This window comes from Agrobacterium vaccinii (genome assembly GCF_021310995.1).
In the GTDB taxonomy this organism is placed as follows: Bacteria; Pseudomonadota; Alphaproteobacteria; order Rhizobiales; family Rhizobiaceae; genus Agrobacterium; species Agrobacterium vaccinii.
Map to the genome: position 1 here is coordinate 1,187,255 of NZ_CP054150.1, position 57,671 is coordinate 1,244,925.

53 protein-coding genes (2 of these 53 running past the window's edge) are annotated in these 57,671 nt (G+C 57.7%); 33 read left to right on the forward strand and 20 right to left on the reverse strand.

All coding sequences use genetic code 11. The annotated features are described in order from the left end of the window. From HRR99_RS06115 to dnaE, 20 genes are all read left to right on the forward strand, one after another. Positions 1–1,128, forward strand: the 3' portion of a protein-coding gene (locus HRR99_RS06115; RefSeq protein WP_045230691.1) for an NADH-quinone oxidoreductase subunit D. It extends 63 nt beyond the left edge of the window; the window shows 1,128 of its 1,191 coding nt (coding positions 64–1,191); its start codon lies off the left edge, out of view; it ends in the stop codon at positions 1,126–1,128. Beyond that, positions 1,128–1,382: a hypothetical protein gene (locus HRR99_RS06120; protein ID WP_111838990.1), complete on the forward strand. Its 255-nt coding sequence runs from the start codon at positions 1,128–1,130 to the stop codon at positions 1,380–1,382. Before HRR99_RS06115 ends, HRR99_RS06120 begins: the two co-directional genes overlap by 1 nt. A 16-nt stretch (positions 1,383–1,398) precedes the next feature. Further along, positions 1,399–2,511 carry an NADH-quinone oxidoreductase subunit E gene (locus tag HRR99_RS06125; RefSeq protein WP_233123135.1) on the forward strand — a complete coding sequence of 371 codons (1,113 nt, stop codon included), beginning with the start codon at positions 1,399–1,401 and terminating at the stop codon, positions 2,509–2,511. Between the two features lie 11 nt (positions 2,512–2,522). Continuing rightward, the gene (gene nuoF, locus HRR99_RS06130; protein WP_065701183.1) at positions 2,523–3,827 is read left to right on the forward strand and encodes an NADH-quinone oxidoreductase subunit NuoF; all 1,305 of its coding nucleotides are present in this window, start codon (positions 2,523–2,525) and stop codon (positions 3,825–3,827) included. A gap of 173 nt (positions 3,828–4,000) precedes the next feature. Beyond that, positions 4,001–6,082, forward strand: a complete 2,082-nt coding sequence (gene nuoG, locus HRR99_RS06135) for an NADH-quinone oxidoreductase subunit NuoG (RefSeq protein ID WP_233123136.1) — start codon at positions 4,001–4,003, stop codon at positions 6,080–6,082. Positions 6,083–6,094: 12 nt separating this feature from the next. Next, positions 6,095–7,138 (forward strand): NADH-quinone oxidoreductase subunit NuoH, encoded by a 1,044-nt coding sequence (gene nuoH, locus HRR99_RS06140; RefSeq protein WP_045230686.1) that lies wholly within the window; start codon positions 6,095–6,097, stop codon positions 7,136–7,138. 38 nt (positions 7,139–7,176) lie between these two features. Beyond that, a complete protein-coding gene (nuoI, locus tag HRR99_RS06145; protein ID WP_042619657.1) occupies positions 7,177–7,668 on the forward strand; it encodes an NADH-quinone oxidoreductase subunit NuoI in 492 nt (163 codons plus the stop codon). 134 nt (positions 7,669–7,802) lie between these two features. Continuing rightward, a complete protein-coding gene (locus HRR99_RS06150) occupies positions 7,803–8,417 on the forward strand; it encodes an NADH-quinone oxidoreductase subunit J (RefSeq protein ID WP_233123137.1) in 615 nt (204 codons plus the stop codon). 30 nt (positions 8,418–8,447) lie between these two features. Further along, the gene (gene nuoK / locus HRR99_RS06155; RefSeq protein ID WP_042619655.1) at positions 8,448–8,756 is read left to right on the forward strand and encodes an NADH-quinone oxidoreductase subunit NuoK; all 309 of its coding nucleotides are present in this window, start codon (positions 8,448–8,450) and stop codon (positions 8,754–8,756) included. 7 nt (positions 8,757–8,763) lie between these two features. Then, positions 8,764–10,761 (forward strand): NADH-quinone oxidoreductase subunit L, encoded by a 1,998-nt coding sequence (gene nuoL, locus HRR99_RS06160; RefSeq protein ID WP_233123138.1) that lies wholly within the window; start codon positions 8,764–8,766, stop codon positions 10,759–10,761. Beyond that, a complete protein-coding gene (locus HRR99_RS06165) occupies positions 10,761–12,272 on the forward strand; it encodes an NADH-quinone oxidoreductase subunit M (RefSeq protein ID WP_045230683.1) in 1,512 nt (503 codons plus the stop codon). The genes nuoL and HRR99_RS06165 overlap by 1 nt, the downstream gene beginning before the upstream one ends. 18 nt (positions 12,273–12,290) lie before the next feature. Then, entirely contained in the window at positions 12,291–13,733 is a 1,443-nt protein-coding gene (gene nuoN, locus HRR99_RS06170; RefSeq protein WP_045230682.1) for an NADH-quinone oxidoreductase subunit NuoN, read from the forward strand. An 11-nt stretch (positions 13,734–13,744) separates the two neighbouring features. Next, a complete protein-coding gene (locus HRR99_RS06175) occupies positions 13,745–14,500 on the forward strand; it encodes a biotin--[acetyl-CoA-carboxylase] ligase (RefSeq protein WP_233123139.1) in 756 nt (251 codons plus the stop codon). A gap of 189 nt (positions 14,501–14,689) precedes the next feature. Continuing rightward, on the forward strand, positions 14,690–16,357 hold the full coding sequence (locus tag HRR99_RS06180) for a ribonuclease J (protein ID WP_173996864.1): 1,668 nt from the start codon (positions 14,690–14,692) through the stop codon (positions 16,355–16,357). Positions 16,358–16,379: 22 nt separating this feature from the next. Beyond that, positions 16,380–16,784: a methylmalonyl-CoA epimerase gene (gene mce / locus HRR99_RS06185; RefSeq protein WP_233123140.1), complete on the forward strand. Its 405-nt coding sequence runs from the start codon at positions 16,380–16,382 to the stop codon at positions 16,782–16,784. Positions 16,785–16,875: 91 nt separating this feature from the next. Then, the gene (locus tag HRR99_RS06190; protein ID WP_233123141.1) at positions 16,876–17,145 is read left to right on the forward strand and encodes a DUF1467 family protein; all 270 of its coding nucleotides are present in this window, start codon (positions 16,876–16,878) and stop codon (positions 17,143–17,145) included. A gap of 649 nt (positions 17,146–17,794) precedes the next feature. After that, on the forward strand, positions 17,795–19,117 hold the full coding sequence (gene proS, locus HRR99_RS06195; RefSeq protein ID WP_233123430.1) for a proline--tRNA ligase: 1,323 nt from the start codon (positions 17,795–17,797) through the stop codon (positions 19,115–19,117). A gap of 20 nt (positions 19,118–19,137) precedes the next feature. After that, the gene (locus HRR99_RS06200; RefSeq protein ID WP_233123142.1) at positions 19,138–20,445 is read left to right on the forward strand and encodes a lipoprotein-releasing ABC transporter permease subunit; all 1,308 of its coding nucleotides are present in this window, start codon (positions 19,138–19,140) and stop codon (positions 20,443–20,445) included. A gap of 15 nt (positions 20,446–20,460) precedes the next feature. After that, a complete protein-coding gene (locus HRR99_RS06205; RefSeq protein ID WP_045230676.1) occupies positions 20,461–21,144 on the forward strand; it encodes an ABC transporter ATP-binding protein in 684 nt (227 codons plus the stop codon). 413 nt (positions 21,145–21,557) lie between these two features. Next, a complete protein-coding gene (gene dnaE / locus HRR99_RS06210) occupies positions 21,558–25,052 on the forward strand; it encodes a DNA polymerase III subunit alpha (protein ID WP_233123431.1) in 3,495 nt (1,164 codons plus the stop codon). A 39-nt stretch (positions 25,053–25,091) separates the two neighbouring features. Here the strand turns inward: dnaE and HRR99_RS06215 are convergent, their stop codons facing one another. From HRR99_RS06215 to HRR99_RS06230, 4 genes are all read right to left on the reverse strand, one after another. Next, complete coding sequence (locus tag HRR99_RS06215) at positions 25,092–25,382, reverse strand: hypothetical protein (RefSeq protein ID WP_233123143.1); 291 nt, start codon at positions 25,380–25,382, stop codon at positions 25,092–25,094. Positions 25,383–25,469: 87 nt separating this feature from the next. Beyond that, complete coding sequence (locus HRR99_RS06220; RefSeq protein ID WP_233123144.1) at positions 25,470–26,708, reverse strand: L,D-transpeptidase family protein; 1,239 nt, start codon at positions 26,706–26,708, stop codon at positions 25,470–25,472. A gap of 153 nt (positions 26,709–26,861) precedes the next feature. Next, positions 26,862–28,148, reverse strand: coding sequence for a DNA polymerase IV (locus HRR99_RS06225; protein ID WP_233123145.1), 1,287 nt, complete (start codon positions 28,146–28,148; stop codon positions 26,862–26,864). Between the two features lie 351 nt (positions 28,149–28,499). Then, a complete protein-coding gene (locus HRR99_RS06230; protein ID WP_233123146.1) occupies positions 28,500–28,808 on the reverse strand; it encodes a DUF3572 domain-containing protein in 309 nt (102 codons plus the stop codon). 128 nt (positions 28,809–28,936) lie between these two features. Here HRR99_RS06230 and HRR99_RS06235 point away from each other — a divergent pair, with 128 nt between their 5' ends. The 3 genes from HRR99_RS06235 (at position 28,937) to HRR99_RS06245 (ending at position 31,683) form a co-directional block, all read left to right on the forward strand. Then, entirely contained in the window at positions 28,937–29,308 is a 372-nt protein-coding gene (locus tag HRR99_RS06235; RefSeq protein WP_062451405.1) for a response regulator, read from the forward strand. A gap of 16 nt (positions 29,309–29,324) precedes the next feature. Continuing rightward, on the forward strand, positions 29,325–30,692 hold the full coding sequence (locus HRR99_RS06240; RefSeq protein ID WP_233123147.1) for a PleD family two-component system response regulator: 1,368 nt from the start codon (positions 29,325–29,327) through the stop codon (positions 30,690–30,692). 769 nt (positions 30,693–31,461) lie between these two features. Further along, the gene (locus HRR99_RS06245; protein WP_111839006.1) at positions 31,462–31,683 is read left to right on the forward strand and encodes a hypothetical protein; all 222 of its coding nucleotides are present in this window, start codon (positions 31,462–31,464) and stop codon (positions 31,681–31,683) included. Between the two features lie 111 nt (positions 31,684–31,794). Here the strand turns inward: HRR99_RS06245 and rpmG are convergent, their stop codons facing one another. The 6 genes from rpmG to topA form a co-directional block, all read right to left on the reverse strand. Continuing rightward, complete coding sequence (gene rpmG, locus HRR99_RS06250) at positions 31,795–31,962, reverse strand: 50S ribosomal protein L33 (protein WP_003496403.1); 168 nt, start codon at positions 31,960–31,962, stop codon at positions 31,795–31,797. An 88-nt stretch (positions 31,963–32,050) separates the two neighbouring features. Further along, the gene (locus HRR99_RS06255; protein WP_112499401.1) at positions 32,051–33,223 is read right to left on the reverse strand and encodes an MFS transporter; all 1,173 of its coding nucleotides are present in this window, start codon (positions 33,221–33,223) and stop codon (positions 32,051–32,053) included. An 8-nt stretch (positions 33,224–33,231) separates the two neighbouring features. Next, a complete protein-coding gene (locus tag HRR99_RS06260) occupies positions 33,232–33,867 on the reverse strand; it encodes an NUDIX hydrolase (protein WP_233123433.1) in 636 nt (211 codons plus the stop codon). 50 nt (positions 33,868–33,917) lie between these two features. Then, the gene (locus HRR99_RS06265) at positions 33,918–34,358 is read right to left on the reverse strand and encodes a DUF983 domain-containing protein (RefSeq protein ID WP_065701165.1); all 441 of its coding nucleotides are present in this window, start codon (positions 34,356–34,358) and stop codon (positions 33,918–33,920) included. A 20-nt stretch (positions 34,359–34,378) separates the two neighbouring features. Then, positions 34,379–36,730: a ribonuclease R gene (gene rnr, locus HRR99_RS06270; RefSeq protein ID WP_233123148.1), complete on the reverse strand. Its 2,352-nt coding sequence runs from the start codon at positions 36,728–36,730 to the stop codon at positions 34,379–34,381. Continuing rightward, positions 36,727–39,417 carry a type I DNA topoisomerase gene (gene topA / locus HRR99_RS06275; RefSeq protein WP_233123149.1) on the reverse strand — a complete coding sequence of 897 codons (2,691 nt, stop codon included), beginning with the start codon at positions 39,415–39,417 and terminating at the stop codon, positions 36,727–36,729. Before topA ends, rnr begins: the two co-directional genes overlap by 4 nt. Positions 39,418–39,674: 257 nt before the next feature. Here topA and HRR99_RS06280 point away from each other — a divergent pair, with 257 nt between their 5' ends. After that, entirely contained in the window at positions 39,675–39,911 is a 237-nt protein-coding gene (locus HRR99_RS06280) for a hypothetical protein (RefSeq protein WP_233123434.1), read from the forward strand. Here HRR99_RS06280 and dprA read toward each other — a convergent pair. The 4 genes from dprA to HRR99_RS06300 are packed head-to-tail and all read right to left on the reverse strand — an operon-like array spanning position 39,864 to position 43,918. Continuing rightward, complete coding sequence (dprA, locus tag HRR99_RS06285; RefSeq protein ID WP_233123150.1) at positions 39,864–41,006, reverse strand: DNA-processing protein DprA; 1,143 nt, start codon at positions 41,004–41,006, stop codon at positions 39,864–39,866. The two genes, HRR99_RS06280 and dprA, sit on opposite strands and share 48 nt — an antisense overlap. Positions 41,007–41,038: 32 nt before the next feature. After that, positions 41,039–41,656 (reverse strand): glycerol-3-phosphate 1-O-acyltransferase PlsY, encoded by a 618-nt coding sequence (gene plsY / locus HRR99_RS06290; protein WP_233123151.1) that lies wholly within the window; start codon positions 41,654–41,656, stop codon positions 41,039–41,041. Positions 41,657–41,690: 34 nt separating this feature from the next. Next, complete coding sequence (locus HRR99_RS06295; RefSeq protein ID WP_233123152.1) at positions 41,691–42,980, reverse strand: dihydroorotase; 1,290 nt, start codon at positions 42,978–42,980, stop codon at positions 41,691–41,693. Then, a complete protein-coding gene (locus HRR99_RS06300) occupies positions 42,977–43,918 on the reverse strand; it encodes an aspartate carbamoyltransferase catalytic subunit (protein ID WP_233123153.1) in 942 nt (313 codons plus the stop codon). Before HRR99_RS06300 ends, HRR99_RS06295 begins: the two co-directional genes overlap by 4 nt. 154 nt (positions 43,919–44,072) lie before the next feature. On the opposite strand from HRR99_RS06300, the gene HRR99_RS06305 reads away from it, so the two are divergent. After that, complete coding sequence (locus HRR99_RS06305) at positions 44,073–45,725, forward strand: acyl-CoA dehydrogenase family protein (RefSeq protein WP_233123154.1); 1,653 nt, start codon at positions 44,073–44,075, stop codon at positions 45,723–45,725. A 25-nt stretch (positions 45,726–45,750) separates the two neighbouring features. Here HRR99_RS06305 and HRR99_RS06310 read toward each other — a convergent pair whose 3' ends face one another. Then, the gene (locus tag HRR99_RS06310; protein ID WP_233123155.1) at positions 45,751–46,173 is read right to left on the reverse strand and encodes a hypothetical protein; all 423 of its coding nucleotides are present in this window, start codon (positions 46,171–46,173) and stop codon (positions 45,751–45,753) included. Next, entirely contained in the window at positions 46,166–46,432 is a 267-nt protein-coding gene (locus HRR99_RS06315) for a type II toxin-antitoxin system prevent-host-death family antitoxin (RefSeq protein ID WP_233123156.1), read from the reverse strand. The genes HRR99_RS06310 and HRR99_RS06315 overlap by 8 nt, the downstream gene beginning before the upstream one ends. Before the next feature lie 454 nt (positions 46,433–46,886). Between HRR99_RS06315 and HRR99_RS06320 the strand changes: the two genes are divergently transcribed. From HRR99_RS06320 to HRR99_RS06330, 3 genes are all read left to right on the forward strand, one after another. After that, positions 46,887–47,531 carry a TetR/AcrR family transcriptional regulator gene (locus HRR99_RS06320; protein WP_233123157.1) on the forward strand — a complete coding sequence of 215 codons (645 nt, stop codon included), beginning with the start codon at positions 46,887–46,889 and terminating at the stop codon, positions 47,529–47,531. 204 nt (positions 47,532–47,735) lie between these two features. Next, positions 47,736–47,897 (forward strand): hypothetical protein, encoded by a 162-nt coding sequence (locus HRR99_RS06325; protein ID WP_233123574.1) that lies wholly within the window; start codon positions 47,736–47,738, stop codon positions 47,895–47,897. Then, on the forward strand, positions 47,894–48,220 hold the full coding sequence (locus HRR99_RS06330) for a DUF6105 family protein (protein WP_233123158.1): 327 nt from the start codon (positions 47,894–47,896) through the stop codon (positions 48,218–48,220). The genes HRR99_RS06325 and HRR99_RS06330 overlap by 4 nt, the downstream gene beginning before the upstream one ends. On the opposite strand, the gene ruvX is transcribed toward HRR99_RS06330, so the two are convergent. Both ruvX and HRR99_RS06340 read right to left on the reverse strand, forming a co-directional pair. Beyond that, complete coding sequence (ruvX, locus tag HRR99_RS06335) at positions 48,163–48,651, reverse strand: Holliday junction resolvase RuvX (RefSeq protein ID WP_233123159.1); 489 nt, start codon at positions 48,649–48,651, stop codon at positions 48,163–48,165. The two genes, HRR99_RS06330 and ruvX, sit on opposite strands and share 58 nt — an antisense overlap. Positions 48,652–48,659: 8 nt before the next feature. Continuing rightward, the gene (locus HRR99_RS06340; RefSeq protein ID WP_233123160.1) at positions 48,660–48,962 is read right to left on the reverse strand and encodes an alkylphosphonate utilization protein; all 303 of its coding nucleotides are present in this window, start codon (positions 48,960–48,962) and stop codon (positions 48,660–48,662) included. An 83-nt stretch (positions 48,963–49,045) separates the two neighbouring features. On the opposite strand from HRR99_RS06340, the gene HRR99_RS06345 reads away from it, so the two are divergent. The 5 genes from HRR99_RS06345 (at position 49,046) to HRR99_RS06360 (ending at position 54,008) form a co-directional block, all read left to right on the forward strand. Then, on the forward strand, positions 49,046–49,750 hold the full coding sequence (locus HRR99_RS06345; RefSeq protein WP_233123161.1) for a metal-dependent hydrolase: 705 nt from the start codon (positions 49,046–49,048) through the stop codon (positions 49,748–49,750). A gap of 128 nt (positions 49,751–49,878) precedes the next feature. Beyond that, complete coding sequence (gene gatC / locus HRR99_RS06350; RefSeq protein WP_111839022.1) at positions 49,879–50,166, forward strand: Asp-tRNA(Asn)/Glu-tRNA(Gln) amidotransferase subunit GatC; 288 nt, start codon at positions 49,879–49,881, stop codon at positions 50,164–50,166. 57 nt (positions 50,167–50,223) lie between these two features. After that, entirely contained in the window at positions 50,224–51,705 is a 1,482-nt protein-coding gene (gene gatA / locus HRR99_RS06355) for an Asp-tRNA(Asn)/Glu-tRNA(Gln) amidotransferase subunit GatA (protein ID WP_233123162.1), read from the forward strand. 1,843 nt (positions 51,706–53,548) lie between these two features. Continuing rightward, positions 53,549–53,677: a hypothetical protein gene (locus HRR99_RS23180; RefSeq protein WP_277877902.1), complete on the forward strand. Its 129-nt coding sequence runs from the start codon at positions 53,549–53,551 to the stop codon at positions 53,675–53,677. Between the two features lie 130 nt (positions 53,678–53,807). Beyond that, a complete protein-coding gene (locus HRR99_RS06360) occupies positions 53,808–54,008 on the forward strand; it encodes a hypothetical protein (RefSeq protein ID WP_111839025.1) in 201 nt (66 codons plus the stop codon). A gap of 168 nt (positions 54,009–54,176) precedes the next feature. Here HRR99_RS06360 and HRR99_RS06365 read toward each other — a convergent pair whose 3' ends face one another. Continuing rightward, positions 54,177–54,848 carry a hypothetical protein gene (locus tag HRR99_RS06365; protein WP_233123163.1) on the reverse strand — a complete coding sequence of 224 codons (672 nt, stop codon included), beginning with the start codon at positions 54,846–54,848 and terminating at the stop codon, positions 54,177–54,179. A 735-nt stretch (positions 54,849–55,583) separates the two neighbouring features. After that, positions 55,584–57,671 carry the 3' portion of a vitamin B12-dependent ribonucleotide reductase gene (locus HRR99_RS06370; RefSeq protein ID WP_233123164.1) on the reverse strand. The gene runs 1,713 nt beyond the window's last position, so only the last 2,088 of its 3,801 coding nucleotides appear in the window; its start codon lies off the right edge, out of view; the stop codon is at positions 55,584–55,586.

Consider the following 57,671-nt stretch of genomic DNA (forward strand, 5'->3'; position numbering starts at 1 on the left):
GGCGTGTTGCGTCTCGTGCTCGAGCTCGACGGTGAAATCGTCGAGCGCGTCGATCCGCATATCGGCCTGTTGCACCGCGGCACGGAAAAGCTAATCGAGACCAAGACCTATCTTCAGGCGCTGCCGTATTTTGACCGCCTCGATTACGTTGCGCCGATGAACCAGGAGCATGCCTTCTCGCTGGCCGTTGAAAAGCTTCTCGGCCTCGAGATTCCGATGCGTGGTCAGTTGATCCGTGTTCTCTTCTCGGAAATCGGCCGCATTCTCTCGCACATCATGAACGTCACGACGCAGGCCATGGACGTGGGCGCAATGACGCCGCCGGTCTGGGGCTTCGAAGAGCGTGAAAAGCTCATGGTGTTCTACGAGCGCGCTTCGGGCGCCCGTCTGCACGCCGCCTATTTCCGCCCAGGTGGCGTCCATCAGGACCTACCGCCTGAGCTGGTTGATGATATCGGCAAGTGGTGCGATCCATTCATCACCTTCCTCGACAATGTCGAAGGTCTTTTGACCGACAACCGCATCTACAAGCAGCGTAACGTCGATATCGGCGTTGTCTCGCTCGAAGATGCGTTCGCATGGGGCTTTACCGGCGTCATGGTCCGCGGCTCGGGTGCTGCCTGGGATTTGCGTCGCGCGCAGCCTTACGAATGCTATTCCGATCTGGAATTCGACATTCCCGTCGGCAAGAACGGCGACTGCTATGACCGCTATCTCATCCGCATGCAGGAAATGCGCGAATCGATCAAGATCATGAAGCAGTGCGTTGAACTGTTGCAGGGCAAGCACCGCGTTGGTGCCGTGTCGTCGCTCGATGGCAAGGTCGTTCCGCCAAAGCGTGGCGAGATGAAGCGTTCGATGGAAGCGCTGATCCACCACTTCAAGCTCTACACCGAAGGTTATCACGTGCCGGCTGGCGAAGTGTACGCAGCCGTCGAAGCGCCGAAGGGCGAGTTCGGCGTCTATGTGGTCGCCGATGGTTCGAACAAGCCTTACCGCTGCAAGATCCGCGCGCCGGGTTACGCACATCTGCAAGCCATGGACTTCCTTTGCAAGGGACACCAGCTTGCCGACGTGACGGCTGTTCTCGGCTCTCTGGACATCGTGTTCGGGGAGGTCGACCGCTGATGCGTTTGCCGCTGGCCATATCGGCTCTTGTTGCCGCGACTGCACCCGTTTTCGCCCAGACGGCGGATAACGGCGTGTCTTCGCAGGCAGGCGGCGGTTCATCATCTGTCAAGCAACTTCTGTCACAGGGATACGAGATCAAGTCCTCGCTTCCCAACGGCGGAAAATTCATTGTGTTCATGCAAAAAGACAAAGCGGCCTATGCCTGCGAATTCGTCACGGTGACGAAATCGCGGTGCGAGTCGCTCAATTGATGAGGCGTGAGGAAGTATGTCCGTTCGTCGACTAGCCGAAGATCAGTTCCAGCCCACGGGTTTCGCGTTTAACGCGGACAACACCGCATGGGCGGAAAAAACGATCCAGAAGTATCCTGCAGGACGCCAGCAATCTGCGGTCATTCCGCTGTTGATGCGCGCCCAGGAGCAGGACGGCTGGGTCACCCGCGCCTGTATCGAAAAGATCGCCGACATGCTGGATATGGCCTATATCCGCGTGCTTGAAGTTGCGACGTTCTATACGCAGTTCCAGCTCAAGCCTGTCGGCACCAGAGCGCATATTCAGGTCTGCGGCACCACGCCCTGCATGTTGCGCGGTTCAGAAGCGCTGATGGACGTCTGCCGCCACAAGATCCATCATGACCCGCTGACCCCCAATGAGAGCGGTACGCTGTCGTGGGAAGAGGTGGAATGTCAGGGCGCCTGCGTCAACGCGCCGATGGTCATCATCTTCAAGGATGCCTATGAAGACCTGACGCCCGAGCGTCTGGAAGAGATCATCGACACGTTCGAAGCCGGCAAGGGCGACACCGTCAAGCCAGGCCCGCAGATCGACCGTCATTTGTCGGCTCCGATCGGTCCGCTGACGACGTTGACGGAAGAGACGAAGCCTGACCGTTCCAATCTCGACAAGCCAGCAGAGGCGCCCGCAGCGCCGGAAGCCGCGGCTGCACCGTCTGAAGCTGCAAAGCCGAAGACGACGGCAGCCGAGTCGGATGCGAAGTTGAAGACACCGGTCACCGATCCCAAGGCGTCCGAAAGCAACGCCAAGGACGCTGCCAAAGAAGGGTCGGGCGAGACGAAAACGTCTGCCAAACCATCGCTGGAAGACAAGAACCGTCCCGCCAAGATTGAACGGCCCGCAAAGGCCGATGATCTCAAGCTCATTTCCGGCGTTGGCCCGAAGAACGAAGCAACGCTCAACGAACTCGGCATCTTCACCTATATGCAGATTGCCGGTTGGTCCGCAGAAGAGCGTGAATGGGTTGATGGTTATCTGAATTTCAAGGGTCGTATCGATCGCGATGATTGGGTACGTCAGGCCGAGGCTCTCGCCAAGGGTGGCGAAGCCGAATACATCAAGGTCTTCGGCAAGAAGCCGCGGTAAAGAGGTCAAGCATGTTAAAAGATCAGGATCGCATCTTTACCAATCTCTACGGCCTCAAGGACACCTCGTTGAAGGGTGTGCTTGCGCGCGGTCATTGGGATGGCACGAAGCAGATCATCGAAAAGGGACGTGACTGGATCATCAACGAAATGAAGGCATCCGGCCTTCGTGGTCGTGGTGGTGCGGGCTTCCCGACAGGCCTCAAATGGTCCTTCATGCCGAAGGAAAGCGATGGCCGTCCGCATTATCTCGTCGTCAATGCCGACGAATCCGAACCCGGCACCTGCAAGGACCGCGAAATCCTGCGCCACGATCCGCACACGCTGATCGAAGGCTGCGTGATCGCCGGTTTCGCCATGAGCGCGCATACGGCCTACATCTACGTTCGCGGCGAATATATGCGCGAACGCGAAGCGCTTCAGGCCGCGATCGACGAATGCTATGACGCCGGTCTGTTGGGCAAGAACAACAAGAACGGCTGGGATTTCGACGTTTACGTTCACCACGGCGCAGGTGCATACATCTGCGGTGAGGAAACGGCGCTTCTCGAAAGCCTAGAAGGCAAGAAGGGCCAGCCGCGCCTCAAGCCTCCGTTCCCGGCCAATATGGGTCTCTACGGTTGCCCGACCACGGTCAACAACGTCGAGTCCATCGCCGTTGCGCCGACCATCCTGCGTCGTGGCGCGTCGTGGTTCTCCTCCATCGGTCGTCCGAACAATGTCGGCACCAAGCTGTTCATGGTCTCGGGCCATGTCGAGCGCCCGTGCACCTTCGAAGACGCGCTGGGTCTCTCCTTCAAGGAACTGATCGAGCGGCACTGCGGTGGCATTCGTGGCGGCTGGGACAATCTGCTCGGCGTCATTCCAGGCGGTGCATCCTGCCCCATCGTTCGCGGTGAGGACATGAAGGACGCCATCATGGATTTCGATGGCATGCGCGAAGTGAAGTCGTCCTTCGGCACCGGCGGCATGATCGTCATGGACAAGTCCACCGACGTGATCAAGGCCATCGCCCGCATCGCGGCCTTCTTCAAGCATGAGAGTTGCGGTCAGTGCACGCCATGCCGCGAAGGCACGGGCTGGATGTGGCGCGTGCTGGAACGCATGGTCAAGGGCAACGCGCAGAAGCGCGAAATCGATATGCTGTTCGAAGTGACGAAGCAGATCGAAGGCCACACCATCTGTGCGCTGGGTGATGCGGCTGCATGGCCGGTTCAGGCGCTCATCCGCAATTTCCGTCCGGAAATCGAAAAGCGGATCGATGAATATACCTACAGAGCCATGGATGATGGCGCTGTGCTTGAGGCTGCCGAGTAACACCGGCCAAAGTAACGCCCGAAGGGTGTTGCGAGGGGCGGGGATCGGGTGTACCGGTCCCTTACATCGTTAAAGCATTCGGCACTTTTTGAGTCTAAGCCGGATGCCATCAGGATTTGTCCTTGACCGCATGATCATGCGCGATGGACAGGCAACAGGACGTAAGTAGGACCATGACAAAGCTCAAGGTTGACGGTAAAGAGATCGAGGTTCCGGATCATTTCACGCTTTTGCAGGCGTGCGAGGAGGCTGGTGCCGAAGTTCCGCGCTTTTGTTTCCACGAGCGTTTGTCGGTTGCGGGTAACTGCCGCATGTGTCTCATCGAGGTGAAGGGCGGACCGCCTAAGCCTGCCGCATCCTGCGCCATGGGCGTTCGCGATATTCGTGGCGGCCCGAACGGCGAATTGCCGGAAGTTTTCACCAATACGCCGATGGTCAAGAAGGCCCGCGAAGGCGTGATGGAATTCCTGCTCATCAACCACCCGCTCGATTGTCCCATCTGTGACCAGGGTGGCGAATGCGACCTTCAGGACCAGGCGATGGCCTTCGGTATTCCGGGCTCGCGCTATTCTGAAAACAAGCGCGCCGTGGAAGACAAATACATCGGACCGCTCGTCAAGACGGTCATGAACCGCTGCATTCACTGCACGCGTTGCGTCCGCTTCACAACGGAAGTTGCAGGCATTTCCGAACTTGGCCTGATTGGTCGCGGCGAGGACGCCGAAATCACGACCTATCTCGAGCAGGCAATGACGTCTGAGCTTCAGGGCAACGTCGTTGATCTCTGCCCGGTCGGCGCGCTGACATCCAAGCCTTTCGCCTTCACGGCCCGTCCTTGGGAACTCGGCAAGACCGAAACCATCGACGTGATGGATGCGCTCGGCTCTGCCATCCGCGTCGATACCCGTGGCCGCGAAGTCATGCGCGTCATGCCGCGCGTCAACGAAGCGATCAATGAAGAGTGGATTTCCGACAAAAGCCGCTTCATCTGGGATGGTCTGAAGACTCAGCGTCTCGACAAGCCCTATGTCCGCAAGGATGGCCGCTTGCAGCCTGCCACATGGGGCGAAGCGTTCGGCGCCATCAAAGCAGCCGTTGCTTCCACATCCGGTGAAAAGATCGGCGCTATCGCTGGCGATCTGGCTTCCGTCGAAGAAATGTTCGCATTGAAGTCGCTGCTGGCGTCGCTTGGTTCCACCAATGTCGATTGCCGCCAGGATGGCACAGCGCTTGACCCATCGCTCGGTCGCGCAAGCTACCTGTTCAACGCCACCATCGAAGGCATAGAACATGCCGACGCTTTGCTGATCATCGGCTCCAACCCACGCTACGAAGCTTCCGTGCTCAACGCACGTATTCGCAAGCGCTGGCGCCGTGGCGGTTTCCCGATTGCTGTCATCGGTGAAGCAAGCGAGTTGCGTTATGAATACGAATATCTCGGCTCCGGCACGGACACGCTGTCCGATCTGGCGTCCGGTTCGCACAGCTTCATCGACAAACTGAAGGCTGCCAAGAACCCGATGATCATCGTCGGGCAGGGTGCTCTGTCGCGTGAAGATGGTGCTGCTGTGCTGGCTGCGGCTGCAAAGCTGGCCGTTTCCGTCGGCGTCGTTTCGGCTGAGTGGAACGGTTTCTCGGTTCTGCACACGGCGGCTGCCCGCGTCGGCGGTCTGGATATCGGCTTTGTCCCAGCGGACAAGTCGGCCAACGCTGCGTCTATCGCTGCATCGTCCGAGGTTCTCTTCCTGCTTGGTGCAGACGAGATTGATCTGTCGGCCAAGACAGCAAAGCTGACCGTCTATATCGGTTCGCATGGTGACGCTGGTGCAATGGCTGCCGATGTCATTCTGCCGGGCGCTGCCTATACCGAAAAGTCCGGTATCTGGGTCAACACCGAGGGCCGCGTCCAGATGGGCAACCGCGCCGGTTTCGCACCGGGTGAAGCCCGTGAAGACTGGGCAATCATGCGTGCGCTGTCTGATGTTCTTGGCCACAAACTGCCATTCGACTCGCTCGCTGCACTGCGTGCCCAGCTTTACATCGCGCATCCGCATTTTGCCGATGCTGACGAGATTGCCGTGGCCGACGTGGCAGGCATCGAAGCGCTGGCGACACAGGCTGGCACCCTCAACAAGGCAGGCTTTGCCTCGCCGGTTAAGGATTTTTATTTGACGAACCCGATTGCGAGAGCGTCCGCTGTCATGGCCGAATGTTCCGCATTGGCCCGCAACAACTTCAAGGCTGCGGCAGAGTAAGGGTAGGGGACTATGGAATCGTTTTTCTGGAGCTACGTCTGGCCAGCGCTGATTATTGTCGGCCAGTCCCTGCTTCTTCTCGTTTTGTTGCTGGTGTCGATCGCCTTCCTTCTGCTTGCCGACCGTAAGATCTGGGCAGCCGTTCAGCTGCGCCGTGGTCCCAACGTCGTTGGTCCTTTCGGTCTCTTCCAGTCGTTTGCCGACCTTTTGAAGTTCATTCTGAAAGAGCCTGTCATTCCGTCCGGTGCCAACAAGGCAGTCTTCCTCCTGGCTCCTCTGGTCGCCGTGACACTGGCTTTGGCCACCTACGCCGTGATCCCGTTCAATCAGGGCTGGGTCATCGCCAACATCAATGTCGGCATTCTCTACATTTTCGCGATTTCGTCGCTTGAAGTCTACGGCATCATCATGGGTGGCTGGGCTTCGAACTCGAAGTATCCATTCCTCGGCGCGCTTCGTTCTGCCGCCCAGATGGTGTCCTACGAAGTCTCCATCGGCCTCGTCATCGTCACCGTCCTGCTCTGCGTCGGTTCGCTGAACCTGACGGATATCGTCAACGCGCAGCATTCGGGCATCGGCACGTCGCTCGGCCTGCCAGCGTCGTTCCTGGACTGGCACTGGTTGCCGCTGTTCCCGATGTTCATCATCTTCTTCATTTCGGCGCTGGCAGAAACCAACCGTCCACCCTTCGATTTGCCGGAAGCGGAATCGGAACTTGTGGCCGGTCACATGGTGGAGTATGGCTCCACCCCGTACATGATGTTCATGTTGGGCGAATATGCTGCCATAGTTTTGATGTGCTGCCTGACGACCATCCTGTTCCTGGGCGGCTGGCTTCCCATCGTGGATGTCTGGTTCCTGAATTGGGTACCGGGTATCATCTGGTTCATCCTGAAGGGCGGCATGGTGTTCTTCATGTTCGGTCTGGTGAAGGCATTCGTTCCACGTTACCGCTATGACCAGTTGATGCGTCTCGGCTGGAAGGTCTTCCTTCCGCTCTCGCTCGCCATGGTCGTGATTGTTGCATTCGTACTCAAGCTGACGGCGGGGGCATAAGATGTTCGCAGTCCTCGCTTGCAGATTTGGAGGTTGAGATGGCCAGTCTTTCACAAGCCGTCAATTCACTGTTCCTCAAGGAATTTGTCGGTGCCTTCTTCCTGACGATGCGTCACTTCTTCAAACAGAAGGCGACAGTGAACTACCCTTTCGAAAAGGGTCCGGTCAGCCCGCGTTTTCGTGGTGAGCATGCGCTTCGTCGTTATCCCAACGGGGAAGAACGTTGCATCGCCTGCAAGCTGTGCGAAGCGATCTGTCCTGCCCAGGCCATTACCATCGAAGCTGGCCCGCGCCGCAACGATGGTACGCGCCGTACGGTTCGTTACGATATCGACATGGTAAAGTGCATCTATTGCGGCTTCTGCCAGGAAGCATGCCCTGTTGATGCCATCGTTGAGGGTCCGAACTTCGAATTCGCGACGGAAACCCGCGAAGAGCTGTATTTCGACAAGCAGCGTCTTCTCGATAATGGCGACCGCTGGGAACGTGAAATCGCTCGCAACCTTGCTCTGGATGCGCCTTACCGTTAAGGCAGCATGGTTTCTTCGGAGCGCTGCTTCGGAGAGGGTAAACAGTCAATGCCCGTCGGTTATCGCTGGCGGGAACGAAACGGGCATGCGGCTTCAGGGTCGCGTTTGTCCGGTGAGGACAAAAAGGCACCAACATGGGTCTGCACGCTGTATTCTTTTACATCTTCGCTTTCGTCGCCGTGGCGTCTGCGTTCATGGTCATCGCTTCGAAGAACCCCGTTCATTCGGTGTTGTTCCTCATCCTGACCTTTTTCAACGCAGCCGCTCTCTTCCTGCTGACGGGCGCTGAATTCCTCGCCATGATCCTGCTGGTGGTTTATGTCGGCGCTGTGGCGGTGCTGTTCCTCTTCGTCGTGATGATGCTGGATGTGGATTTTGCCGAGCTGCGCTCCGGCGTTCTGCAATATGCGCCTATCGGCGCGCTGATCGGCATCATTCTGGCGGCAGAACTGATCATCGTCGTGGGCGGCAGCGTGCTCAACCCGCAGGCAGCGAAGTCGATCACTATGCCGATCCCGAACCCGCTGGAGCGCGCCAATACGGCTGCACTCGGTGACGTGCTCTACACGAACTACGTCTACTTCTTCCAGCTTGCCGGTCTGGTTCTGCTGGTGGCCATGATCGGCGCGATCGTGCTGACGCTGCGTCACCGCACCGACATTAAGCGACAGGACATTGCAACGCAGGTTGGCCGCGACCCGAAGACTGCCGTCACGACGGTCAATGTCAAACCGGGTCAGGGCATCTAAGGCGCGAACGGATCCAAGGAAAATCATATTATGGAAATCGGTCTTTCCCATTACCTCACGGTCAGCGCGGTCCTCTTCACGATCGGCATCTTCGGTATCTTTCTCAACCGTAAGAACGTCATCGTCATCCTCATGTCGATCGAGCTCATCCTGCTTGCGGTCAACCTCAACATGGTGGCGTTCTCGTCGTTCCTCAACGATATCGTCGGCCAGGTCTTCGCTTTGTTCATTCTGACTGTCGCTGCTGCGGAAGCTGCCATCGGTCTTGCAATACTCGTTGTCTTCTATCGCAACCGCGGATCGATTGCCGTGGAAGACGTCAATATGATGAAGGGCTGATAAGGCTATGATCTACAAAGCTATCGTCTTTCTTCCGCTGATCGGCTTCCTGATCGCTGGCCTTTTCGGTCGCTCCATCGGTGCCAAAGCCTCGGAATATGTCACAACCGGCCTGATGATCATTGTCGCGATCCTGTCGTGGATCGTCTTCATCAACGTGGCGCTTCTCAGCCACGAGCCCGGCGAAGTCATTAAGGTGACCGTACTGCAGTGGATCCAGTCCGGCGGCATCGATGTCGAATGGGCCTTCCGGATCGATACGCTGACAGCCGTCATGTTCGTGGTCGTCAATACTGTGTCCACCCTGGTTCATCTGTACTCTATCGGGTACATGCACCACGATCCGCATCGTCCGCGCTTCTTCGCCTACCTGTCGCTCTTCACCTTCGCCATGCTCATGCTGGTCACATCCGACAACCTGTTGCAGATGTTCTTCGGCTGGGAAGGCGTGGGTCTGGCGTCCTATCTGCTGATCGGCTTCTGGTACAAGAAGCCATCGGCCTCTGCCGCCGCCATGAAGGCCTTCATCGTCAACCGCGTCGGTGACTTCGGCTTCATCCTCGGCATTTCCGGTCTGTTCGTGCTGTTCGGTTCGGTCAATTTCGAAACGATCTTCGCCGCCGCTGGCACCTATCTGCCTGCCGATGGCGCAGCATCCACCGATGTCGTCATCAACCTGTTCGGCATGCAGCTGGACAAGGCGCATGCGCTAACCGGCGTTTGCCTGCTCTTGTTCATGGGTTCCATGGGTAAGTCGGCGCAGTTCCTGCTGCACACATGGCTGCCGGACGCAATGGAAGGCCCGACACCTGTGTCGGCGCTCATTCACGCCGCGACCATGGTCACAGCTGGCGTGTTCCTCGTCGCCCGCATGTCTCCGATTTTCGAACTGTCGCCGGACGCCTTGACCTTCGTCACTCTCATTGGCGCAATCACAGCCTTCTTTGCCGCGACCGTTGGTCTGGTGCAAAACGATATCAAGCGCGTCATCGCTTACTCGACCTGTTCGCAGCTGGGCTATATGTTCGTTGCGCTCGGCGTCGGCGCGTATGGTGCCGCCGTGTTCCACCTGTTCACGCACGCTTTCTTCAAGGCACTGCTGTTCCTTTGCGCCGGTTCTGTCATTCACGCCGTGGATGGCGAGCAGGACATGCGACACATGGGCGGCCTGCGTAAGCACATCCCCATCACCTTCTGGACGATGACGGTTGGTACGCTGGCGCTGACAGGCGTTGGTATTCCCGGCACGATGTTCGGCTTTGCTGGCTTCTTCTCCAAGGACGTGATCATCGAATCCGCCTATGCGTCGCACAATGCAGTCGCCGGTTTCGCCTTTACGCTTCTGGTCATCGCGGCCCTGTTCACCAGCTTCTATTCCTGGCGTCTGGCGTTCCTGACCTTCTTCGGCAAGCCGCGCGCTTCCGCAGATGTCATGCACCACGTTCATGAATCGCCGATGGTCATGCTGATCCCGCTGTTTGTGCTCACCGTCGGTGCTGTGCTGGCTGGTGTCGTGTTCGAAGGCCATTTCTTCGGTGAAGAATATGCGGAATTCTGGAAGGGCGCTCTCTTTACGCTTCCATCCAACGAAATCCTCGAAGAGTTCCACCACGTTCCATTGTGGGTCAAGTGGAGCCCGTTCATTGCCATGGCTCTTGGTTTCGTGACCGCATGGTACTTCTACATCAAGTCGCCCGAGACGCCGAAGCGTTTGGCCGAGACCCATCGTGGCCTCTACCAGTTCCTGCTCAACAAATGGTACTTCGACGAACTCTACGACTTCCTGTTTGTTCGCTCCGCAAAGGCGCTTGGTCGCTTCCTGTGGAAAAAGGGCGACGTGGCGGTTATCGACCACTACGGACCCAACGGTATTGCCGCGCGCGTGGCTGATGTGACCAACCGCGTCGTTCGTCTGCAATCCGGTTACCTCTATCATTATGCCTTTGCGATGCTGATCGGTATTGCCGGGCTTGTCACCTGGATGATGCTCGGGAGTGCCCTGTAATGACCGATTGGCCTATTCTTTCAACGGTCACCTTCCTGCCGCTCGTCGGCGTGGTGCTCTTGCTTCTGACGAATGCGAATGGTCCGTTCGGTCGCCGCAACGTTCTCAACGTATCGCTGCTGACGACGGTCTTCACCTTCATCGTCTCGCTTTTTGTCTGGATCGGTTTCGACAATTCGAACCCCGGCTTCCAGATGGTCGAAAAACACGCCTGGTTCGGTGACATTGCCGCCTATCATCTCGGCGTTGACGGCATCTCCATGTTGTTTGTCATCCTGACAACGTTTCTGATGCCTTTCTGCGTTCTGGCCAGCTGGAACGCGATCGAAAAGCGCATCAAGGAATACATGATCGCCTTCCTGCTGCTGGAAGTCGTCATGGTCGGCGTGTTCGTCGCGCTTGATACGGTTCTCTTCTACGTCTTCTTCGAAGCAACGCTTATTCCGATGTTCATCATCATCGGTGTGTGGGGCGGTAAGGATCGCGTCTACGCGTCCTATAAGTTCTTCCTCTACACGCTGCTGGGTTCGGTTTTGACCATGCTCGCCATCATGGCGATGTACTGGCAGGCTGGCACGACGGATATGACCGAGCTTTTGAAGCACGGCTTTCCGGCTGGCATGCAGACATGGCTCTGGCTCGCCTGCTTTGCAGCCTTTGCAGTGAAGATGCCGATGTGGCCTGTTCACACCTGGCTTCCCGACGCCCACGTTCAGGCACCGACCGCCGGTTCGGTCATTCTGGCCGGTGTCATGCTGAAGCTCGGCGGCTACGGTTTCATCCGCTTCTCGCTGTCGATGTTCCCGATTGCTTCCGACTATTTCGCACCCTTCGTCTTCACGCTTTCCGTTATTGCCATCATCTACACCTCGCTGGTCGCGATGATGCAGGACGACATCAAGAAGCTGATCGCTTACTCGTCCGTCGCCCATATGGGGTACGTGACCATGGGCATCTTCGCCGCCAATGTTCAGGGCGTGCAGGGTGCCATCTTCCAGATGCTGTCGCACGGCATCGTCTCCGGCGCGCTCTTCCTTTGCGTCGGCGTCGTCTATGACCGTCTGCACACTCGCGAGATTTCCGCTTACGGTGGCCTCGTCAACAACATGCCGAAATATGCTGTGGCCTTCATGGTCTTCACCATGGCCAATGTCGGTCTGCCCGGTACCTCCGGCTTCGTCGGTGAATTCCTGACGATCATCGGCGTGTTCCGCGCCAACACCTGGGTTGCGCTGTTTGCGGCAACGGGGGTCATCCTTTCCGCCTCCTATGCGCTGTGGCTCTATCGCCGCGTCATTTTCGGCGCGCTGGAAAAGGAAAGCCTGAAGTCCATGCTCGACCTTTCGACGCGCGAAAAGGTCATTCTCTATCCGCTGGTAGCACTGACGATTTTCTTCGGCGTCTATCCGGCACCGGTTTTCGATGCTACGGCAGCGTCGGTGGACCTTTTGATTAATAATTATACGGCCGCATTGCAGGCAGCGCAGAATGTTGCGCTTTCTCTGAACTGACGACAGGACCCGTAGGACATGACCGCTGAAATTCTTTTTGCCAGTCTGCGCATCGCGACGCCCGAGCTGATCCTTGCGGTCGGCGCTCTGGTGCTGCTCATGATTGGGGTCTTCTCCGGGGACAAGTCGACCAATACGGTTACGGGTCTCGCCGTAGCGCTTTTGGTCGTCGTCGGTCTGTGGATCATCTTTGCACCGGCGACGGGCGTTGCCTTCGGTGGCGTTTACGTCGCCGACGCCTTCGGCAACTTCATGAAAGTGCTGGCGCTCATCGGTGCCATCGTCGCCATGATCATGTCGGTCGGCCACAGCCGTGTGGAGCCCATCGGTCGTTTCGAATTCCCGGTATTGCTGGTTCTGGCAACACTCGGCATTCTCCTGATGATCTCGGCCAACAACCTGATCTCGCTTTACATGGCGCTGGAACTCCAGTCGCTGGCACTCTACGTCATCTGCGCCATCAACCGCGAAAGCCTGCGCTCGACGGAAGCCGGTCTGAAATATTTCGTTCTCGGCGCTCTGTCGTCGGGCATGCTGCTCTACGGCATGTCGCTGGTTTATGGCTTCACCGGCAACACCGGCTTTACCGAAATTGCAGCCGTTCTTTCGTCTGAGACGCGTTCGCTGGGCCTCGTTTTCGGTCTGGTCTTCGTGCTCGCCGGTTTGGCCTTCAAAATTTCCGCCGTTCCGTTCCACATGTGGACGCCGGATGTTTACGAAGGTGCACCAACCACAGTTACGGCATTCCTGGCCGCAGCTCCGAAGGTCGGCGCCATGGCCATCTTCGTTCGTATCGTCGTCGATGCGTTCCAGCCGGTCTTTGCCGATTGGCAGCAGATCGTGGTCTTCATCTCGATTGCCTCCATGCTGCTCGGTGCCTTCGCGGCCATCGGTCAGCGCAACATCAAGCGTCTGATGGCCTATTCGTCCATCAGCCACATGGGCTATGCACTTGTCGGTCTTGCCGCAGGTAGCCAGTCCGGCGTTGCGGGCGTGCTGCTTTACATGGCCGTCTACATGGGCATGACACTTGGTACCTTCGCCTGCATTCTCGCCATGCGTCGCAAGGATGTCGGCAATGTCGAAGACGTGGATGATCTTGCCGGTCTGGCCTCCACCAATCCTTTCATGGCCATCGTCATGACGATCATGATGTTCTCGCTGGCAGGCATTCCGCCACTGGCTGGCTTCTTCGGCAAGTATTACGTCTTCCTGGCTGCCATCGAAGCACATCTCTACCCGCTCGCCGTCATCGGCGTGATCGCTTCTGTCGTCGGCGCCTACTACTACCTGCGCATCGTCAAGGTCATGTGGTTCGATGAAGCCAAGGGTGGCTTCGAAAAGGCCGCTGGTGAACTTCGCATCGTTTACGCGCTGTCCGGCCTCTTCGTTCTCGGCTTCATCCTCTTCGGCGGTGTGCTGGGTAATGCGGTCACCGTCGCAGCAAAGACGTTCTTTTGAGCGATACGCGCATGAAAACGGGCCGGGTGTCAGTGGATGACTTCCGGCACGAAGCCTTGGCCGAGACGACATCGACCAATGTGGAATGCTTCGCCCGCGCACGGGCAGGCGATGGCGGCAATCTCTGGGTGACAGCCAACAGGCAGAGCGGTGGCCGTGGCCGCCGCGGCAGGCCTTGGGTGTCTGAGCCCGGCAATCTCTATGCCTCTCTTCTTCTGATCGATCCCGCATCCATGGAGCATATCGGCTCCCTGCCGCTGGCCTTTGCGCTGGCGGTTTATCGCGCTGTGGGGGCTTTGCTACCCGCCGGTGGCGCGCCGCTCGAAATCAAATGGCCGAACGATATTCTCATTGGACGCAAGAAGACTTGCGGTATTCTGATGGAAGCCGAAACTTTGCCCGATGGGCGCGCCGCGCTCGTCATTGGCATCGGCATCAACATCGCCCATATGCCCGACAATCCGGCTTACCCGGTGACACGTCTTGGCGAACACGGCGCAGCCTGCGGCCCCTACGAGCTTTTCGCTCACCTGTTTCGCGAAGTAGCTCATATTCTTCAGATGTGGAATCGCGGGCAGGGTGTTGCCGACGTCATGCGGCTGTGGCGCGCGGCGGCCTGCGGCATTGGCGAGCCGATCACCGTCAATTTGCCGGATCGTTCTATCCATGGGCGTTTTGCCGGAATTGATGATAAGGGTTTCCTGTTGCTGGAAGAAGATGGTGGTCCCACCCGCGCCATTGCCGCTGGCGACGTATTTTTCGGTTGAACTGCACGGTGCGTCAGCGCCGAGGTTCGACATCGTGATCTGGAGCATTCCTGCTGCTCGGTAAATGCAGGACGCCCGCTCGGCCCCGCATCGGCCGTACCGCCGCGTTTGATGAAAACGATGCTTTTCGCCTCACTCGCATGCGTCGTTAGACGTGGCGGGGCGAGGCATGATTGGACAAAAACAGTAATGACAACAAAAGACGAATTCGTATTCCTGCCTCTCGGTGGCGTTGGTGAAATCGGCATGAACCTGGCGCTCTATGGCTACGGCCCGGCGACCAAGCGTCAGTGGATCATGGTCGATTGCGGCGTGACCTTCGCGGGCCTCGATCTGCCTGGTATCGATCTCGTACTGCCGGATATCAGCTTCATTGAAGCGCAGCGCGGAAATCTCAAAGCCATCATCATCACCCACGCGCATGAAGACCATTACGGCGCGCTGAACGATCTGTGGCCAAGCCTCAAGGTTCCGGTCTATGCGTCCGGCTTTACCGCCGGCATGCTGGAAGCCAAGCGCAATTACGAAGGCACCCGCGCCGAAATCCCGATCACGCCATTCAAGGCGGGTGACCGCATCAATGTCGGCCCGTTCGAGATAGAGGCGATCGGCGTCAACCACTCGATCCCTGAACCCATGTCGCTCGTCATCCGCACTCCGCTCGGCAATGCCGTGCATACGGGCGACTGGAAGATCGACCACGCGCCATCGCTCGGACCCTTCACCGATGAAGCACGCTTCCGCGCTGTCGGTGAAGAGGGCGTGCTGGCGATGATGTGCGATAGCACCAATGCGCTTCGCGACGGCGTTTCGCCATCCGAAGAACAGGTGTCGGAAGGTCTGCGTCAGATCATCGAAAATGCCGAGGGACGCGTGGCGATCACCACCTTCTCGTCCAATGTCGGGCGTATCAGGTCCATCGCCCAGGCAGCCGAACGTGCAGGCCGCGAAGTGCTGTTGCTCGGCTCCTCGCTCAAGCGCGTCGTCAATGTCTCCCAGGATCTCGGCATCATGGAAGGCATCAAGCCGTTTCTGGCCGAAGACGAATTCGGCTACATTCCCCGCAACAAGGTCGTCGTCATCCTCACCGGCTCGCAGGGCGAATCGCGCGCAGCACTTGCAAAGCTCTCGCGTGATGAGATGCGCAACGTGGCGCTGGCGTCCGGTGATACCGTCGTCTTCTCGTCGCGCGCTATTCCGGGCAATGAAAAGGCCATTCAGGATATCAAGAACGGCCTGATCGAGCAGGGCGTTCACATCGTCACGGATAATGAGGCGCTGGTTCACGTCTCCGGCCATCCACGCCGCAACGAACTTTTGCAGATGTATGAGTGGGTGAAGCCACAAATTCTGGTGCCCGTGCACGGCGAAGCCGCGCATCTGGTGGCGCAGAAGGAATTGGCCGAAGAGGCCGGCATCGGGCAGGTTCCCAAGGTTCGCAACGGCAATATTCTGCGCCTGGCGCCAGGGCCTGCCGAGGTGATCGATGACGCGCCGCATGGCCGTATCTTCAAGGATGGCCGTCTGCTGGGCGATTTCGAGGAAATGGGCATAGGCGACCGCCGCAAGCTGTCCTTTGCGGGTCATGTCTCGATCAATGTTCTGCTCGACAGCCGTTTCGATTTTCAGGGCGATCCTGACGTCGTTGCCTTCGGCCTGCCGGAGTTCGATGACGAAGGCGAGGCAATGGAAGACACGCTCTATGACGCCGTGCTGGGTGCCGTCGAAAGCATTCCGCGTGCGCGCCGCAAGGATTTGAACATCGTTCGGGAGTCCATCCGCCGCGCTGTGCGCGCCACGGCCAATCAGGTCTGGGGCAAGAAGCCGATCGTGACTGTCTTCGTCACCAAGGTGTAAGCTGTCTCGGGAGGAGGGCGTTATGCTGGGTCGTATCAACCATATCGCGATTGCCGTGCCGGATCTGGCCGCGGCAGTCGCCACATACCGCGATACGCTGGGTGCCGCTGTTTCCCAGCCTCAGGCTTTGCCGGAACACGGCGTGACTGTCGTTTTCGTGGAACTTCCGAATACCAAGGTGGAACTGCTGGCGCCGCTGGGCGAAAACTCTCCCATTGCGGCCTTCCTCGAAAAGAACCCGTCCGGCGGCATGCACCACATCTGTTATGAGGTCACTGACATCATCGCCGCGCGTGATCGCCTCAAGGCCGATGGCGCGCGCGTGCTGGGCGAGGGGAAACCGAAGATCGGTGCGCATGGCAAACCGGTTCTGTTTCTCCACCCAAAAGATTTCTGTGGGACTTTGATTGAGCTTGAACAGGCGTGATGTAACACGGGCTTGATAGGCTATTTGGTTTCCCTCATTCCTGTGACGAGCAAAGGTGTGAGGAAGAGGCGCTTAAACGGGAGATTAGTGCATGCAGTGGCTTTCGACATTCGCCGTTTTTTTCATCGTCTGGTGGACGGTCCTGTTCATCGTGTTGCCGATTGGTCTTCGCACGCAGTCAGAGGATGGCGATGTAGCACTCGGAACCGTGGCCAGCGCACCGACCCGTTTCAAAGGTGGTCAGATCGTGCTGATGACGACGGTCATTTCCCTTGCTATTTGCGGCCTCTGGTACGTTGGCACTTGGTATTTTGGCTTCAGCATGGACGACCTGCCACGCATTATCCCCGTTTACGACTGATTTCCGTCATCCGGCTGTCATGAAGAGGCGGCATACCAGCGGAACTGCCAATCGTTGCTTATTGACAGACGCAGTTTCGCCTTAATGTATTTCGATAATTTTAGTGTCATTCAAAAAAGCCAAAAAAAAACAAGGCTTTTCAGCCTTGTTTTTTAGTTTCGCGTGATCTGTAACCGTTGCCGGGGCAGCGAATGAACGCGCCTAAGATCTCATCCTCCCAAGACTGACCGCGAAATCGGCATGAATTTAAACTTCCTGCCTGTTTTGTGAGCTGAAACTAGCCCATTGGTTCAGCATTGTCATCAGATTTTTTGCATTTTTGTTACAGTCGGCAAAAAATTCCTCTTGATGCGATATGTCGCACTATGTGGGCAAAATTATTCCTCCTGTAACCGTTCAGGGGCGAATGTAGTCTCATAAAATTGTCGCAAAACAGCCATGAAGGTAAATGGTCCTACGAAGATTGAGGGGTAAAAGCGTATTTTAGCTACCGCGATTACGCGGTGAAATGGAATCGCTGGAATGGCGCGTTACGCACAGGGCAGCGGGTTTCCTTCTGTTGAGGAAACCGCTATGTACGGCGCAATTATCCCGTTATTCCGGCGATTCCCAGATCAATCATGGGCTTCGTCACAAGATGGAAATGACTATGCGCCTTAGCCGTTACTTTTTGCCCATCCTCAAGGAAAATCCCAAGGAAGCGGAAATCGTCTCGCACCGCCTTATGCTGCGTGCAGGCATGGTCCGTCAGCAGAGCCAAGGCATTTACTCCTGGCTGCCGCTGGGCAAGCGCGTCTTGGACAAGGTCAACAAGATCGTCCGCGAAGAGCAGGACCGTTCCGGTGCCATCGAGCTTCTGATGCCGACGCTCCAGAGCGCGGACCTGTGGCAGGAAAGCGGTCGCTACGAAGACTACGGCAAGGAAATGCTGCGCATCAAGGACCGTCAGGACCGTGCGATGCTCTATGGACCGACCAATGAAGAGATGATCACCGACATCTTCCGGTCCTATGTGAAGTCCTACAAGACCCTGCCGCTGAACCTTTACCACATTCAGCTCAAGTTCCGTGACGAGGTTCGCCCCCGTTTCGGCACCATGCGCTCGCGCGAATTCCTGATGAAGGATGCCTATTCCTTCGATCTGACCAAGGAAGACGCGATCCACTCCTATAACAAGATGTTCACTGCTTACCTGCGCACCTTCTCGCGCCTCGGTCTGCGTGCCATTCCCATGCGCGCCGATACCGGCCCAATCGGTGGCAACCACAGCCATGAATTCATCATTCTGGCCGACACCGGCGAATCCGAAGTGTTCTGCCACAAGAGCTTCCTCGATCGCGGCATTCCATCAGACGATACCAACTTCGATGACGTCGATGGTCTCCAGGGCATCTTCAATGAGTGGACGACAGATTACGCCGCCACCTCCGAAATGCATGACGAAGCCGCTTTCAATGCAATCCCCGAAGGCGAACGCCTTTCGGCCCGCGGTATCGAAGTCGGTCACATCTTCTATTTCGGCACGAAATATTCCGAGCCAATGGGCGCGAAAGTTCAGGGTCCCGATGGCAAAGAACACCTTGTCCACATGGGTTCCTATGGCATTGGCCCCACACGCCTTGTTCCCGCCATCATTGAAGCATCGCATGACGAGAACGGAATCATCTGGCCAGAATCGGTTGCTCCTTTCGATGTCGTCATTATCAACATGAAGGCTGGCGATGCTGCCTGTGATGCCGCTTGCGAAAAGCTGTATTACTCGCTGAGCAATGCGGGCAAGGATGTTCTCTACGACGACACGGACGACCGCGCAGGCCAGAAATTCGCGACGGCGGACCTTATCGGTGTGCCGATGCAGATCATCGTCGGCCCGCGTAGCGTTGCTGCCGGTGAGGTCGAGGTCAAGAATCGCAAGACAGGCGCACGCGAAACCGTGACCATCGAAGCGGCAATGAACAGAGTGCTTGGCTGAAGAGCCGATAGGGAGACGACATGGCAAAAGCCGAGGCTGATAACGGTGCAGGCCCCTCCGTAAAGGACAAAGCCGCCCGACCATTTTCGGCCTTCGAGCGCATGGTGGCGTGGCGCTACCTGCGCTCGCGCCGCAAGGAAGCGTTCATTTCCGTCATCGCGGGGTTTTCCTTCGTTGGCATCATGCTGGGCGTCGCGACGCTGATCATTGTTATGGCGGTCATGAACGGTTTCCGCACGGAGCTGATTTCCCGCATTCTCGGCATCAATGGCCATATGATCGTCCAGCCCATCGACTCGCCGTTGAAGGACTATGACGATCTCGCCAAGAAATTTGCCGCCGTTCCCGGCGTTACTATGGCGCTGCCGCTGGTCGAGGGGCAGACGCTGGCCTCTGGTCGCGGCGGTGCGGGCAGTGGTGCGCTTGTGCGCGGCGTGCGCTCCGAAGACATCGAAAAGATCAAGGAAGTCTCCGGCAATATCAAGGTTGGCGATCTCGTCGGCTATATGTCGGGGCAGGGCGTTCTCGTCGGTTCGCGCCTTGCGTCTCAGCTCGGTGTGACCGCTGGCGACCAGATTACGCTGATATCACCGGAAGGTGACGTGACGCCGATGGGCGTCAACCCGCGCGTCAAATCCTATACGATCTCGGGCGTCTTCGAGATCGGTATGTCGGAATATGACGCGTCGATGATCTATATGCCGCTGTCAGAAGCGCAGCTTTATTTCAATGCCGAAGGCATCGTTCAATCCATTGAGCTCTTCGTCACCCACCCTGACAATGTCGATGGCATCAGGCCGTTGGTCGAGACGGCAGCTGGGCGACAGATTTATATCACCGACTGGCGACAACGAAACCAGACCTTCTTCTCCGCCCTTCAGGTGGAGCGCAACGTCATGTTTATGATCCTGACGCTGATCGTGCTGGTAGCCGCGCTCAACATCATTTCCGGCCTCATCATGCTGGTGAAGGACAAGGGCAGCGATATCGCCATTCTGCGCACCATGGGCGCAAGCTCCGGCTCCATCATGCGCATCTTCTTCATGACGGGTGCCGCCATTGGTATCGTTGGCACATTTGCGGGCGTGGGCCTTGGCGTTCTCGTCTGTCTCAATGTGGAATCGATCCGCCAGTTCTTCTCCTGGATTTCAGGCACCGTGTTGTTTGATCCGCAGCTTTACTTCCTCAGCCAGCTTCCGGCGGAAATGCAGCTGAGCGAAACGATGACCGTCGTCATCATGGCGCTGGGCCTGTCTTTCCTGGCAACGATCTTTCCGGCTTGGCGGGCTTCCAAGCTCGATCCTGTCCAGGCCCTGCGTTACGAATAAGGACCGCATCACACCATGGCACAGAAAACAGCGTTGCGGCTTAAGGGCGTGGAACGGACGTACGGGCAGGGCGAGCACAGCCTGTCCATTTTGAAGAACGCCGATCTCGAGCTGAAAAGCGGCGAGATCGTTGCTCTCGTGGCACCGTCCGGCACCGGCAAATCCACGCTGCTGCATCTGGCGGGCTTGTTGGAACACCCGGATGCTGGCGAAGTCTTCGTCAACGGAAGATCTTGTGGTGATCTCACCGACGAACAGCGCACTTTGATCCGTCGCAGCGACATCGGCTTCGTCTACCAGTTCCACCATTTGCTGCCGGAATTCACAGCGCTCGAAAACATCATGATGCCGCAGCTCATTTCGGGGTTGCCGCATTCCGAAGCCAAGGAGCGTGCCAGCGCGCTTCTCGATTACATGCGCATCGGCCATCGTGGCGATCATCGCCCGTCGGAACTGTCCGGTGGTGAGCAACAGCGTGTGGCCATCGCCCGCGCCGTTGCCAATGCGCCGCTTCTGCTTTTGGCGGATGAGCCCACCGGCAACCTCGATCCAGAGACGGCATCCTATGTCTTCGGCGCGCTGGAGGCACTCGTTCGTCAATCCGGCCTCGCAGCTCTGATCGCGACCCACAACCACGAGCTCGCAGGCCGCATGGACCGCCGCGTGACGCTCAGCGAAGGCAAGATCGTAGAGTTCTAATTCGCCACCGCCTTTGGGCGAGAGACGTTTCATAAGACCCCGCGCAACACCTGTTGCGCGGGGTTTTTCGTTTTGGACTCAAGCGCTTGCCCCGAATCGAGGACGGAACCGCCACGACTCTGCCTGCGTTGACAAGCTGAGAGTGACAAAAAAGCCGTTGACAACGAAACGAAATGAGAACAAAGTTAGAACATAACAAGTATGGAGAGACAAATGACCGACATCATCCGTGACATCGCAGCCTTCGCTTCCATCGCACTCTTCGTCACCAGCTTCTCGGTAATCCTCACTTCCATGTGATGCCTCATCGTCGTTTCAACCGGAAATGACGTGTAAATCAAACCAAAGGCGGTAGACTCTGCCTTCGGAAAAGCCGAAAATCTCGATGACTCAGAATGACGGGATTTGACGATATGGGCGAGATTTCAGTGACCAGCGAAACGGCTGGTAGCGGTGCACAGACACCCGGCTTCGTCCATCTGCGGGTCCATTCCGCTTACTCCCTGCTTGAGGGCGCATTGCCCTTGAAGAAGATCATGGCAAAGGCCGTCTCGGACGGCCAGCCAGCCATCGCCATCACCGATACCAACAATCTGTTCGTCGCGCTCGAGTTCTCCGAAAAGGCTCGAGATGAGGGCTTGCAGCCCATCATTGGCTGCCAGATTTCCATCGATATGCAGGATGCAACCGATGACAAGCGCGGGCATAACAACCTCGCCAAACTTCCTGCCGTCGTTGTGCTCGCCTCCAATGCCGTTGGTTATGAGCGTCTGGTCGATCTGATCAGCCGCGCCTATCTGGACGGCGAAGGCACGGGCCACTCCGTCAACGTGCCCAAGTCATGGCTGGACGAGGGCGATAACTCCGGCCTCATCGTTCTGACCGGCGCATCCGGCGGCCCAGTGGACATGGCGTTGAAGGCTGGCCACGCCACGCAGGCAACCAGACGGCTTTTGGCGTTGAAGGACTTGTTCGGCGACCGCCTCTATATCGAATTGCAGCGACAGGGTCATTTCGACCGGGCGCATGAACGGCGTATGATCGCACTCGCCTATGAGCACGACATTCCGCTGGTCGCCACCAATGAGGCGTTTTTCCCGTCACGTGACGACTACGATGCGCACGACGCGCTGATGGCGGTTGCCCACAATGCCATCGTTTCGGATGACACCCGCTTTCGCCTGACCCCGGATCATTATCTCAAGAGCCGTCAGGAGATGATGGCGCTCTTTGCGGATATTCCAGAGGCGCTGGACAACACCATCGAAATTGCGCAGCGCTGTTCCTATGTGCTGAAAAAGCGCGGGCCGATTCTTCCCCGCTTTACCGGCGCTAGCGAAGACCCGGAGGAGGCGGACCGTGCGGAAGGTGCGGAACTGCGCCGTCAGGCCGTCGAAGGTCTGGAGCAACGCCTTTCCGCACTCGGCATGGCGCCGGGATATACCGAGCAAGAATATCGCGACCGGCTGGATTTCGAGCTTGGCGTTATCGAGCGCATGAAATTCCCGGGCTACTTCCTCATCGTTGCCGACTTCATCAAATGGGCGAAAAACCAGGATATTCCTGTTGGTCCCGGTCGTGGTTCGGGTGCAGGCTCGCTCGTCGCCTATGCGCTGACCATCACCGATGTCGATCCGCTGCGTTTCTCGCTGCTGTTCGAGCGCTTCCTCAATCCCGAACGCGTGTCGATGCCCGACTTCGATATCGACTTCTGCCAAGACAGGCGTGAAGAGGTCATTCGCTACGTTCAGCAGAAATATGGGCGCGAACAGGTGGCGCAGATCATCACCTTTGGTTCCTTGCAGGCGCGCGCCGCCTTGCGTGACGTTGGCCGTGTGCTGGAAATGCCCTACGGCCAGGTGGACCGTATCTGCAAGCTGGTGCCCAACAATCCCGCCAACCCGACGCCCTTGTCCAAGGCGATCGAGGAAGAGCCGCGTTTTCAGGAAGAGGCCGACAAGGAACCCGTCGTTGCCCGCCTGCTGGATATCGCCCAGAAGATCGAAGGCCTCTATCGCCACGCATCCACGCACGCCGCCGGTATCGTGATCGGTGACCGGCCTCTGTCCAAGCTCGTGCCGATGTATCGCGATCCACGTTCCGATATGCCGGTCACCCAGTTCAACATGAAATGGGTGGAAAGCGCCGGTCTCGTCAAATTCGACTTTTTGGGTCTGAAAACACTCACAGTCTTGAAGGTCGCGGTGGATTTCGTTGCCAAACGCGGCGTTACCGTCGATCTGGCGGCGATTCCGCTGGAAGACGAAAAGACTTACGAGATGCTGGCGCGCGGCGAGACAATCGGGGTGTTCCAGGTGGAAAGCGCGGGCATGCGCAAGGCGCTGATCGGCATGCGCCCCGACTGCATCGAGGATATCATCGCACTGGTCGCGCTCTATCGTCCTGGCCCGATGGAAAACATCCCTGTTTACAATGCCCGCAAGCATGGCGAGGAAGAGATCGAGTCGATCCACCCGACCATCGATTATCTTCTCAAGGAAACGCAGGGCGTTATCGTCTATCAGGAACAGGTAATGCAGATTGCCCAGGTTCTCTCGGGCTATTCGCTCGGTGAAGCCGATCTTCTGCGCCGCGCCATGGGTAAGAAGATCAAGGAGGAGATGGACCAGCAGCGTGAGCGTTTCGTTGAAGGCGCGATGCGCAACGACGTCTCGAAGGCGCAGTCCAACACCATCTTCGACCTGTTGGCCAAGTTCGCGAACTACGGCTTCAACAAATCCCACGCCGCTGCCTACGCCATAGTCTCTTATCAGACGGCCTACATGAAGGCCCATTTCCCGGTCGAGTTTCTCGCGGCCTCCATGACGCTGGATATGGCCAACACCGAAAAGGTCAACGATTTCAGACAGGACGCTGGTCGCCTCGGCATCGAGATCGTTGCGCCCTCGGTGCAGACATCGCACCGGCGTTTCGAGCCGGGCGAAAACCGCATTTATTACTCGCTGGCTGCGCTGAAAGGCGTGGGCGAGGGTGCGGTCGATCATATCGTGGACGTGCGCGGCGACACACCGTTTACCAGCCTCGAAGACTTCTGCCTGCGGATCGATCCCAAACAGATCAACCGCCGCGTTTTGGAAAGCCTCGTCAACGCGGGTGCCTTCGATTGCTTTGGCAAGGACCGCGCCGAACTGATCGGCGGGCTGGATCGCATAATCGGTTATGCCCAACTTGCGCAGGGCCGCCGTCTCAGCGGTCAGCACGATATGTTCGGCTCAGGCAGTGCGAGCGGACCGGAGAAGCTGGTGCTACCCGCTTACCAACCGTGGCTTGCGTCGGAAAAACTGCTGCGTGAATATCAGGTTCTCGGCTTTTACCTGACGGCGCATCCGCTCGATACTTACCGCGCCGTGCTGGATAAGCTGCGCGTTCAAAACATTGCCGATTTTACAGCCGCGGTAAAGCAGGGCGCCACCGCAGGTCGTCTGGCGGGTACTGTTACTGGAAAGCAGGAGCGTAAAACCCGAACCGGCAACAAGATGGGTATCGTGACTTTCTCCGATGCATCCGGGCAGTATGAGGCCGTTCTGTTTTCGGAAGGTCTCGGCCAGTACCGCGACCTGCTGGAAGTGGGCAAGTCACTCGTCATCACCGTGCAGGCGGAAGAGCGTCCCGAAGGCATCGGCCTGCGCATCCAGACGGCTGAATCGCTGGAGCAGCGCTCAGTGCAGATGCAGAAGGCGCTTCGTGTCTATCTGCGCGATTCCGGGCCGATGAAGTCGCTTGCTCATCACCTGAACAAGGGTGACGGTTCGGTCTATTTCGTGCTGATCAAAGACGATGGGCAGCGCGAGATCGAACTCGAACTGCCCGGTAAATATCGTATATCGCCGGAAATCGGCGCGGCCTTCCGGTCTGCTGCCGGTGTCATCGATGTCGAGCTAATCTGATTCGATAACAACCGCTTGTTGCAGAAACTTCATGTGGTTTCAGAACAGGCGGTTGGTCGGATAGGCGTAAGCGCCACGGTCGATGAAGCCTTGACGGGACAGGCACGCTCTCAGTGCAGCATTATAATAAAGCGATGTGGTGAACTCCGTGCCGCGTGTCGGCGTGCTGGCTTCATACGTACACTTCACCAGCGCCCGGTCATAGATGTCGAGGATGACGGGATCGCTCACCACCGTCGGGCCTGCGTAAATGCTGTAATTCTCTGGCGCTTCCGCCGCCGAGACACAGGCCAGTCCAAGGACGGCTGCCGCTACATATTTGAGGTTCATTGATGGCTCTCCAAGTTGTCTTGTCGAGCTATTTCAACGCCCATGCAGAAACTTCGTTCCCGCCTTGCGTGCAGCACCCGTCTTGCGTCAGATAGGACGGTCGCGGGTGATGGTGACGAAATCCGTCCCCTCTCCGGTCTCCAGCCCGTGGCTGAGGTCCGATACCGTAATCGAACTGCCGGTTGTCAGGTCTGCTTCGAGCTTTGCGCGAATATCCTTTGGGATATCCAGACGGTCGAGCACCGCGCTCAACGGATCGAGACGTCCCGGCACATCGGCCACGTCGATACCGAGACGTTTGCGCGCCGCGGCTGGCAGATAGTTCTCCAGCGTCAGACCGTTCCACTCCGCCTTGCCGCTATCGCGGTCCATATCGATGACCTCGAAGAAGTGCGTGCCAAGCGCCACATGCGGGTCCTTGATGTGAATGGGCGCTTCAAACAGCGGCTTGAAGTCCCGCCGCACCATCAACTGGCCATTGGGCGCAGCGTCCGCACCGGCTGATGCGTAGATCGCATCCACCACCTCATCCGTCAAAAGCGGACCTGATGTCTTCATCTGTTTCCAGCGCTTGAACCCGTTCACGGCGCTGATCGTCATTTGCCCGGCGTAACCGTCCGCCACACCGGCATCGAAGCCGATTTCTGTCAGCAGACGCTGTACGTCCATGATCTTTTCACGCTCGCCACGTCGGGTGATGAGAATGCGCAGCGGCGACAGGTTCCGCTCAACGGATGCCTTCGGCTTGACCGAACTCGTCGTCTGGTTGACGGCGACTTCCACCATCTTCAGCGATGCGTCGAAGCGTGCCGGGCGCAGCTCAACATCAGACAGCATCAGCTTTTCGTCAGGCTGGTCATGCGGCTGCAAGAGTGTTGGGTGGTCCACGCGCTGCGGCGCGACCGCCGCATCGGAAACGATGACGTGCACGCCGCGCGCCGTCATGCCGTAAAGACTTTTTGCGAACTTGGCGGGCAGGCGAATGCAGCCATGCGATGCCGGATAGTTGGGCACGCGCCCCTCATGCAGTGCAATGCCAGACCAGGTCAGCCGCTGCATGAAAGGCATCGGCGCTGCCGAATAGATGTTGGATTCGTGGTACTTCTTCTTGTCCAGGATAGAGAAGATGCCGCTTGGCGTGTCATGCCCCGGCTTGCCGGAAGACACCTTGGATGTGGCAACCAGTTCGCCGCCGTCATACAGCGACAGTGTCTGCTCGTTCTTGGAAACGATCACCTGAAGGCTGCGGACATCGCCGGCAAAGGCTGCCTGCACCAGAACGGAGGTGGACAGGAGACAGGCTCCAACAAAGGCACGCAACATCATGTTTCACTCCAACGCATTACAAAGACACGCCGCCACCGAGGAGGGCGTGGGAGCCGGAAAGCGCGCCAAATCCGGCGCAGCTTCTTTGCAGGGGAGAATATCAGTCGGGATTTAAGGAAGCTTTTAAATGCCGATCACGACTGCGTGTCGCGACTATTTTTTCGTGCCGAATGTATAGCCGGTTTCCACGGCTCCCTTGCCGAACTTATCGCGTAGCTTATCCATTGCGGCCTCTGCGGCGGCGCGCCGCCCGGCATGAGCATCGACCAGATCAGGCGGGTCGGCGAGCGCCGGATTGCACAGATCGGTCACGCCAATGCCGATCAACCGAAACTTGGTGCCATCCGTTTCCTTTTCGAGCATCGAAATGCCGGTGCGGAATATCCTGTCAGCCAGTTGCGTCGGGTCTTCCAGCCGCTTGTTGCGGGTACGGGATTTGAAGCAGGACGTCTTCATCTTCAAGACCACGGTGTGGCCCGCAACCTCGTTCTTCTTCAGCCGCCAGGCCACTTTTTCGGAGAGCGATCTCAGGATCGAAACCAGATCGTCATGGCGGGAGATATCGTTGAAAAATGTGGTCTCGGAAGACACGCTCTTCGCCGGGTCGTTTGTGTGAACATCGCGGTCATCGATGCCGCGCGAAAGTCGATAGAGCCGCTGACCCATGACGCCGTAGCGCCGCATCAGGTCGCCTTCCTCCATCTGCTGCAACTGCGCGATCATGCGGATGCCATCAGCCTCCAGTGTGGCGGCGAAGGCTTTGCCGACACCCCATATAGTCGTGACGGGGCGCGTCCCGAGAAACGCCGTCGCTTCCTTCTCGCCGATCACGGAGAAGCCGCGTGGCTTTTGCAGGTCGGACGCCACCTTGGCCAGAAATTTGCAGTAGGAAAGCCCGACGGAAACGGTAATGCCGATTTCCTTTTCCACCCGCCGGGCAAAGCTGGCCAGAACGCGGGCAGGCGGGTCATGATGCAGCCGCTCCGTGCCGGACAGATCAAGAAAAGCCTCATCGATGGAGATTGGCTGCACGAGCGGTGTCAAATCCTGCATCATGCCGCGGATCTGCCGTCCGACACGACTATACTTTTCCATATCCGGCTTCACGACGACCGCTTGCGGGCAGGCCTCCAGCGCCTTGAACATCGGCATGGCAGAGCGCACGCCGTGAATGCGCGCTATGTAGCACGCCGTCGAAACCACCCCGCGCTTGCCACCGCCGATGATGACGGGCTTGTCGGCCAGCTCAGGATTATCCCGTTTCTCCACCGACGCATAAAAGGCATCGCAATCGATATGTGCAATCGAGAGATCGTAAAGCTCGGAATGAAAGACCAGACGCGGACTGCCACACGCCCCACAACGCCGCACACCCGCCGGCTGGCCAGCCAGACAGTCACGGCAGAAACCGGGATCATAGGTCGAAATTGCTGATGCCATGGCTCGGAAACAAAAAGAGAACATTTCCCACCATAATCCTTTGCTTTCTTACGCTCAAGAGCGCATTCTTATGCCAGTGAGGGTCATACAGAGCAACAATAAGGGTACCGCATCAGGTCGAGGGGTGACGTCGTGTTGAAAAGGTACGAAAAAGAATTGACGCTTGAGCAACTCAGAGACTTGCCAGACATCGAGATCGATTGTGGTGACATTCCAGAGTTAGACGATGCCTTTTGGCAGAATGCTGTTCTTATAATGCCCGGACAATCACTGAGTACGTTACAAAAAAACAATCAGGCGTCAGACTAGCGCTATGCCAATCTGAGGGCCGACACACGAGTTAATGAGAGTTCAATACTGACCGGAGTCCAGTCCGGGGCCGGAATAGTGGTGCCATGCTGCCGTCACGTCTTCAGGGCTGGTGCCGGTTGCTTCACAGAAGGCCATGAGGTCGGGTTCGTGGCTCATGATGAAATCGGTAAGGCCCGCGAGGAAGCCGGGGTCGTTGACGGACTGGCGCAGCATGTTGGGTTGCAGACCGCTCAGCGCCAGAAAACGTGCAAGCATATCCGGCTCGCTGGCCAGCCAGCCAAGTATGGTGACCGCTGTTTCATGACTGTCTTTCGGGGCTCTTTTGCCGTTTTTTGTGTCGCGCAACATTTGTTTACTGAAGTTACCTATTTCTCAACCAAATCCCACTAGCGTGAACCACTGGGGGATAATGGAATCGCTTCTCAGACACTCTATATGTCCGTGAATGGGTTTCAAAGTGAAACGAGGACCGGTCCATGCCCAAACAAGTCATGATAGTTGAAGACAATGAGCTGAATATGAAGCTCTTTCGTGACCTGATCGAGGCGTCGGGTTACACGACGATTCAGACGCGTAACGGCATGGAAGCGTTGGATCTGGCGCGCAAGCACCGTCCCGATCTTATCCTCATGGATATTCAGTTGCCTGAAGTGTCCGGCCTTGAAGTCACGAAATGGCTGAAGGAAGACGACGAACTGCATGTCATCCCGGTTATTGCCGTCACGGCCTTCGCCATGAAGGGTGATGAGGAGCGCATTCGTCAGGGCGGCTGCGAGGCCTATGTCTCGAAGCCGATTTCAGTTCCTAAATTTATTGAGACCATCAAAACATATCTCGGCGACGTGTAAGGCGAGGGGCGGGCGCATGACTGCGAGAATTCTGGTTGTCGATGATATCCCGACAAATGTGAAGCTGCTTGAGGCACGCTTGTCGGCAGAATATTTCGACGTCCTGTGTGCAGATAACGGCGCCAGAGCCCTCGATATCTGCAACACGGAGCAGGTCGATATCATTCTTCTGGATATCATGATGCCAGACATGGATGGCTTCGAGGTGTGTGAACGCCTCAAGGCCAATCCCGCAACCGCTCATATTCCCGTCGTCATGGTCACGGCGCTGGATCAGCCTGCAGACCGCGTGCGCGGCCTCAAGGCCGGTGCCGACGATTTTCTGACCAAGCCAGTCAACGATCTTCAATTGATCTCGCGCGTAAAAAGCCTGGTGCGCCTCAAATCCATGAGCGACGAGCTTCGCGCCCGCGCTCACACCGCCCAGACGATCGGTATCGGCGATCCGATTTCCGAGAATGTGCATATTGAACAGCCGGGCCGCGTCCTGCTGATCGACGGTCGCGCCAGTTCGCAGGAGCGCATCATCAAGGCGCTGAAGCCAGTTGCCGAAGTCTTTGCCCTGACCGAACCGGCAACGGCTTTGTTCGAGGCGGCGGAAAATGATTATGAGATGGCCATCGTCAACTCCAATTTCGATAATTTCGATCCACTGCGGCTTTGCTCGCAGCTTCGCTCGCTCGAGCGCACCCGCTTTTTGCCGCTGCTGCTGATCACCGAACAGGGCGATGAGACGATGATCGTCCGTGCGCTGGAACTCGGCGTCAACGACTACATCGTGCGACCGCTTGATCCCAACGAACTCGTGGCGCGCACGCTGACGCAGATCAAGCGCAAGCGCTTCAACAACAGGCTGCGCGAGAACCTCGACCAGACCATAGAAATGGCCGTCATCGACGCGCTGACCGGCCTCAACAATCGTCGTTATCTCGATAACCACCTGAAAATTCTATTCAACCGGGCTGCTGCGCGCGAACGCCCGCTGTCGGTCTGCATCACCGATATCGACCGCTTCAAGCATGTGAACGACACCTACGGCCACGATGCGGGCGACGAGGTTCTGCGCGAGTTTGCCGCCAGGCTGCGCTCTACCGTGCGCGGCGCGGATCTGGCATGCCGCTACGGCGGCGAGGAATTCGTGGTCGTCATGCCGGATACGTCAGTGGACATGGCAGCCTCCGTCGCCGAGCGGCTGCGCTCGATCATCGAAGACACGCCATTCACGCTGCGCTCTGGCCGGGAACTGCATATCACCGCATCGCTGGGCATCGCCACCAACGCACTTTCGGTGGAAACCCCTGAGCAATTGATGCGACAGGCAGACCGGGCTTTGTATGAGGCCAAAAGCGCTGGCCGCAACCGCGTGGTCGCCGCTGCTGCCTGAATGCCATTTCACCATTCTTCGCTCTGCTGACTGTTATCCACAATAACAATGACGGCGCGTCACATCAGTGACGTCCCAGTGTTCGCGCCTGATCGCAAAGACCAAACGCCGTCTGTGCCATCCAGACTCGCAAAGCCTCTACGTTGTCTTCCAGATAAGAAATATGTTGCCGGATGTCGAACGGCAGTTTCATCTTGCACATTGTTGATGTTTTCGAGAGAACGACCAGCCCCGTTATTGAAGAGGGCGCACATATACCCATAATAACGATTGGGTTTATTATGTATCTATCCGGTCCGCGTCAGTAATTCCCCTGTATCATCGCGGGATATTTAACCATATCGATGGATGGAACGTCGTTTGGATTAATAATTTGTTGATATTCTTCAGGCGTTACGCGATACTTCATCAAGACGAAAATTTCCGCACTTGCAGCGTGCTCTCGCCGCTGTGATGAAGCAGAAAATATTGGTTCTGAATAGCTACTTTTCTTTGCGGGAAAGCAGGTATCTCTCAGATACCCCATGGTGCTCAGGTCCGCCGCATTCCTGGGTCTTGGGGCTGGTCGACCGGCGACGCTTTTGAACGGTTCCTCGTACTGTCTTTGCTGTCCCGGTCGACCCATTTTCCCTGTAAGCGGCTTTTCCTCACGCGGTTTTATTAGGTGCTAGTCTCCCTACGATTCGTAGTCGCATGCATATTTTTGCGCGTACAACGAAGAGGGTGTGTGTCTTAATGTTGGATCTCTCCGACGTGTCAGGAGGAACGAATGACAAAAGATGAAAGCGTAAATATTCTGAAATATCTGGCCGCAAAATACATTGATGATGGATCAGATGTCTTGTCACTTTACGGACGCATAGACGCGGCTGCGAAGAATGGAGGCAGTCCAGTCAAGGGTGTAATGTATGAGATACTGGAGAAGAAAAATAGAAAATTTTCTGAATTCGATGGAAACTTAGTATCTGACCTAGAATATTATTTTGGGTGAACAGATTAAGGTTGGCTGCGGCAATCGCGACTTCAGGCATTGAGCGTTGTTATCCGCAAAACAAAAAACGCGCCTCGAAGGGCGCGTTTTTGGCAGTGCATGCGAAGGAAATTACTTGATCTTCGTTTCCTTGAATTCAACGTGCTTGCGTACGACTGGGTCGTACTTCGTCTTTGTCATCTTGTCCGTGAAGGTACGGCTGTTCTTCGTCGTGACATAGAAAGTACCGGTGTCGGCTGTCGACAGCAGCTTGATCTTGATTGTTGTAGCTTTCGCCATGGTCGTCCTGCCTTTAACAATAGTGAGTCCGCGGACCTGTTGGACCCCGGCTAAATCTGGCGCGAAACTACGGATCGCGCCCGAAAAGTCAAGTCCGATTTGATCCGAAAACCGAACGGCCAATGGAAAGAACCACGTAGAGCCCGAAAAACATCGCCAGCGCCCAAGCAAAACCATCGGTTCCGGCCACATCCATGGAAATTCCCACGGTTTGCGGCCCGGCAATGGTGCCGATGGCGTAACAGAAGATGAAGGCGGCGTTGGCGGCCACCAGATCGGAGCCGGTGAGGCGGGACCCCAGATGGGTGAGGCCAACGGTATACATGCCGGAGACGCAGCCACCCCACAGCAACAGCAGCGATGACAGCAGCATCCAGTTGTCCACCAGCAACGGCAGCGCAAGCGTACCTATGACGCCCGTCAGCGCCATCAGGCCCAACAGAATGCGCCGATCCTTCATGCGGTCGGACAGCATGCCGATGGGAATTTGAAACGCCATGTTGCCGATGGCCATGACGGTCAGCAGCAACGCGGCCTGCGATTCGCTAAAACCTTCGCGAGTCGCGTAGACCGGGAAGAGCGATAGCCCGCCCGCCTGCACCGACCCATAGACGAAGGCCGCAGCAGAGGCCATCGGCACCAGCCAGATGTAGCGCACGAAGTGGTGGTTGGGCTTTTCATCCAGATCCGGGCTTTCGTGCCGCGCCAGGAAGATAGGGATCGCCGCCAGAAGGATAATAGCCGAGCCGAGCAAAAAGGGTGTGATTCCCTCGCTGCCGATGGCGGAAAACAGCAGCGGCCCCCCGGCAAAGCCCACGGCCATGCCGGTCGCATACATGCCCAGCACCATGCCGCGCCGTCTGGGCGGCGCTGCGGCGTTGATCCAGAACTCGGAGAGAATGAACAGCATGGTAGTGGCACCATGGAAAACAATTCGCAGCGGAAACCACATCCAGAAGGCATCGGCGAAATAAAAGCCAAGCGCGCTGATGGCCGAGACGACCACCGCCGTCATCATGGTGCGCGCCACACCGAACTCATGCGCCAGCCTGCTGGTCACCGGCGCTGCCATCATGGCGGCGACACCCGCCATGGCCGTGTTGAGGCCGATCATGCTGGAGGAGATACCGCGCTTTTCAAGAATGATGCTCAAAAGCGGCAAGCCGAGGCCGATGGCGATGCCAACGGCGCTGATGGCGGATATGGCGGCGATGAGCGAGGGCCAGTGAATATCGTCGGCGTCGCAAGTCGGATGGGACATGAGGACCTTTATAGAAAGCCACGAATGAAATTGCCGCGACGCTCGAAATATTGTCGCACCGGGCTTTCGAATTGTAACGAAGGATCACCTATCATGAACTTTGTGACATCTTCGAGAACCAACCGTGTAATGGGTGCCATGTTCACACCTGAATTGTCCTCGATGTCAAGCCATTCAAGGTTTTGCAGCTCGTCGGAATCCTGGATATCGTCAGGATTTATGCCTGCCTCATCGGTAAAACAGCAAAAGAACCGCGTATCGAAGCGCCTCACCCTGCCGGGCGGCGTGATGGCGCGGGCGACAAAACGCAGCGATGAGAGATCAGGTCGATCACGCCTTTCCGTCTCCATGTGAAAACGCAATCCCGTTTCCTCATGCAACTCGCGAAGGGCCGCAAGCGCCAGAGCGCGTGCGCCACCTTCCGTCATTGCCCGGGAAGTGGCACGCATCAGATTTTGCAAAACAACGGGATGCAGATCCGCGCCAAAGGGCAGGGCGCGGTCGGAGGGATCACGCCTGCCACCGGGAAACACATAGACGTCAGGCATGAACACATGGGCGCTGGAGCGTTTGCCCATCAACACACGGGGTCTGTCGCCGGACCGGTCCAGAAGAAGGATTGATGCGGCGTCTTTCGGGCGCAGGTACGGGGCTTTTTCAGCCGGAACAGCGGTGGCCAAGGTTCTGGGCTCCGTCAGTGCGACGAGCCGTCGATTTGTTCTTTTTCGGGCTCGTTGCTGAAGCCGTGCATCTTCAAGGCCCATTGCAGACCAATGACGCCACCCTTGATCGGCTGGATCGTCAGCAGCGCAACCAGAATGGTAATGGGCACCCAGATGGCGAAGTGAACCCACATCGGCACCAGAAACACTGTGTCCGTCATCATGAAGCCGCCGACGGCAACGTGGCCGAGAATCATGATCGAGATATAGGGCGGCAGGTCGTCGGAGCGCTGGTGGTGCATGTCTTCACCACAGGATGCGCATTCATCGACCGGCTTCAGCCAGGCGCGGAACAGGTGTCCATTGCCGCAGGCGGGACAGCGGCTCAGAATGCCGCGCATGATCGAGCGACCAAGCGGACGGTCTTCCGGTTTGCCACCATACTGCACTGTCTGCGTCTCGGTCGTCGTCATGCGCGTGTCCTCTAGACTTGTCATCTGCGTCTGCGTGGCGGTCTCGTGCCAGGTGTCGGGCCACTCGTGCGGCGCGTGGTCTTGTGGAAGGAGCGTGTCGCCGCAGGCATCTTCTTGCCTTCGTTCAACACCTCAAACCGCAAGGCACCCGCAAGCGGCACGGCCTCAGCCAGACGAACCTGAACAGCATCGCCCAGCTGATAGCCAAGTCCGGTCTTTTCACCTGTCAGAGCCTGATGCGCCTCGTCATAGATGTAATAGTCCGTACCCAGCGTAGATATAGGAACAAATCCGTCAGCGCCAAACTGCGGCAGCGCGACAAATAGTCCCGCCTTGGTGACACCGCCGACCCGGCCCTCGAATTCTTCGCCAACACGCTGCGACAGGTGATGCGCAATCAGCCGGTTGACCGTATCGCGTTCCGCAGCCATGGCGCGCCGCTCGAAGGTCGAGATTTCAGCCGCCACATCGGCCAGCGTCGCTTCTTCCTGCGGGGTGATGCCACCTTCGCCGAGGCCCAGCGAACCTACCAGTGCCCGATGCACGATAAGGTCGGCATAGCGACGAATCGGCGAGGTGAAATGCGCGTATTTCATCAGGTTCAGGCCGAAATGGCCGATATTGTCGGGGCTGTAGATCGCCTGGCTCTGCGAGCGCAATACCATCTCGTTGACGATGATCTGGTGCGGCGTATCCAGCGCGCGCGCCAGAATGCCGTTGAAGGAATTGGCGCGAACCTGCCCACCCTTGACCAGAGAATAGCCGATGGTGTTGAGGAACTCGCGCAGCACTTCCTGCTTGGCAATCGTCGGCGCATCGTGCACGCGGTAGACCAGACGCTGCTTTTTTACTTCCAGCGTTTCGGCGGCGCAGACATTGGCCTGGATCATCATCTCTTCGATCAGCTTGTGCGCGTCGAGACGCTCAGGAACATGCACCCGATCAACCGTGCCATCCGCTTTCAGAATGATCTTGCGCTCCGGCATGTCCAGCTCAAGCGGCTGGCGACGGTCGCGCCCGATCTTCATCACCTCATAGGCATGCCATAGGGGACGCAGGATCGGGTCCAGCATCGGGCCGGTCTTGTCATCAGGGTTGCCGTCGATGGCGGCCTGAGCCTGTTGATAGGAAAGCTTCGCCGCACTCTTCATCATGATGCGGTGGAAGGTGTGGCTGGCCTTGCGGCCTTCCTTGGAAAACACCATCCGCACGGCAAGCGCCGGACGATCCACGCCTTCCTTCAGCGAGCAGAGATCGTTCGAAATACGCTCCGGCAGCATAGGCACGACGCGGTCGGGGAAGTAGACCGAATTGCCGCGCTTCAACGCCTCCCGGTCCAGCGGTGAGCCGGAACGGATATAGTAAGACACGTCCGCAATCGCCACGGTGACGATCACGCCATCTGGGTTGTCGGGCGAGGGGTCCAACTCGGCATAAACGGCGTCGTCGTGGTCCTTGGCGTCCGCTGGGTCGATGGTGATGAGCGACAGTTTGCGCCAGTCTTCACGATGCGCCATCGTCGCGGGCTTGGCCGCATCCGCTGCCGCCAGCACGTCCGATGGGAAGATATGCGGAATGCCATGGGCATGAATAGCGATCATCGAGATCGCCTTTTCAGACGCGACAGAGCCGACGACGGAAAGAACCTTGGCACGCGGCAGGCCATAACGACCGCTGTTGCGCGAGGTTTCCACCTCCACCAGATCGCCGTCCTTGGCATCGCCGACGCCATCGGGATCGATGACCATTTCGTCGCCACGACGCTCGATCGGCATCAGACGACCGCCGCCACCCGGCGTTTCCTTGAATACGCCCAGCGATCCGCCCTGACGTCTGTCGATCAGCTTGATGATGCGCGCCGTATAGGCCGGGCCGCCAACTTCCTTGGATGGAAAAATCTTGGCCAGCACCCGGTCGCCAATGCCGCCAACAAGGGCTTTGCCCTTTTGCCGGTCGGCAGAGGATTGGCGGATGATAACGGCAGGGGCCGCCCCGTTCTCGTCCGGCCATTCGGCAGGACGACCGATCAGGCCGCCATCCTTGTCGCGGGTGGTGATGTCGAGAACGGTCACAGGCGGCAGACCGCCCGGGCGCATCAGCGACTTGCGGCTCTTGTGGACCATGCCATCGGTTTCAAGCTCTTTCAAAAGAGCTTTCAGCACGATGCGCGTTTCGCCTTTCAGCCCGAAGGCTTTGGCGATTTCACGCTTGGAGGCCTGGTCGGGATGCTCGGCAATGAATTTCAGCAGCACATCACGCGGCGGAACCTCGCCGTGGATGATACCGGCAGATTCGAGAACTTTTTTCCCGCGACCGGTGCGGCCGAAGCCATCGCCCGCCGAGCCGGATGTCTTACGCGGTGCTTTGCTCAAGATTCTGCCTTCTTCGCTTTGGGTGCTGCCTTTGGTTTGGCCGCCGCTTTTGGCTTTGCAGCCGTTTTACTTTTGGCCGCAGCCTTCGGCTTCGCCTTGGCTTTGGTCTCGCCATCGGCACTCGCAGCCTTGGTGGCCTTCACGGGCTTGCCGTTGCTGCCGGTGCCGGTCTTGGCAATGCGCTCGGCAATCAGCACCAGCGCCTCGTCCAGCGTCACCGTGTCAGGTGCCTGCGCCTTGGGAATGGTCGCGTTGACCTTACCCCAGTTGACGTAAGGCCCATACTTGCCATCACGAACGGTAATCGCGCCGCCATCGGGGTGGTCGCCCAGTTCCTTCAGCGCGGCAGGTGTGGCAGAACGTCCACGGCCTGGCGACGCCTTCTTCTCGGCAATCACGGTCACTGCGCGGTTCAGACCAATCGAGAACACATCCTCGATGCTTTCGAGATTGGCATAACCACCATCATGCAGCAGGAACGGTCCGTAGCGACCGAGACCCGCCGAAATCATCTTGCCTGATTCCGGGTGCTTGCCGATATCGCGTGGCAGATTGATAAGCGCCAGCGCCTTTTCGTGGTCGATATCCTCGGGCTTCCAGCCCTTAGGCAGCGAGGAACGCTTGGCTTCCTTGCCATCGCCACGCTGAATGTAAGGTCCGAAACGGCCCGACCGCAGCGTCAGCTCTTCGCCCGTATGCGGGTCCGCACCCAGCGCCTTTGGCTCGTTCAAGGCCGCAGCTTCTGCCTCGGCACCATCAGAGTTCAGCTGACGGGTGAAATTGCATTCCGGGTAGTTGGAGCAACCAACGAAAGCGCCGTATTTGCCAAGCTTGAGCGACAGGTTACCCGTGCCGCACACCTGGCAGATACGTGGGTCTGAGCCGTCTTCGCGGGTCGGGAACACCAGCGGCGCCAGAACCTCGTTCAACGCATCCAGAACGTTGGTAACGCGCAGTTCCTTGGTGTCTTCGATCTGTGCGAAGAAGTCCTTCCAGAAATCGCGAAGAACCTGCTTCCAGTCCAGTTCACCCGCAGAGATCCGGTCTAGCTTTTCTTCCAGATCGGCGGTGAAGTCGTATTCCACGTATTTCGTGAAAAAGCTTTCGAGGAAAGCCGTTACCAGCCGTCCACGCGAATGCGGCACCAGCTTGCGCTTGTCGACAATGATATACTCGCGGTCGCTTAGCGTCTTCAGCGTTGCCGCATAGGTGGACGGACGACCGATGCCGAGCTCTTCCATCTTCTTGATCAGCGAGGCTTCCGAATAACGCGGTGGCGGTTCGGTGAAGTGCTGGCTGGCGTTGATCTTCTGTTTGGCGAGGCTTTCGCGAGCATTGATCTGCGGCAGACGGCCATCTTCGTCACCGTCGTCGCTCTGCTCGCCATCTTCCTTCTGGTCGGTATAGGCGGCAATGAAGCCATCGAAGCGAATGACCGAACCGACAGCACGCAGGCCAGCCTTCTCGCCCTTGTTGTCAGCGAGAATCTCGACCGTCGTCCGCTCTATTTCAGCAGACGCCATCTGGCTGGCAATACCGCGCTTCCAGACCAGTTCGTAGAGACGCAACTGGTCAGCATCGAGGTATTTTTTGACCTGATCGGGCGTGCGGCTGAAATCCGTTGGGCGAATGGCTTCGTGCGCTTCCTGCGCGTTCTTGGCCTTGGTGGAATAGATGCGTGCCTTTTCCGGTACGTAGCGAGCGCCGAACTGTTCGCCGATTGCGCTGCGGGCAGCATCGATGGCCTCAGGCGCCATCTGCACACCGTCGGTACGCATATAGGTAATGAGACCGACGGTCTCGCCGCCGATGTCGATACCTTCATAAAGCCGCTGCGCGACCTGCATGGTGCGCGAGGCGGAAAAGCCCATGCGCGACGATGCGGCCTGCTGGAGCGTCGATGTGGTGAAAGGAGGGCCGGGATTGCGCTTGACAGGTTTGGCCTCAACCGTATCCACGGTATAGGTCGCACCCTCCAGCAATGCCTTCAAGCGGTTGGCATCATCGCCTGTCTTGACCGACCGACCCTGCAAACGCTTGCCATCGGCAGAGACCAGCTTGGCCTCGAAGTCATCGCCACGCGGTGTCTTCAACAGCGCCGAAATATTCCAGTATTCCTCAGAAACGAACCGCTCGATTTCCGATTCCCGGTCGCAGACCAGACGCAGCGACACGGACTGAACACGGCCAGCCGAACGCGCACCCGGCAGCTTGCGCCACAAAACGGGGGAGAGATTGAAGCCAACGAGATAGTCCAGCGCACGGCGGGCGAGATACGCATCCACCAGCGGGATATCGATATCGCGCGGATCGGCCATCGCGTCGAGCACGGCCTTCTTGGTGATAGCGTTGAACACAACGCGCTTCACCGGCTTGTCGCCGATCACCTTCTTCTTTCGCAGCAAATCGAGAACGTGCCAGGAAATGGCTTCACCTTCGCGATCCGGGTCGGTCGCGAGAAACAATCCGTCGGATGCCTTCACGGCATCGGCGATTTCCTTCATGCGCTTTTGCGAGGCCGGATCGACCTCCCACGTCATTTCGAAATCCTGATCGGGAAGCACGGAGCCATCTTTTGCGGGAAGATCCCGAACGTGACCGAACGATGCAAGCACCTTATAGCCGGGGCCAAGATACTTGTTGATCGTCTTGGCTTTTGCCGGTGATTCTACGACGACGACATTCATATTGTTTTCTCTCGGAACTTGCCCGTTAACATGCAGTGCCGCTTTTTACAGCCGCAACAACGCTACCTTTATTTCGACATGGACAGGTAATGCGCTTGGGTCAAGAGGCAAGGGCCGTTTTTCTGCCATTACACCAAGATGCAACCTTTTGGGGATTTATAATAAGTTTGCAATTATAGATAAACAAGTTATGGTTGCTCATGTCGGGTGGTGCTCTTTTTATGACGCTGCTCTGCAGGAGTTCAATTGAGGTAGACATGGTCGTGAGTGCACAGAATAGCAGCCAAAGCAGAGGCGAACAAACATCGGAAAATCTCGCCTATATCAGGCAAATGCTCGCTGAACTGCGCATCGTTGCAGAACGTGAGGGTGCAGACATGCTCTGCTACCTTATCGAGATGGCTTATATCGAAGCGGGAGACATTCAAAATGGTCGGCGCAAGCTCTCAGTCGGCCATAATCAACGAAACCCGTCCCGCGGCGTGCCGATTTAAGCGTCCGGCGATATCCAGTTCCAAGAGAACCAGATAGACGGTGGAAGCTGGCAGGCCCGTGTGGCGAATAATGTCGTCGGTTTCCACCGGTGATGGCCCCAGCGCAGACGCGATGATACTACGGTCATCGTCACCGGGCGGTGATATATCCATTTCCTCGGAGCTTTCGTTGGCCACGTGCTGAATCGGTAGCATCGGCTCCATCAACGGCTTTAGAGCATCCAGAATGTCGGCAGCCTCCGTCACCAGCATCGCTCCATCTTTGATCAGACGGTTGGTGCCATGGCAACGGGCATCCAGTGGTGAACCGGGCACGGCGAAGACCAGACGCCCGAATTCCCCCGCCAACCGTGCGGTGATCAGCGAGCCAGACCTGTCTGCCGCTTCCACGATCAGCACACCCATCGAAACCCCGGCGATCAGTCGGTTGCGGCGCGGGAAGTCCCGCGCGCGCGGCTCCCATCCAAACGGCATCTCGCTGATGCTGGCACCCTCATTGCCATAGATCTCGTCCAGAAGCCGCAGATTTTCGGGCGGGTAGGGCTTGTCCAGCCCACCCGCTAGCATGGCAACCGTTCCGGTGGAGAGGCTGGCCGCGTGAGCGGCGGCGTCGATGCCGCGGGCAAGACCGGATGCGATGGTATAACCGGCCTGTCCGCACTGCCGCGCCAGCATGGCCGCAAACTTCGAACCATTGATGGAGGAGTTTCGCGACCCGACAATACCGATGGATGGTCGAACAGCCGTGCGGCCCGATCCCTTCATGGAGATAATCGGCGGCGCACCGTCGATCTCGCGCAGTGCTGGCGGATAATCCGGCTCCCCTATGCCGACGAATCGAGCACCGAATTTTTCCGCCGCCTCGATTTCCCGTTCCACCTCGGCAACAGTCGCAATGCGCGGGCTGCGCGCCGACCCACCCCGGCGGGATAGGTCGGGCAGGGCGTCCAGTGCCTTTTCGGCACTGCCGAAGTGGTTGATGAGTTCGCGAAAGGTGACGGGACCAATATTATCGCTACGGATCAGCCGCAGCCACGCGACTCGTTGCCTGTCGGTCAGCGCAATGCCGCGCTTCGTTTCGCCATCATGCGGCATGTCTCGCCCCCGTCAGGGCAAGACGCGTCGCCTCAGCCCTTTTTACCGATCTTGCTTTCAGTCCCCGCCAGCAACCGCGTGATGTTTTCCCGGTGCATATACCAGGAGATAACGCTGAGCAGCGTCACCAGCAGAGCCGTCTTCTCAGGCCCTACTATCCACAATGCAACCGGAATGACAAGCATTGCAACCAGCGCGGAGAGAGAGGAATATTTGGTAAGGAACGCGGTCGCAATCCAGATCGCAGCAAACGCCAGCATCATCCACGGTGCCGCACCCAGTAGCACGCCGATATAAACTGCGACACCCTTGCCGCCCTTGAAGCCCAGCCACACCGGAAACAGGTGGCCGAGAAACGCAAAGAAGCCCGCCACCAGCGAGGCCTCATAACCCCACAACGCGTGGGCAATCCAAACCGCAGTCGTACCCTTTAGAGCATCCAGCAACAACGTCGCCGCCGCCAGCTTCTTGTTGCCGGTGCGCAAAACATTGGTCGCACCGATATTGCCGGACCCGATATTGCGGACATCCCCAAGACCAGCCGCCCGCGTCAGGATCAACCCGAACGGAATGGACCCCAGCAAATAGCCGATCAGGGCAGCGAGGGCGAGAAGCGCAGGCGCTGTCTGCCAGTCAGTCAATGCGGTCATTACTCGGTCCCCTCGGTCCTGTCGCGTCGTTCTCTTATACGGAATGCACCAGCTTGCCCGCAACATAGGTTGCGACGGCGCGGCCGGTAAAGCGGGCGTCTTCGAATGGCGTGTTCTTGGACCTCGATACCAGATTTTTCTCGGATACCAGCCACGGCTCGTCGAGATCGATCAGCGTGATATCGGCCTTAGCCCCCGGCTTCAGCGTTCCGGCATTCAGCCCGAAGATGTGGGCAGGGCGGGTTGAAAGCGCATCGATGAGGCGCATCAGTGGCACCTGGTCACTGTGATAGAGACGCAAAGCCGCCGCCAGTATGGTTTCAAGCCCGATGGCACCGCTTGCCGCATCCGAAAACGGTAGTCGCTTGGTGTCCACATCCTGCGGGTCATGCGAAGAGACGATGATATCGATCGTGCCGTCCTTCAGCGCATCCACCATGGCCATGCGGTCGTCTTCGGAGCGCAGCGGCGGGGAGAGCTTGAAGAAGGTGCGGTACTCGCCGATATCGTTTTCGTTCAGCGTCAGATGGTTGATGGAAATGCCGCAGGTGGCTTTGACGCCGCGTGCTTTCGCTTGGCTGATCGCCTCGGCGGATTCACGCACCGAAATCTTGGCGGCATGATAGTTGGCGCGGGTGAGTGCCGCGATGCGCAGATCCCGCTCCAGCGGAATGATTTCAGCTTCTTTCGGAATGCCCGATAGTCCAAGCCAGCTGGCAAACAGCCCCTCGTTCATATCCCCATGGCCGATATACTGGTCGCGTGTTTCGAGCGAAATGACCGCGCCCAGCTCACGTGCATAGGTCATGGCGCGTCGCAGCACCAGCGTATCGGACAGCGCCTTTCGGCCATTGGTGAAGGCAACGGCCCCGGCTTCCTTCAACATGCCGAATTCGGTCATTTCCTCGCCGCGCAGACCCTTGGTCAGCGCCGCTGCCGGATAGATATGAACCAACGCCTTGTCGCGTGCGGTCTTCTTCACGAATTCCACCAGCGCGATGTCGTCGATCACGGGGTCGGTATCCGGCATCACGATCATGCTGGTCACGCCACCGGCTGCGGCAGCGCGCGAGGCGGATTCGATTGTTTCACGGTGTTCGGCACCCGGTTCACCGACGAATACGCGCGCATCGACCAGACCCGGCGTGGCGACCAGCCCCTTGGCATCGCGCACTGTCGCACCCTCAGGCGCGCCCTGGTTCTGCGCATCCTTGCCAGCGGCGAGGATCGTGCCATCGGCACCGATGATGATCGTTCCGACCTCATCCAAACTGCGCGAAGGGTCAATAATACGAACATTCTTGAGAACGGTTGCAGTGCTCATACGCGCTCTCCCTGATTTTGCGAGATAAGAAGCGTTTCCATGACGGCCATGCGCACCGCCACCCCCATTTCCACCTGGCTCTCAATCACGCTCTGCGGACCATCCGCCACTTCGGATGAGATTTCCACGCCGCGGTTCATGGGGCCGGGATGCATGACAAGCGCATCTTCCTTGGCCGCCTTCAGCTTTTCGGCATCCAGCCCATAATAATGGAAGTATTCGCGCACCGAAGGCACGAAGGAACCGGACATGCGCTCGCGCTGCAAGCGCAGCATCATCACCACGTCGGCGCCTTTCAAGCCTTCTTTCATGTCGTGGTACACTTCCACGCTCATATCCGCGATGCCCGATGGCAGAAGCGTCGGTGGCGCGACAACGCGAACGCGCGCGCCCATCTGGTTCAAGAGAATAATGTTGGAACGCGCCACGCGCGAATGCAGCACGTCACCGCAGATCGCGACTGTCATGCCAGACAGTGTACCCTTGGCGCGGCGGATCGTCAGCGCATCCAAAAGCGCCTGTGTCGGGTGTTCGTGCTGACCATCTCCGGCATTCACCACCGAGCAGGCCACCTTTTGCGCCAGAAGCGCCGCAGCGCCAGCGGATGAATGGCGCACCACTAGCACGTCGGGGCGCATGGCGTTCAGCGTCATGGCGGTGTCGATCAGCGTCTCGCCTTTTTTGACCGATGAATTGCCCACAGACATGTTCATCACGTCGGCACCCAGCCGTTTTCCGGCCAGCTCGAAGGAGGCCTGCGTGCGGGTGGAGGCTTCGAAGAACAGGTTGATCTGGGTCAGCCCGCGCAGCGTCGATGTCTTCTTCTCACGTTGGCGGCTTATTTTCACCGCTTCGTCCGCCTTGTCGAGAAGAGTGGTGATATCCTGATGGGAAAGCCCCTTGATGCCAAGCAGGTGGCGGTGGGGATAATAGACCATGGAATATGTCCTCCGGGTCGCAATAGAGCATGGCGCGCTGCTCTGGCTTTGGTCACCGGGTCTATAAAGACAGGTGGCTTTGTCGGCAAGCATGCGATAAGCCGTGCCAGACCTAATACATGCAATAAAATGCGAATCCCGATATAGCCACGCGATGACGAATATGAACCGGACCGAAGAACAGCTTGCCGATTTGAACCAGCCTAACCTCTGGTCCGGCATCAATGCCTATCGCTCAGACCCGTTGATCGTGGATTTGACCTCCAGTCTTACGCGCCCCCTGCGCGATGAATTCGACCAGATCGGACGCTATGTCACCTCGGTCGAGGCGCAGGAACTGGCGCGCATGGCCAATGTCAGCACGCCGAAATTGCACACCCATGGGCCCCGTGGAGAGCGGCTGGATCAGGTGGAGTTTCACCCCGCCTGGCACGCGCTCATGCGCCGTTCCATGTCTTCGGGCCTGCACAGCAGCGCCTGGGAAAACACGCCTGAGACGCGTGGCAACGAGCACAAGGCCCGTGCCACAAAATTCTATCTCACGTCCCAGCTGGAAGCAGGGCATCTTTGCCCGCTCACCATGACGCACGCCTCCGTGGCCGCCATGATGACATCGCCGCGCGTGCAGCAGGAATGGGCACCGAAAATCCTGTCGCGCAAATATGATTCGTCGCAAAAGCCCGCCATGCAGAAGACCGCCGTTACCATCGGCATGGGCATGACGGAAAAGCAGGGCGGCACCGATGTGCGCGCCAACCGCACGACCGCTGAGCGGGTAGGCGAGGGCATCTATCGCCTTTCCGGCCACAAATGGTTTCTGTCCGCGCCGATGAGCGACGGTTTCGTCATGCTGGCCCAGATGGGCGATGGCATGGGCTGCTTCCTCGTGCCGCGTTTTCTGGAGGACGGCTCGGCCAACGGCCTGCATTTCCAGCGCCTGAAGGACAAGCTCGGCAACCGCTCTAATGCGTCAGCCGAAGTCGAATTCACCGATGCCTTCGGCTATCTGCTCGGCGAACCCGGTGCCGGTGTCCGCACCATTCTCGACATGGTGACACTGACGCGGCTGGATTGCGCGCTGGCCTCATCCGGCATGATGCGCGCCTCGTTAGCGGAAGCGGTCCATTTCGCCCGTGGCCGTAACGTCTTCGGCAAGCCGCTTGTCACCCAACCGATCATGACGCGCGTTCTGGCCGATATGGCGCTGGACGTCGCCGCCGCGACCGCGCTGTCCTTCCGCCTTGCCGCCGCCTTCGATAGCGCCCGCAACAATCCGGCGGAAGCGGCCTACGCCCGTGTCATGACGCCCATCGTCAAATACTGGTGCTGCAAGATCGCACCTGCCTTGATTTACGAAGCCATGGAAAGCCTTGGCGGTAGCGGCTACGTCGAAGACCGCCCCATCGCCCGCCATTATCGAGAAGCCCCGGTCAACGCCATCTGGGAAGGCTCCGGCAACGTCATGGCGCTGGATGTGCTGCGCGTTCTCCAGCGCGGCAAAGATCTGTTCGACCTCGTTTTCGAAACACTGGAACGCGACCTCGGCCCCTCCGGTAAGAAAACCACCGAAGTCCTGCGCGCGGCAATCGCGCTCTGCGAACGCGACGAAGGTGCCGCCCGCCTGCTGGTCGAACAATTCGCACTCGCCGCCGCCGCCGCCGAACTCTGCCGCATCGGCGCTGGCCGCATCGCCGACGCGTTTCTTGAGACACGTCTGGCGGGGGGCTGGCGCCACACCTATGGTATGCTCGACAGCCGGTTTGACCCGACCTATATTATCGATCTGCTGTATCCGCCTGCTGCGTAAAATCAGGATTTTTAATAAGCGCGGGTTATGTGCGGCTCACCTTCGCCGAACCAGCCGCTAAAAACGGTGCAAACGCCAATCTGATCTCTTCGAGAAACGCCTCGCTGAACCGCCCGATTGGCTCCCGCCGCGCGTCGAAATGGTAAGATCGTTCGATCACGTCGTAATTACACTCGCTCACGGTGATCCAGCCGCGCTTGTAGCGGCTGAGTTTCGCACGACGCAGTTCCAGTCCCGGTATTTCGATTGCTTTCTGGCCACCGTGCGGTGGCTTAGAAGATATGGGAAGCAACAGGATATGCGTAAGACCTTGCTTGTCTTTGATCGCCAGGATCATGCAGGCGGGGCGGTCTTTCTCGCTGTGATCACGCTGCGGATCGGCCTCGTTCTGCCATCGCCAAAGATAGGGATAAGCCACAATATCACCGCGCCTGAACTTTTCAGTCATCGCGCGATGCCTCATATTCCTTCGAATCGTCTTCGAGTTGCTCTCTGAAAAGCGAGGCAATATCGTCTGGCATCTCGCCTGAAGCATATGCCTGACGTACGTCGTGATTGCTGGCCAATTTCTCGAACAGTTCAACAGGCAGCACCACCACCGAAGGGCGCCCGTGCTTTGTCAAAGTGATTGGCTCTTTTTGCGCTTGATCATGATAACGCCCAAAATGACGCATGAACTCCGCAGTCGTAATAGATTTTTGAGACAAAGTCAGACTCCAGATTGGTTTTCTGAATAATACAGAAAACACATAAATCTGGCAAACGAGTTTGGCCTAAGCCTGATCTTTTAAAGTCTGGTCCTTATTCGCTAGGGTGAAGCTGCGTCTTTTTGTCATTCCATTCATTTAGGCGAACGGCGATCCAGCCAGCGGTTACGATACTTACTGGCAACGCAACGTAGAAGAAGATTTCCATTCCAGTCATCATCTCAGCCCTCCAAGGGTGCGTCTTGCCAATAAATATGAGGTAACTGGAGAGGAAAGCCAATCGTTCAATCAGGGGTGGTACAAACAAATGGCTTGCGATAACAAACACAAGTTTTAGGCGCAGACTTAGCTTCATCCACAACTACCTTCACCTCCCGACCCCCTCCTGCATTGCCGCCAAATTAACCCTTTGCTAACCCTGTGATCACGTCACCAAAAGGAGAATCGCAAGCTTATGCTGGCCATCGTCGACACTGCTGCTGAAGCTCCCCCTGAAAAGCGGATCAAGGATCGGGCCGCGACCGAGAAGGCAATTTTTGCGGCGGCAAAAAGTTTGCTGGCGGAAGAGGGGTTTCAGGGCTTCGGCATCAATGCCGTTGCACGCAGGGCAGGGTGTGACAAACAGCTGATCTATCGGTACTTCGGTGGGCTGGAAGGTCTGGTCGCTGCCATCGGCGAGGATCTGGGCTCGTGGGTCAAGGATCGCATTCCAGAAGATACCGGTGGCATGTTTTTGCTGACCTACGGCGATCTCATGGAGAAGCTTGCGCTCTATTACATCGAAGCGCTGCGTAGCGATCCGCTCGTGTGCAAGATCATCGCCTGGGAAGTGTCCGAGAATACGCTACAAGTGAAACAGCTAGCCGATGCCCGCGCGAAGGCGTTGGCCAAGTGGCTAGAGCGGATGCGCGGTTCGCTTGAAGCGCCGAAGGGAATCGATACCGCTGCCGTCAACGCCGTGATTTTCGCGGCCATCCAGCATCTCGTCATCTCATCGGTCATAAGCGGACAGTTTGCTGGCGTTGCACTGAAAAGCCCGAAGGATTGGGATAAAATCGGCACAGCCGTGAAGCGCATCGTGCGCGGCGTTTATAGCTGATTAGCTAGCGTTAGACTTTTCTAATAATATTTGGCGCTTTCACGGGGGCGCACGCGTTGTTGCCCTGGAGCCGCCGCCTTATCCACAGGCCCGTGGTCGCTGTTAACCATATCCATAAGTTTTATTTGCCCGTTCGGAGAAGCGGGATCATTGTATTAATAAATCATTAACCATGCGTCCGTGGACGTGTGAAAAGGAACCGCCGTGAACCGCTGGATATCCTTGATCGTCATGATGACGTTCTTTGCACTGCTGCCGTTGGACATCTACGTGCCCACGGTCAACCTGTGCCTCATGGCATGCCTGCGCTGGGCAGTCATCGCCGTCGCTCCCGACGCCGTCCCCATGCGGGGGCAGGTGGCATGAAGTGGCTTCTGATATTCTGGGCCGGGCCCATCATCCTTCTCGGAAGCTGGTACGGATTGTCCTATTACGACATGAGTTTCGGCATTTTCATGCTGACGCGGCAGGCGAACGAGCTTGTGTTTCAGGTCTATGGAAACATCCTGGGCATCGCCCCGGAAAGCATTCCGCCGCTGGTTGCGCGGGCCATCGTCGTCGACAGTTTCGTCCTGTTTGCCATCGTCGGCTTCCGCAAGCGCAAGGCCATTGCGGCGTGGTGGTGTATGCGTCAGTCCTCTAAGGCGGCGGCTCTTGCAAGGCCTGAAAGCCTGTCCAGCGCGCCCTGAAGAATGAAGCTCGCCGCTGCCGAATCGATACGTTCGGCGCGCTTGGCACGGGATACATCCATCTCCAGCAAAGCCCGTTCGGCGGCGACGGTGGAAAGTCGCTCATCCCAGAACACGAAGGGTATCTCGGTCTTCTCCCCCATGGCACGTACGAAGGCACGGGTTGCCTGAACGCGCGGCCCGGATGATCCGTCCATGTTGACAGGCAGGCCGATGATGAAGGCCGTGACCTTTTCCTTCTGCGCAAAATCCAGCAGCGTCTGGGCATCCGGTGTGAATTTCACCCGCTTGATGACCGGGCGAGGGGTCGCAAAACGCCGCGACAGATCGGACATGGCGAGGCCGATCGTCTTCGTGCCCAGGTCCAGCCCGGCAATGGCCTGACCCGTCTGCAGGAAGTCGGCCAGTTCCTCGATCGTCAACGTCGCCATGGCTCGTCTCAGCGTTTGCGTACGAATTCGGTGCGCAACACGAGACCCTTGATAGCATCGTGGCGGCAGTCGATTTCTTCGGGATTGTCCGTCAGGCGGATCGACTTTATCACGGTGCCCTGCTTCAACGTGGTTCCCGCACCCTTGACCTTCAAATCCTTGATCAAAGTCACAGAATCACCGTCGACCAGAAGCGTGCCGCTGGCATCGCGAACCTCGTTGGCCTTTGCCGCCAGGGCCACTATCTCTGAGGCCGGGCGCCATTCACCTGTCGCTTCGTCATACACATATTCGTCATCATCAGCGGCCATGTTCGCAATTCCAAATTCTGTCGAGGGCGGTTGTATGGCCCGTCCTATGTCATAATATATCGGTAATACAAAGGAGAACTTCCATGAAACTAACCTGGCTCGGCCATTCCGCATTTTGCATCGAAACCGGCAAAGCGAAGATATTGATCGATCCGTTTTTTACCGGAAACCCGGGCTTTGCGGGCCAGGACGCCAAGGACGCTGCTGATGGTATCACCCACATTCTGCTGACCCACGGTCATGGTGACCATGTCGGTGATACGATCCAGCTCGCCAAGGACACCGGCGCGACCGTGCTTGCCAATGCCGATCTTGCTGCATGGCTGGGCTCGAAGGGCGTGTCGAAGCTGGAAATGGGCAACACCGGCGGCACCGTGGGTTTTGATGGCTTCTCCGCCACCTTCACCAACGCGCTGCATTCGTCCGCCCAGATCACCGAGGATGGCGTCAGCCACGCACTTGGCAATGCCAATGGCCTGATGCTGCATTTCGAAGACGGCCCCACCGTCTACCACATGGGCGACACGGACATCTTCTCCGACATGGCGCTGATCAACGAGTTGCACGAGCCCGACATCGGCCTTGTCCCCATCGGCGACCGTTTTACCATGGGCGGCGCGGTTGCGGCTCTGGCCTGCCAACGCTTCTTCAAGTTCCGCAACGTCGTTCCCTGCCATTACGGCTCGTTTGGGATTATCGATCAGACGCCGGAAAAATTCGTCACCGGCATGGAAGGCTCGCAAGCCATCGTCGATACGCCAAGCGCGGGTCAGACGCTGACGTTCTGACATTTCCGCACAACGCGTTGAAGTCGGCGCAAATCCGCGCTCACTTCAACGCGAGATACTTTCTACCGTTGCGAAGAGCGGACATGGTCATTATAGCGGGTAGGAAAATTCTTGACCGGAGTAGAACCATGTCCGTCGATCTTGCCACCGTGAAGCGCGTTGCGCGCCTTGCCCGTATTGCCGTTGACGAAGAAGAGGCCAACATCATGCTTGGCCAGTTGAATGGCATTCTCGGTTTCGTGGAGCAACTTTCGGAGGTGAATGTCGATGGCGTCGAGCCGATGACGTCGGTGACGCCGTTTGCCATGAAGAAGCGCGTGGATGCGGTTACCGATGGTGACAAAGCGGATGACATCGTTGCCAATGCACCTGCCACGGACCGCAATTTCTTTATGGTGCCGAAGGTGGTCGAATAGGCCTTTCAGGCTTGTTTCCACCCGCCCGATCCAAAGTTTTCGAAAGCCATTGCCGATATGACCGATCTGACCAGCCTGACCATTGCCGAAGCCCGCGACAAGCTGAAGGCCAAGGACTTCACCGCCGTTGAGTTGACCGACGCCTATCTGAGCGCAGTCGATGCCGCCAATTCCGCGCTGAATGTCTATGTCGCCGTGACGCCGGAAAAGGCCCGCGAGATGGCCAAGGCCTCCGACGACAAGCTTGCGGCTGGCAAGGCCGGTGCGCTTGAGGGCATTCCGCTTGGCGTGAAGGATCTCTTTGCCGTTCGCGACGTCCACACGCAGGCCTGCTCTCACGTGCTGGATGGCTTCAAGCCGAAATACGAATCGACCGTCACCCAGAACCTGTGGGACCAGGGCGCCGTGATGTTGGGCAAGCTGAACATGGACGAATTCGCCATGGGCTCGTCCAATGAAAGCTCCTATTACGGCCCGGCGGTCAACCCGTGGCGCGAGAACGGTTCCGACAGGAAGCTCGTGCCCGGCGGCTCGTCCGGCGGTTCTGCTGCAGCCGTTGCTGCGCATCTGTGCGCCGGTGCCACTGCGACAGATACGGGCGGCTCCATCCGCCAGCCTGCGGCGTTTACCGGCACCGTCGGCATCAAGCCGACCTATGGCCGCGTCTCGCGCTGGGGCATTGCTGCCTATGCCTCGTCGCTGGATCAGGCTGGCCCTATCGCCCGCGACGTGCGCGACGCCGCGATCCTGCTGAAATCCATGGCCAGCGTCGATGCGAAGGATACGACCTCCATCGATCTGCCGGTGCCGGATTACGAAAAGGCCATCGGCCAGTCGCTCAAGGGCCTCAAGATCGGTATTCCCAAGGAATACCGCGTCGATGGCATGCCGGAAGAGATCGAAAAGCTCTGGGCGCAGGGCGTTGCATGGCTGAAGGATGCCGGTGCCGAGATCGTCGATATCTCGCTGCCGCACACCAAATACGCGCTGCCGGCCTATTACATCGTGGCACCCGCTGAGGCGTCGTCCAACCTTGCCCGTTATGACGGCGTCCGCTATGGCCTGCGCGTCGATGGCAAGGACATTGCCGACATGTACGAGAAGAGCCGCGCCGCTGGCTTCGGCTCCGAAGTCAAGCGCCGCATCATGGTCGGCACCTACGTGCTTTCGGCTGGTTACTATGATGCCTATTACCTGAAGGCGCAGAAGGTCCGCACGCTGATCAAGCGCGACTTCGAAACCGTCTTCCACGAGGGCGTCGATGCCGTGCTCGCCCCCATCACCCCATCGTCGGCCTTCGAAATCGGCGACAAGGAACTGGCCGCCGATCCGGTCAAGATGTACCTCCAGGACGTGTTCACCATCACCGTCAACATGGCCGGTCTGCCGGGCCTCTCGGTCCCCGCCGGTCTCGACGGCAAAGGCCTCCCGCTCGGCCTCCAGCTCCTCGGCAAGCCCTTCGATGAGGAAACGCTGTTTAAGACGGCCTATGCCATCGAGCAGGCGGCGGGTAAGTTCACACCCGCCAAGTGGTGGTAGGCCGGGTCCTTGGTCGTAGGCTCATCGGTTGTGGCTTATCCCCCTCTCAATAAGGTAGGGCTGCCACACCCACCGCCCTCATGCTGAGGTGCTTTGGCCGAAGGACAAAGCCTCGAAGCATCCGCCGAGTACTCCTGCTTTGAGCCCGCAACCCCCGTCCTTCGAGGCCCCTGCGGGGCACCTTAGGATGAGGGTTGCTGCGTAGCGCCCTTTGCGTGGCACCTCCTTCGGCAAATCTCATGATGGTGAGGGTTGCTCTGTTGCAGCCTGCATCATCGCCCAAAGCATTCCTCATAGCTGCTAGCATTCCGCGTTGGTCCGGTATTGGAGAGGGCAACCTCACCCGCCGCCCTCATGCTGAGGTGGGAGCGAAGCGACCCTCGAAGCATCCGCCGCGCACTCTGCCTCAAGCCCGCAACCCTCGTCCTTCGAGGCCCCTGCGGGGCACCTCAGGATGAGGGTTGCTCCTCACCAATCCCATCGCTATCAAAAACCCCGGCCACCTCTCAAACAAGCTTCGCCGTTCACGCGGCAGCACCTGCCCGTGGCTTGACCTTCAATCAGTGTCCACAACCATTCGCGGCCATGGGTATTCGGACGGGGCGCTGTAAGTTGCCTCGTTGGGTAGTCTAAGAATGGCACCTCGCAGCGCCCCGTTCAGCTCTTTTGGCCGAACAGCGATCCTCTTGCCACGGCTGGCATATCCCGGAGGGCAAGGGGGCCTTGCCGTTGGAACGGTCGGACAAATCAAGGTCCGGCCTTACCCACCCGGGTGACGGCGGCTTCGTTGCCGAAGCCATCGCCTGCCAGTTCGGCGACATCTGCCTTCGAGGATGAGAGCGTTCATTCTGACGAAGCGCCCACAGCCATCGATCCGTTCTCCGCAAGAGCCACACCCGCCATCCATGGCTTGTGCGTCCCTCGCGATCCGTCCGCGCTGTCATCGACAGTGCGGGGCAGATGCAGCGTGTTCCTGTGTACCGCCTGACTTTCGCTTCAAGCCCCTGTGGTCGCGTTCGACCCGGTGCCGATGAGCTGTCGGTACACCCGGTGGCTGGCGAACCGGACCGCCATGACCCACCCGCAAAACCCGAAACGGTGTTTTGCGACTAAGACCATGCCGGGCCGGTCCGGACATTGGAAAGGCTGCGACAGCCGGTCCGAAACCGCCGCCACCTTTCTCCCGTCCCACCGGGGAGATCGCTGCTCGACCCCGAGGTTGAAAGGTTTGCGTCACCCTCCCAACCCCAGCGCCGGTCCCGCCTCGCCGCAACGCCTTGCGGTGTATCCGAGGGCGGAACGGGGCAATTGTGCGGGTGATTCGTGCGTCATTGAGAAAGTTGCGGGGGGATTTTTGGTGTTTTTTGTGGGATTTGTTTTAAGCTGTTGATTTAGATTGGAAGTATTTTTGGTTGAGGTGTTTTGGGGAGTGTATCGTGAGGTCGGAGGGTGCCGCTTACCCCCCTCTGCCCTGCCGGGCATCTCCCCCTCAGGTGGGGAGATCGACTCGTGGATGGCAATCGACCATCTCTGCTGCTGCGGATAGAGTGGGGAGCATGCGGCTTGCCAATCTCCCCCCTTGAGGGGGAGATGTCCGGCAGGACAGAGGGGGGTGAGCGGCTGGCTCTGTTCATCATGGCAGGCGGGTTACGCCTCCCGATCATCCCGGGTCTACCGAAACGGTCAAAAAATCATGATGAGCGATGCCAATTCATAGGATTTCCAGGTGAAGGGTGGCCACCTGCGCCCACGAAAGCATCTCACATGGTGGGTGCAATCAGAAATCTCTTGCGTTTGGCCACCATATGGCGGCTAAGTTACGGGACCAAAACGGGAGAATCCAATGGCCAAGGGTCAAGTTCGCAGCAACAAAGAAGTCAGAAAACCGAAGAAGGACAAGGCCGCACCCGTTGCCGCTCCGACACTCGGTTCGCAGGTCAAAGCCAGCGAAAGCACCACCAAGAAGAAATAAGTCCAGGCCGCATCACCACCGTCCGGCACCCGCTCTTCGGATGCCGGAGCGGGCGGTTGGCAGATGACGACGTTTCGCGACGCAACACGGCTGGCCGTACCAGCCATGGAGACCTCCCATTATCAAGATCATGGTATTGCTTCACGCCGCCGTCGGCACCGACTGGCAGACCCCACCGAAAGGCACGGGGCTAAAGACGCTATTCGAAGCCGAAGAGCAGGGCTTCATCCAGATTCGCGGCGAATTTCAGAAACGACAGTTCCGGTTGACGAGCATGGGCTTTGAATATGTCGAGCGGGATAAAAGGCGGCTGGAAGCGCGGCGGATGTAGGCCTGAGTTATGCTTCGGTCTTTCGGTCTCTTAAGGTCAATTTTCTATTTCTGGATGGTGCGGGACCCTCATATGCAATTTCTAGCATTTTAAGCTAAGCTTAAGACGTGGAAATTGCTTTCTCTCCCGCTGTGGAGCCATAGTTGTTGGATAACTGTCATGCGCAACTTAAAGATATGGGCGCGTGTCGTCGTAGGGTTGATCGCCTCTTGGTGGAATTCCCAACTCCGACTGAGTGATAGTAAATAATCGATCTAGATGTATCATTAAGTCTAAGGCTAATTTTCTATGCTCTTTATTGGCATCAGACCATTTATAAATATCACCACTTTGAAGAGATAAAACAGCAAAGTCGTCAGGTCGATCAAACGTTAGAGGAAACTTTGCAGCTACCAAGGACAATGCAGCAAGAGCTTGATCATTATTTATTTTTTCTTTGCTATTCCAAAGATGAACTGCAGTGCGGCGACCATCTAAATTAACTATGCAATCTGGATCAAATTTAACCCGAAAGAAGCCTTGTGGACTCGCCAACGTAGTAGCTGGATAAGCTGCTCCTTTAGCACCCATCGAGATATACCATCTGAGAAATCGAACAATACCAACTTTAGCGTAGCGCCTCTCAGCAGGCTTCTTAATGTTTCGGGCGGCTTTGATTACTTCTTTGAAGCTGGCTTTACCGGTCAGCATTCTGGCAATGCTCAAGTGAAGACTTCTATGAAAGTTGCGACCACCTTTTGAAGTTATATGACGCCTTTTTACCGCGCTTCGTTGAGGTTTCTCATTTTGAGCAAGCAGGCGTAAAAAAGCAGAAAATCCGAAAGTTGTTACTCGCGCCAAGTTGGCCTCCTTACAAACATAAAAAGGGGCCGATCTATCAACCGGCCCCGATATGATTAGGCGAGTTGTACAAGCTGCCAAGTCACCGCATTTCCACCGTAAGGTGGCATGCGGTTGCCTTTAGCAATTGGCGCGGTTGTCGTAGGTGTACCTACGACTTTCCAAACACCACTTTCGGGGCAAGTCTCGCCAGTGCGAGAGGTACGTCCTATCGGCATTTGTGTTCTCCTTTCTCCTGCATCACTGCTGTCTGTGTGCATTGCACACTTGACATCTGTTGATCGGAGGAACAGCATAGCCATGCTTTAAGAAGCACATGGACACGCGGGCGGCAGGACCTCCCGGGCTGTTCCGAAGGCAGTGTGATTGCAGTCACACTGCCTTTTTTTATGCTTGTATGTTCTTGCCTTTTTGTCCAGCTACTAAGTTTTCCACAGCATCAAATAATGTGTTGACCGAAGCGCCGAATCGAGGCATTCATCTATACAAGCCTCTATATCTAGAAATTGATATTAGCCTCCACACTATATATTGTGGAAAAGTTTGTGCAATATCAAAAATCGTTTTTTTGTGGAATATTTGGTTTTCCACAGCTTATTTACAGGCTATCCCGTTCTCCGGACATTGTAATTTTTGCTGCGTACTGGCGGTTGAAGTACTTCACGGTTTGCCAAGTAGCTTGAATCATAAAGCCCGGAGTGTTTCCGGGCTTTATGCTTTATTTATTATTTCAAATCAGCTGCAACCGCTCGTCGCACCACACGTATCGCACTTCTCGCAAGTCCCATTCCGGACCATCGTGAAGTTCTGGCACTCGGAGCACATGTTGCCCGTATACCCCTGGGCAATAGAGCGGATGCGGCGTTCGGCTTCCTTCTTTTTGGCTTCCGTCTTGGCAGATGCGGCGTCGGCGGCTGCCTTGTCGGAGAAGAGGGCGGTTGCGGCCTGTTCGGATTCGGTGGCGAGGCCTTCTTCGATCTCTACCGATTCCTTGGCGCGTTCTTCGTAGTCACGTTTGAAGGCGACGACTTCGGAGGTGGAGATGGCGACGGTAGGTTCGAGTTTACGGACCGTGTTGCCGGAGATCTGAGTGACTGTGCCTGACGCACGCGCTGGGGCTGCCGTGGCCGAACCCTTGGGCTCGGAGGAGGCGCGCTCGGGGGTGTTGGAGACGAGCGTTGGCTTGTAACCGCGGGTCCAGCCGGTGGAGACGAGGTTGGTCTTGCCTTCTTCGATGCCCTTGCCGAGTGCCGTCTGCGAGAAGTCGGACGTATCCACATGGGCCAGATCGTGACGGCCGAGGTAGGAGACGGCGAGTTCGCGGAAGACGTAGTCGAGGATCGAGGTTGCGTTCTTGATCGCATCGTTGCCGATGACCATGCCGGCTGGCTCGAACTTGGTGAAGGTGAAGGCCTCCACATATTCTTCCAGGGGCACGCCATATTGCAGGCCGAGCGAGATGGCGATGGCGAAGTTGTTCATCATCGCACGGAAAGCGGCGCCTTCCTTGTGCATGTCAATGAAGATTTCGCCGATGCGACCGTCACCGAATTCGCCGGTGCGCAGATAGACCTTGTGTCCACCCACGGCTGCCTTCTGGGTGTAACCCTGACGGCGGTTCGGCAGTTTTTCGCGCTCGCGGCTGACACGTTCGACAACACGCTCGATGATCTTTTCGGTGATGGTGACGGCCTGGGCTGCCTGTGGCTGGGCGATCAGATCTTCCAGCGCGTCCTCATCATTGTCGTCTTCGACCAGTGAGGCGTTGAGCGGCTGGGACAGCTTGGAGCCATCGCGGTAGAGAGCGTTGGCCTTCAGCGCCAGCTTCCAGGACAGCATGTAGGCTGCGCCGCAATCTTCAACCGTTGCATCGTTGGGCATGTTGATGGTCTTGGAAATCGCACCCGAGATGAAGGGCTGCGCTGCCGCCATCATGCGGATGTGGGATTCGACCGAGAGGTAACGCTTGCCGATCTTGCCGCAAGGGTTGGCGCAATCGAAGACGGGCAGATGCTCGTCCTTCAGGAACGGTGCGCCTTCCAGCGTCATCGCGCCGCAAACATGCACGTTGGCCGCTTCGATGTCCTTCTTGGCAAAGCCGAGATGTTCGAGCAGGTTGAAGCTCATGTCGGCGAGCTGCTCATCGGAAACCTTCAGGGTTTCCTTGAGGAAGTCGGCGCCTAAAGTCCACTGGTTGAAGACGAACTTGATGTCGAAGGCGGCTTTCAGCGCACCGTTGACGGCTTCGATCTTCTCATCGGTAAAGCCCTTGGCGCGCAGCGTCGATGGGTTGATGGCAGGCGCCTGGTTGAGATTGCTGTGGCCGATGGCGTAGGCTTCGATTTCGGCGAGCTGGCTTTCCGAATAACCGAGCGAACGCAGGGATTCCGGAACTGCGCGGTTGATGATCTTGAAGTAACCGCCACCGGCGAGCTTTTTGAACTTCACCAGAGCAAAGTCAGGCTCGATACCCGTCGTGTCGCAATCCATGACGAGACCGATCGTGCCTGTTGGCGCAATAACGGTGGTCTGGGCGTTGCGGTAGCCGTTGATTTCGCCAAGCTCCAGAGCCTTGTCCCATGCGGCAACGGCGTGGGTGATGAGGTCGGGGTCTGTGCAATCGGTGTGGATGAGCGGCACAGGATTGACCGACAGGCCTTCATAGCCATAGGCCAACCCTTGAGCGGCGCGGCGGTGATTGCGGATGACGCGCAGCATGTTGTCGCGGTTGGGCGCAAAGCCCGGGAAGGGGCCGAGTTCACCAGCCATTTCAGCCGATGTTGCGTAGGAAACGCCGGTCATGATGGCGGTCAAGGCACCGGC

Excerpts from the sequence above, each read along its gene's own strand:
- HRR99_RS06120 (WP_111838990.1), top strand. The coding sequence starts at position 1,128 with ATGCGTTTGCCGCTGGCCATATCGGCTCTTGTTGCCGCGACTGCACCC.
- HRR99_RS06125 (WP_233123135.1), top strand. The coding sequence starts at position 1,399 with ATGTCCGTTCGTCGACTAGCCGAAGATCAGTTCCAGCCCACGGGTTTC.
- nuoF (WP_065701183.1), top strand. The coding sequence starts at position 2,523 with ATGTTAAAAGATCAGGATCGCATCTTTACCAATCTCTACGGCCTCAAG.
- nuoG (WP_233123136.1), top strand. The coding sequence starts at position 4,001 with ATGACAAAGCTCAAGGTTGACGGTAAAGAGATCGAGGTTCCGGATCAT.
- nuoH (WP_045230686.1), top strand. The coding sequence starts at position 6,095 with ATGGAATCGTTTTTCTGGAGCTACGTCTGGCCAGCGCTGATTATTGTC.
- nuoI (WP_042619657.1), top strand. The coding sequence starts at position 7,177 with ATGGCCAGTCTTTCACAAGCCGTCAATTCACTGTTCCTCAAGGAATTT.
- HRR99_RS06150 (WP_233123137.1), top strand. The coding sequence starts at position 7,803 with ATGGGTCTGCACGCTGTATTCTTTTACATCTTCGCTTTCGTCGCCGTG.
- nuoK (WP_042619655.1), top strand. The coding sequence starts at position 8,448 with ATGGAAATCGGTCTTTCCCATTACCTCACGGTCAGCGCGGTCCTCTTC.
- nuoL (WP_233123138.1), top strand. The coding sequence starts at position 8,764 with ATGATCTACAAAGCTATCGTCTTTCTTCCGCTGATCGGCTTCCTGATC.
- HRR99_RS06165 (WP_045230683.1), top strand. The coding sequence starts at position 10,761 with ATGACCGATTGGCCTATTCTTTCAACGGTCACCTTCCTGCCGCTCGTC.
- nuoN (WP_045230682.1), top strand. The coding sequence starts at position 12,291 with ATGACCGCTGAAATTCTTTTTGCCAGTCTGCGCATCGCGACGCCCGAG.
- HRR99_RS06175 (WP_233123139.1), top strand. The coding sequence starts at position 13,745 with ATGAAAACGGGCCGGGTGTCAGTGGATGACTTCCGGCACGAAGCCTTG.
- HRR99_RS06180 (WP_173996864.1), top strand. The coding sequence starts at position 14,690 with ATGACAACAAAAGACGAATTCGTATTCCTGCCTCTCGGTGGCGTTGGT.
- mce (WP_233123140.1), top strand. The coding sequence starts at position 16,380 with ATGCTGGGTCGTATCAACCATATCGCGATTGCCGTGCCGGATCTGGCC.
- HRR99_RS06190 (WP_233123141.1), top strand. The coding sequence starts at position 16,876 with ATGCAGTGGCTTTCGACATTCGCCGTTTTTTTCATCGTCTGGTGGACG.
- proS (WP_233123430.1), top strand. The coding sequence starts at position 17,795 with ATGCGCCTTAGCCGTTACTTTTTGCCCATCCTCAAGGAAAATCCCAAG.
- HRR99_RS06200 (WP_233123142.1), top strand. The coding sequence starts at position 19,138 with ATGGCAAAAGCCGAGGCTGATAACGGTGCAGGCCCCTCCGTAAAGGAC.
- HRR99_RS06205 (WP_045230676.1), top strand. The coding sequence starts at position 20,461 with ATGGCACAGAAAACAGCGTTGCGGCTTAAGGGCGTGGAACGGACGTAC.
- dnaE (WP_233123431.1), top strand. The coding sequence starts at position 21,558 with ATGGGCGAGATTTCAGTGACCAGCGAAACGGCTGGTAGCGGTGCACAG.
- HRR99_RS06215 (WP_233123143.1), bottom strand. The coding sequence starts at position 25,382 with ATGAACCTCAAATATGTAGCGGCAGCCGTCCTTGGACTGGCCTGTGTC.
- HRR99_RS06220 (WP_233123144.1), bottom strand. The coding sequence starts at position 26,708 with ATGATGTTGCGTGCCTTTGTTGGAGCCTGTCTCCTGTCCACCTCCGTT.
- HRR99_RS06225 (WP_233123145.1), bottom strand. The coding sequence starts at position 28,148 with ATGGCATCAGCAATTTCGACCTATGATCCCGGTTTCTGCCGTGACTGT.
- HRR99_RS06230 (WP_233123146.1), bottom strand. The coding sequence starts at position 28,808 with ATGTTGCGCGACACAAAAAACGGCAAAAGAGCCCCGAAAGACAGTCAT.
- HRR99_RS06235 (WP_062451405.1), top strand. The coding sequence starts at position 28,937 with ATGCCCAAACAAGTCATGATAGTTGAAGACAATGAGCTGAATATGAAG.
- HRR99_RS06240 (WP_233123147.1), top strand. The coding sequence starts at position 29,325 with ATGACTGCGAGAATTCTGGTTGTCGATGATATCCCGACAAATGTGAAG.
- HRR99_RS06245 (WP_111839006.1), top strand. The coding sequence starts at position 31,462 with ATGACAAAAGATGAAAGCGTAAATATTCTGAAATATCTGGCCGCAAAA.
- rpmG (WP_003496403.1), bottom strand. The coding sequence starts at position 31,962 with ATGGCGAAAGCTACAACAATCAAGATCAAGCTGCTGTCGACAGCCGAC.
- HRR99_RS06255 (WP_112499401.1), bottom strand. The coding sequence starts at position 33,223 with ATGTCCCATCCGACTTGCGACGCCGACGATATTCACTGGCCCTCGCTC.
- HRR99_RS06265 (WP_065701165.1), bottom strand. The coding sequence starts at position 34,358 with ATGACGACGACCGAGACGCAGACAGTGCAGTATGGTGGCAAACCGGAA.
- topA (WP_233123149.1), bottom strand. The coding sequence starts at position 39,417 with ATGAATGTCGTCGTCGTAGAATCACCGGCAAAAGCCAAGACGATCAAC.
- HRR99_RS06280 (WP_233123434.1), top strand. The coding sequence starts at position 39,675 with ATGGTCGTGAGTGCACAGAATAGCAGCCAAAGCAGAGGCGAACAAACA.
- dprA (WP_233123150.1), bottom strand. The coding sequence starts at position 41,006 with ATGCCGCATGATGGCGAAACGAAGCGCGGCATTGCGCTGACCGACAGG.
- plsY (WP_233123151.1), bottom strand. The coding sequence starts at position 41,656 with ATGACCGCATTGACTGACTGGCAGACAGCGCCTGCGCTTCTCGCCCTC.
- HRR99_RS06295 (WP_233123152.1), bottom strand. The coding sequence starts at position 42,980 with ATGAGCACTGCAACCGTTCTCAAGAATGTTCGTATTATTGACCCTTCG.
- HRR99_RS06300 (WP_233123153.1), bottom strand. The coding sequence starts at position 43,918 with ATGGTCTATTATCCCCACCGCCACCTGCTTGGCATCAAGGGGCTTTCC.
- HRR99_RS06305 (WP_233123154.1), top strand. The coding sequence starts at position 44,073 with ATGACGAATATGAACCGGACCGAAGAACAGCTTGCCGATTTGAACCAG.
- HRR99_RS06310 (WP_233123155.1), bottom strand. The coding sequence starts at position 46,173 with ATGACTGAAAAGTTCAGGCGCGGTGATATTGTGGCTTATCCCTATCTT.
- HRR99_RS06320 (WP_233123157.1), top strand. The coding sequence starts at position 46,887 with ATGCTGGCCATCGTCGACACTGCTGCTGAAGCTCCCCCTGAAAAGCGG.
- HRR99_RS06330 (WP_233123158.1), top strand. The coding sequence starts at position 47,894 with ATGAAGTGGCTTCTGATATTCTGGGCCGGGCCCATCATCCTTCTCGGA.
- ruvX (WP_233123159.1), bottom strand. The coding sequence starts at position 48,651 with ATGGCGACGTTGACGATCGAGGAACTGGCCGACTTCCTGCAGACGGGT.
- HRR99_RS06340 (WP_233123160.1), bottom strand. The coding sequence starts at position 48,962 with ATGGCCGCTGATGATGACGAATATGTGTATGACGAAGCGACAGGTGAA.
- HRR99_RS06345 (WP_233123161.1), top strand. The coding sequence starts at position 49,046 with ATGAAACTAACCTGGCTCGGCCATTCCGCATTTTGCATCGAAACCGGC.
- gatC (WP_111839022.1), top strand. The coding sequence starts at position 49,879 with ATGTCCGTCGATCTTGCCACCGTGAAGCGCGTTGCGCGCCTTGCCCGT.
- gatA (WP_233123162.1), top strand. The coding sequence starts at position 50,224 with ATGACCGATCTGACCAGCCTGACCATTGCCGAAGCCCGCGACAAGCTG.
- HRR99_RS23180 (WP_277877902.1), top strand. The coding sequence starts at position 53,549 with ATGGCCAAGGGTCAAGTTCGCAGCAACAAAGAAGTCAGAAAACCGAAG.
- HRR99_RS06360 (WP_111839025.1), top strand. The coding sequence starts at position 53,808 with ATGGTATTGCTTCACGCCGCCGTCGGCACCGACTGGCAGACCCCACCG.